The sequence below is a fragment of the Blautia sp. AF32-4BH genome (assembly GCF_003460565.1).
Taxonomy (GTDB): Bacteria; Bacillota; Clostridia; order Lachnospirales; family Lachnospiraceae; genus Fusicatenibacter; species Fusicatenibacter saccharivorans.
The window spans coordinates 1-47,442 of sequence record NZ_QTVL01000020.1; the positions used below are offsets into that span (position 1 = coordinate 1).

48 protein-coding genes and 4 pseudogenes are annotated in these 47,442 nt (G+C 36.3%); 44 read left to right on the forward strand and 8 right to left on the reverse strand.

The genetic code is table 11. From position 1 onward, the window contains the following. Positions 1-70 precede the first annotated feature (70 nt). Positions 71-379, reverse strand: a complete 309-nt coding sequence (locus DWZ44_RS16405) for an ArsR/SmtB family transcription factor (protein ID WP_055039893.1) — start codon at positions 377-379, stop codon at positions 71-73. Between the two features lie 80 nt (positions 380-459). Between DWZ44_RS16405 and DWZ44_RS16410 the strand changes: the two genes are divergently transcribed. Then, positions 460-822, forward strand: coding sequence for an ArsR/SmtB family transcription factor (locus tag DWZ44_RS16410; protein WP_015528478.1), 363 nt, complete (start codon positions 460-462; stop codon positions 820-822). A gap of 107 nt (positions 823-929) precedes the next feature. Here the strand turns inward: DWZ44_RS16410 and DWZ44_RS16415 are convergent, their stop codons facing one another. Genes DWZ44_RS16415 through DWZ44_RS16425 form a run of 3 tightly spaced genes read right to left on the reverse strand, consistent with a single transcriptional unit; the run spans position 930 to position 4,417 of the window. After that, positions 930-2,783 carry a heavy metal translocating P-type ATPase gene (locus DWZ44_RS16415; protein WP_055039892.1) on the reverse strand — a complete coding sequence of 618 codons (1,854 nt, stop codon included), beginning with the start codon at positions 2,781-2,783 and terminating at the stop codon, positions 930-932. 32 nt (positions 2,784-2,815) lie between these two features. Then, positions 2,816-4,174 carry a radical SAM protein gene (locus DWZ44_RS16420; RefSeq protein WP_109273673.1) on the reverse strand — a complete coding sequence of 453 codons (1,359 nt, stop codon included), beginning with the start codon at positions 4,172-4,174 and terminating at the stop codon, positions 2,816-2,818. Positions 4,175-4,198: 24 nt separating this feature from the next. Then, positions 4,199-4,417 carry a heavy-metal-associated domain-containing protein gene (locus DWZ44_RS16425; RefSeq protein WP_015528480.1) on the reverse strand — a complete coding sequence of 73 codons (219 nt, stop codon included), beginning with the start codon at positions 4,415-4,417 and terminating at the stop codon, positions 4,199-4,201. A gap of 389 nt (positions 4,418-4,806) precedes the next feature. On the opposite strand from DWZ44_RS16425, the pseudogene DWZ44_RS16430 reads away from it, so the two are divergent. The 19 genes and pseudogenes from DWZ44_RS16430 to DWZ44_RS19380 form a co-directional block, all read left to right on the forward strand. Then, a pseudogene (locus tag DWZ44_RS16430) lies at positions 4,807-7,331 on the forward strand (heavy metal translocating P-type ATPase). A gap of 79 nt (positions 7,332-7,410) precedes the next feature. After that, complete coding sequence (locus DWZ44_RS16440; protein WP_055039891.1) at positions 7,411-7,674, forward strand: metal-sensing transcriptional repressor; 264 nt, start codon at positions 7,411-7,413, stop codon at positions 7,672-7,674. Between the two features lie 277 nt (positions 7,675-7,951). After that, a complete protein-coding gene (locus DWZ44_RS16445; RefSeq protein ID WP_117805351.1) occupies positions 7,952-8,695 on the forward strand; it encodes an ABC transporter ATP-binding protein in 744 nt (247 codons plus the stop codon). Then, on the forward strand, positions 8,692-9,612 hold the full coding sequence (locus DWZ44_RS16450; RefSeq protein WP_181974484.1) for a SufB/SufD family protein: 921 nt from the start codon (positions 8,692-8,694) through the stop codon (positions 9,610-9,612). The genes DWZ44_RS16445 and DWZ44_RS16450 overlap by 4 nt, the downstream gene beginning before the upstream one ends. Before the next feature lie 181 nt (positions 9,613-9,793). Then, positions 9,794-11,167, forward strand: a complete 1,374-nt coding sequence (locus DWZ44_RS16455) for an MATE family efflux transporter (RefSeq protein ID WP_015528484.1) — start codon at positions 9,794-9,796, stop codon at positions 11,165-11,167. 11 nt (positions 11,168-11,178) lie between these two features. Continuing rightward, positions 11,179-11,394, forward strand: a complete 216-nt coding sequence (locus DWZ44_RS16460; protein ID WP_015528485.1) for a FeoA family protein — start codon at positions 11,179-11,181, stop codon at positions 11,392-11,394. A 6-nt stretch (positions 11,395-11,400) separates the two neighbouring features. Beyond that, positions 11,401-13,440, forward strand: coding sequence for a ferrous iron transport protein B (gene feoB / locus DWZ44_RS16465; RefSeq protein ID WP_015528486.1), 2,040 nt, complete (start codon positions 11,401-11,403; stop codon positions 13,438-13,440). A 1-nt stretch (position 13,441) separates the two neighbouring features. Further along, positions 13,442-13,600: a FeoB-associated Cys-rich membrane protein gene (locus tag DWZ44_RS16470; protein WP_015528487.1), complete on the forward strand. Its 159-nt coding sequence runs from the start codon at positions 13,442-13,444 to the stop codon at positions 13,598-13,600. A 151-nt stretch (positions 13,601-13,751) separates the two neighbouring features. Beyond that, complete coding sequence (locus tag DWZ44_RS16475; protein WP_015528488.1) at positions 13,752-14,732, forward strand: helix-turn-helix domain-containing protein; 981 nt, start codon at positions 13,752-13,754, stop codon at positions 14,730-14,732. Positions 14,733-14,973: 241 nt separating this feature from the next. Then, a complete protein-coding gene (locus DWZ44_RS16480) occupies positions 14,974-15,327 on the forward strand; it encodes a helix-turn-helix transcriptional regulator (RefSeq protein ID WP_055039890.1) in 354 nt (117 codons plus the stop codon). Beyond that, positions 15,327-16,049: a LytR/AlgR family response regulator transcription factor gene (locus DWZ44_RS16485; protein ID WP_117805352.1), complete on the forward strand. Its 723-nt coding sequence runs from the start codon at positions 15,327-15,329 to the stop codon at positions 16,047-16,049. Before DWZ44_RS16480 ends, DWZ44_RS16485 begins: the two co-directional genes overlap by 1 nt. Continuing rightward, the gene (locus DWZ44_RS16490; protein WP_109273678.1) at positions 16,046-17,335 is read left to right on the forward strand and encodes an ATP-binding protein; all 1,290 of its coding nucleotides are present in this window, start codon (positions 16,046-16,048) and stop codon (positions 17,333-17,335) included. Before DWZ44_RS16485 ends, DWZ44_RS16490 begins: the two co-directional genes overlap by 4 nt. Positions 17,336-17,435: 100 nt before the next feature. Further along, a complete protein-coding gene (locus DWZ44_RS16495; RefSeq protein ID WP_015528491.1) occupies positions 17,436-17,615 on the forward strand; it encodes a cyclic lactone autoinducer peptide in 180 nt (59 codons plus the stop codon). Beyond that, the gene (locus DWZ44_RS16500) at positions 17,587-18,165 is read left to right on the forward strand and encodes an accessory gene regulator ArgB-like protein (RefSeq protein WP_015528492.1); all 579 of its coding nucleotides are present in this window, start codon (positions 17,587-17,589) and stop codon (positions 18,163-18,165) included. Before DWZ44_RS16495 ends, DWZ44_RS16500 begins: the two co-directional genes overlap by 29 nt. Positions 18,166-18,179: 14 nt before the next feature. Then, a complete protein-coding gene (locus DWZ44_RS16505) occupies positions 18,180-18,905 on the forward strand; it encodes a LytR/AlgR family response regulator transcription factor (protein WP_055039887.1) in 726 nt (241 codons plus the stop codon). Next, positions 18,905-20,194: a sensor histidine kinase gene (locus DWZ44_RS16510; RefSeq protein ID WP_055039886.1), complete on the forward strand. Its 1,290-nt coding sequence runs from the start codon at positions 18,905-18,907 to the stop codon at positions 20,192-20,194. Before DWZ44_RS16505 ends, DWZ44_RS16510 begins: the two co-directional genes overlap by 1 nt. 26 nt (positions 20,195-20,220) lie before the next feature. Then, positions 20,221-20,589, forward strand: a complete 369-nt coding sequence (locus tag DWZ44_RS16515; RefSeq protein WP_015528493.1) for a hypothetical protein — start codon at positions 20,221-20,223, stop codon at positions 20,587-20,589. Between the two features lie 282 nt (positions 20,590-20,871). Then, positions 20,872-21,048 (forward strand): annotated as a pseudogene (locus tag DWZ44_RS19375) (helix-turn-helix domain-containing protein); the annotation flags it as partial. Further along, a pseudogene (locus DWZ44_RS19380) lies at positions 21,049-21,333 on the forward strand (ABC transporter ATP-binding protein); the annotation flags it as partial. A gap of 1,182 nt (positions 21,334-22,515) precedes the next feature. On the opposite strand, the gene DWZ44_RS16530 reads toward DWZ44_RS19380, so the two are convergent. Beyond that, on the reverse strand, positions 22,516-23,895 hold the full coding sequence (locus DWZ44_RS16530; RefSeq protein WP_117805354.1) for a relaxase/mobilization nuclease domain-containing protein: 1,380 nt from the start codon (positions 23,893-23,895) through the stop codon (positions 22,516-22,518). After that, positions 23,862-24,185, reverse strand: coding sequence for a MobC family plasmid mobilization relaxosome protein (locus DWZ44_RS16535; protein ID WP_015528500.1), 324 nt, complete (start codon positions 24,183-24,185; stop codon positions 23,862-23,864). The genes DWZ44_RS16530 and DWZ44_RS16535 overlap by 34 nt, the downstream gene beginning before the upstream one ends. A gap of 247 nt (positions 24,186-24,432) precedes the next feature. On the opposite strand from DWZ44_RS16535, the gene DWZ44_RS16540 reads away from it, so the two are divergent. After that, positions 24,433-24,822: an MmcQ/YjbR family DNA-binding protein gene (locus DWZ44_RS16540; protein WP_055039885.1), complete on the forward strand. Its 390-nt coding sequence runs from the start codon at positions 24,433-24,435 to the stop codon at positions 24,820-24,822. Positions 24,823-24,879: 57 nt separating this feature from the next. On the opposite strand, the gene DWZ44_RS16545 is transcribed toward DWZ44_RS16540, so the two are convergent. Continuing rightward, on the reverse strand, positions 24,880-25,080 hold the full coding sequence (locus tag DWZ44_RS16545; protein WP_005344265.1) for a helix-turn-helix transcriptional regulator: 201 nt from the start codon (positions 25,078-25,080) through the stop codon (positions 24,880-24,882). A gap of 56 nt (positions 25,081-25,136) precedes the next feature. Then, entirely contained in the window at positions 25,137-25,868 is a 732-nt protein-coding gene (locus DWZ44_RS16550; RefSeq protein WP_055039884.1) for a helix-turn-helix domain-containing protein, read from the reverse strand. Between the two features lie 194 nt (positions 25,869-26,062). Between DWZ44_RS16550 and dinB the strand changes: the two genes are divergently transcribed. From dinB to DWZ44_RS16665, 23 genes and pseudogenes are all read left to right on the forward strand, one after another. Continuing rightward, a complete protein-coding gene (gene dinB, locus DWZ44_RS16555; RefSeq protein WP_117805355.1) occupies positions 26,063-27,310 on the forward strand; it encodes a DNA polymerase IV in 1,248 nt (415 codons plus the stop codon). Between the two features lie 14 nt (positions 27,311-27,324). Further along, a complete protein-coding gene (locus DWZ44_RS16560) occupies positions 27,325-27,537 on the forward strand; it encodes a DNA-binding protein (protein WP_055039882.1) in 213 nt (70 codons plus the stop codon). 12 nt (positions 27,538-27,549) lie between these two features. Continuing rightward, positions 27,550-27,789, forward strand: a complete 240-nt coding sequence (locus DWZ44_RS16565) for a hypothetical protein (RefSeq protein ID WP_005344271.1) — start codon at positions 27,550-27,552, stop codon at positions 27,787-27,789. 250 nt (positions 27,790-28,039) lie between these two features. Next, positions 28,040-28,612, forward strand: a complete 573-nt coding sequence (locus DWZ44_RS16570) for a hypothetical protein (RefSeq protein ID WP_008688147.1) — start codon at positions 28,040-28,042, stop codon at positions 28,610-28,612. A gap of 9 nt (positions 28,613-28,621) precedes the next feature. Further along, positions 28,622-28,993, forward strand: coding sequence for a hypothetical protein (locus DWZ44_RS16575; RefSeq protein WP_044921552.1), 372 nt, complete (start codon positions 28,622-28,624; stop codon positions 28,991-28,993). 103 nt (positions 28,994-29,096) lie between these two features. After that, positions 29,097-29,936, forward strand: a complete 840-nt coding sequence (locus DWZ44_RS16580; protein ID WP_015529876.1) for a PD-(D/E)XK nuclease family transposase — start codon at positions 29,097-29,099, stop codon at positions 29,934-29,936. Positions 29,937-30,063: 127 nt separating this feature from the next. Continuing rightward, positions 30,064-30,201 carry a LytTR family transcriptional regulator DNA-binding domain-containing protein gene (locus tag DWZ44_RS19590; protein WP_015529878.1) on the forward strand — a complete coding sequence of 46 codons (138 nt, stop codon included), beginning with the start codon at positions 30,064-30,066 and terminating at the stop codon, positions 30,199-30,201. Between the two features lie 537 nt (positions 30,202-30,738). Next, positions 30,739-32,100, forward strand: coding sequence for a radical SAM protein (locus tag DWZ44_RS16590; protein ID WP_055039881.1), 1,362 nt, complete (start codon positions 30,739-30,741; stop codon positions 32,098-32,100). Further along, a complete protein-coding gene (locus tag DWZ44_RS16595; RefSeq protein WP_015529880.1) occupies positions 32,100-32,771 on the forward strand; it encodes an ABC transporter ATP-binding protein in 672 nt (223 codons plus the stop codon). Before DWZ44_RS16590 ends, DWZ44_RS16595 begins: the two co-directional genes overlap by 1 nt. Further along, entirely contained in the window at positions 32,764-33,468 is a 705-nt protein-coding gene (locus DWZ44_RS16600; protein ID WP_117805356.1) for a hypothetical protein, read from the forward strand. The genes DWZ44_RS16595 and DWZ44_RS16600 overlap by 8 nt, the downstream gene beginning before the upstream one ends. After that, complete coding sequence (locus DWZ44_RS16605; protein ID WP_015529882.1) at positions 33,459-34,106, forward strand: hypothetical protein; 648 nt, start codon at positions 33,459-33,461, stop codon at positions 34,104-34,106. Before DWZ44_RS16600 ends, DWZ44_RS16605 begins: the two co-directional genes overlap by 10 nt. A gap of 41 nt (positions 34,107-34,147) precedes the next feature. Continuing rightward, positions 34,148-35,431: a hypothetical protein gene (locus DWZ44_RS16610; RefSeq protein WP_055039880.1), complete on the forward strand. Its 1,284-nt coding sequence runs from the start codon at positions 34,148-34,150 to the stop codon at positions 35,429-35,431. Further along, positions 35,431-36,033 carry a response regulator transcription factor gene (locus DWZ44_RS16615; RefSeq protein ID WP_055039879.1) on the forward strand — a complete coding sequence of 201 codons (603 nt, stop codon included), beginning with the start codon at positions 35,431-35,433 and terminating at the stop codon, positions 36,031-36,033. The genes DWZ44_RS16610 and DWZ44_RS16615 overlap by 1 nt, the downstream gene beginning before the upstream one ends. 268 nt (positions 36,034-36,301) lie before the next feature. Continuing rightward, on the forward strand, positions 36,302-36,997 hold the full coding sequence (locus DWZ44_RS16620) for a transposase (protein WP_015529886.1): 696 nt from the start codon (positions 36,302-36,304) through the stop codon (positions 36,995-36,997). Positions 36,998-37,805: 808 nt separating this feature from the next. Further along, positions 37,806-37,958 carry a hypothetical protein gene (locus DWZ44_RS18510; protein WP_015529888.1) on the forward strand — a complete coding sequence of 51 codons (153 nt, stop codon included), beginning with the start codon at positions 37,806-37,808 and terminating at the stop codon, positions 37,956-37,958. 325 nt (positions 37,959-38,283) lie between these two features. Further along, a complete protein-coding gene (locus DWZ44_RS16625; RefSeq protein WP_172677211.1) occupies positions 38,284-38,757 on the forward strand; it encodes a sigma factor-like helix-turn-helix DNA-binding protein in 474 nt (157 codons plus the stop codon). Between the two features lie 577 nt (positions 38,758-39,334). After that, entirely contained in the window at positions 39,335-39,715 is a 381-nt protein-coding gene (locus tag DWZ44_RS16635; RefSeq protein WP_015568867.1) for a type II toxin-antitoxin system PemK/MazF family toxin, read from the forward strand. After that, on the forward strand, positions 39,696-39,944 hold the full coding sequence (locus tag DWZ44_RS16640) for a DUF6870 family protein (protein ID WP_015568866.1): 249 nt from the start codon (positions 39,696-39,698) through the stop codon (positions 39,942-39,944). Before DWZ44_RS16635 ends, DWZ44_RS16640 begins: the two co-directional genes overlap by 20 nt. Before the next feature lie 108 nt (positions 39,945-40,052). Further along, positions 40,053-41,744 (forward strand): recombinase family protein, encoded by a 1,692-nt coding sequence (locus DWZ44_RS16645; protein WP_074108843.1) that lies wholly within the window; start codon positions 40,053-40,055, stop codon positions 41,742-41,744. Position 41,745: 1 nt separating this feature from the next. Continuing rightward, the gene (locus DWZ44_RS16650; protein WP_012744258.1) at positions 41,746-43,437 is read left to right on the forward strand and encodes a recombinase family protein; all 1,692 of its coding nucleotides are present in this window, start codon (positions 41,746-41,748) and stop codon (positions 43,435-43,437) included. Further along, positions 43,434-45,011 carry a recombinase family protein gene (locus DWZ44_RS16655; protein WP_012744257.1) on the forward strand — a complete coding sequence of 526 codons (1,578 nt, stop codon included), beginning with the start codon at positions 43,434-43,436 and terminating at the stop codon, positions 45,009-45,011. The genes DWZ44_RS16650 and DWZ44_RS16655 overlap by 4 nt, the downstream gene beginning before the upstream one ends. A gap of 121 nt (positions 45,012-45,132) precedes the next feature. Beyond that, positions 45,133-45,372 (forward strand): annotated as a pseudogene (locus DWZ44_RS16660) (tyrosine-type recombinase/integrase); the annotation flags it as partial. 98 nt (positions 45,373-45,470) lie between these two features. After that, on the forward strand, positions 45,471-47,126 hold the full coding sequence (locus DWZ44_RS16665) for a hypothetical protein (protein WP_117805357.1): 1,656 nt from the start codon (positions 45,471-45,473) through the stop codon (positions 47,124-47,126). Positions 47,127-47,442: the final 316 nt, after the last annotated feature.

Sequence of the window (47,442 nt, forward strand, 5' to 3'; positions counted from 1 at the left end):
TATCATAGAAGAACCTTCCAAACATTATTTTACAGAAAAAGTTTCATACTCTCGCTTTATTAGAGAGCATTCACTCTTTTTCTGATATATGCTCTAGTGTTTGCGCTAGAATCCATTTCACATGATCGTCGCTTAATCGATAAAATATATTCTTTCCAGATCTTCTTGATTTAACCAAATGGGCGGAACGTAGTGACTTTAATTGATGTGAAATGGCTGATTCATTAAAATCCATTTTATATGCCAATTCACTTACACAAAGTTCGCCCTCCATTAAAAACCATAGTATTTTCATTCTGGTTAGATCGCCCATAGCTCGGTATAATTTAGTGAGTTGTTCTATTTCGATGCTGGATGGAATATTATTTTCTATTTTCAAATAATCACCTCTTTCCCCTATATATATTGACAATCTTTAAGTCAAGAACTATCATAAGATTGATAGTAGGAGGAGATATAATGTCACATTACAACTTACCTCATAATCACGGTCAAAGTATTGATCGTGTGTTAGAGAATATGCCAACTACTGAAAGTTTTCAAGAAGTGTCTATTCTTTTTCAGCAGCTTGGTGATGGGAGCCGGTTACGAATATTATGGCTTCTTTGTCATTGCGAGGAATGCGTTACTAATATTGCGGCAGCGTTGAATATGAGCAAACCTGCTGTGTCCCACCACCTAAGGACACTAAAGGATAATAAACTGATTGAAAGCAGGCGTGAAGGAAAGGAAGTGTACTATAAAATATCAAGTACAAATCAGGCGCATTTCCTTCATGAAGCTATAGATGCCATGTTTGAAATGTCTTGTCCCATAGAGTAGTGTAAATGCGCTGCATTTCAATAGTCGTATTGAAATGCAGCGCATTGTTTAAACATTGTTTTCTTATAGGTAGTTGGCATTATAGAGAATTGTTTAGTTTTAATTCTCTAATTATATTTTTTGACATTCATAGCGCGTATGGCATTAAGAATGGCAATAACAGATACACCTACATCAGCGAAAACAGCAGCCCACATAGAAGCATAACCGATAGCACCTAAAAACAATACGAGAAATTTTACTGCTAAAGCAAAAACAATATTCTCATGAGCTATACGAAGTGTTTTTCGGGCAATCTTTATTACAGTAGCAATTTTTGATGGTTCATCGGTCATTAATACTACATCAGCAGCCTCAATAGCGGCATCGGAACCAAGGCCGCCCATAGCAATTCCTACATCGGCTCTTGCCAGAACAGGGGCATCATTAATTCCGTCTCCAACAAATGCCAGACTGGTTTTATCATTTTTGCCTGACAAAAGACGTTCTACGCGTTCTACTTTGTCAGCAGGTAGCAATTCAGTATATGCATGATCAAGTCCAAGTTTTGATGCAACTTTTTGACCAACTGCGTCAGAGTCGCCTGTCAGCATGATTGTTTGACGAACTCCACAGCTTTTCAGTGAAGTTATTGCTTCCGCCGCATCAGGCTTGATTTCATCCTCGATAACGATATGTCCCCAATACTTATTATCAACGGCAATGTAAATCAGCGTGCCGACATCTGAAGTATAAGGAATAGTAATTCCTTCAAGTTCCATTAATTTTGTATTACCAGCAAATACTGATTGACCATCAATAATAGCATGAACACCATGTCCGGCAATTTCCTGAACATCTTGAATTCTGGATGAATCGATCACTTTGTTGTAAGCCTTCTTAATGGATTGTGATATTGGATGGTTCGAGTAATCTTCCGCATATGCGGCAATCTCAAGTAATTGATCTTTAGAAACACCTTCTGTACGAAGTTCTGTTACGGCAAAAGATCCTTTTGTTAATGTGCCCGTCTTATCAAATACTACGATTTCTGTGTTGGCTAGTATTTCCAAGTAATTGCTTCCCTTTACCAAGACACCACTCTTAGAGGCACCACCGATACCGCCAAAAAAGCTGAGTGGAATTGAAATAACTAATGCACACGGGCAGGAAATAACCAAAAATGTTAATGCACGATATATCCATGCCATAAATGGCTGACCGGTTATTAAGGGAGGTAAGATTGCTAAAGCAAGAGCACCAATAACAACAGCAGGTGTATAATACTTCGCAAATCTTGTTATAAAGTTCTCCGTTTTAGCTTTTTTATCACTGGCATTTTCCACTAAGTCAAGTATTTTGGATACGGTTGATTCTCCAAATTCTTTTGTGGTTCTGATATGCAGAATACCAGTTTGATTGATGCAACCGCTGATAACATCCATTCCGGCTTCTACGTCACGTGGCATAGATTCACCTGTAAGAGCAGAAGTGTCTAAAGTAGATGTTCCTTTAAGTATTGTTCCGTCTAAAGGAATTCTCTCGCCAGGTCGGACGATGATAATGTCGCCTACTTTGACCTCTTCTGGGTCCACTTGTTGCAGCTCTCCGTTTCGCTCTACATTTGCATAGTCAGGTCTTATATCCATAAGATTTGTAATAGATTTTCGGGATTTACTTACGGCATAGGATTGAAACCATTCACCAATTTGATAAAATAGCATAACCGCAACACCTTCTGAGTATTCTCCGAGAACAAGAGCGCCGACAGTTGCAATCGTCATTAAAAAGTTTTCATCAAAAATCTGTCCATGTGTAATATTTGTAATGGCTTTCCATACTATATCCCAACCAATAACGGCATAGCATAACAAATATAGTGTTAATTGAGGAATTCCTTCAAGTGGAAGAAATATGCCTGCAATATATATGACAGCCGCAATGATAATTCGGGTAAGTAATTTTTTTTGCCGTTTAGTCATTCATTTCCACTCCTTTCAATAAAAAATATCAGCTATGATTTAGTCTGACGTTCATTTTCATACCATAGCTCATTTGCCGTTTTTTCCCAATTTTCAGCATAAAGTTTGCATTTATCACATAGATGATCTACAGACTCAGGAGATTGCAGGTCAGTTGATTCTGCGCCTGACTGTTTAACCATTTTTCGTAGATATTCAGGATTTTCCAACATAGGGCATGGCCGGAGCATATTTTGGTTAAATGGCTGACCATTGTGATATGCCATAAATAGAGGACTTTTCAAGGCATCTAATAAGCTGCATTCATGAATATTTACATTTGAATAGTGAATGAATACGCAAGGTTCCACATCTCCTGCAGCGTTAATATGGAGATATCTTCGTCCACCTGCAATACATCCACCTACATATTCAGCATCATTCTGAAAATCCATACTGAATATAGGTTTAGTTTCTCTAAAACGCCGAATACGCTCATAAATAAGTTTTCGCTGTTCCGGTGTTGGCAGAAGTGCAGGTACTGCATCATTACCAACTGGCATGTAATGGAAAAACCATACAAACATTGCGCCTGCATCAATCAGCATATCAAAAAAGGCTTCGCTGGTAATATCTTGGTAGTTTGCACTGGTATAACAAGTTGAGATTCCAAAAGGTAAATTATGCTTTTTCAGCAATTTCATAGCATTTTGTACTTTGGTGAATACACCTTTACCTCTTCGGCCATCGTTGGCCCCCTCAAATCCTTCTAAGCTAATTGCCGGAACAAAGTTTTTTACCCTGATCATTTCTTTACAGAATTCTTCATCAATCAAAGTTCCGTTTGTGAACGAGAGAAATTCGCAATCTGGATGGCGTTCGCATAATGTTATTAAATCTTTTTTGCGAACCATAGGTTCACCGCCGGTATATATATACATATATGTACCGAGTTCCTTACCTTGCTGAATGATATTATCAATAGTGTCTAGGCTAAGGCTGAGCTTATGACCGTACTCTGCAGCCCAACATCCGGTACAATGCAGATTGCACGCAGATGTTGGGTCTAAGAGAATTGCCCACGGTACATTACAATTTTCACGCTGGGCAATTTCCTCCTGTATGGCGCTACCTTTTAAAGCTGAATTCATGATGAAATTCCGAAAGAAAGTTTTTCTGACGCCTTCATCCAACTGGTAAGTTTTTAAAATAAGTTGGTACCAATTGTTTTTTTCCGTTATTGCTTTACGAAACGCTGCTCTTTGACTCTCATACCACCCATCCGGCACTACTTTATCAATGAGATCCATAGCTTTTGGAATATTAATTTCAGGGTCTTTCTCCAAATAATGCAGTGTGGATGTCAAAGCGGTATTGAAAGCTGCATTTTTTACTGTATTTATAATGTTCATTTGTTTGTTCTCCATTGAACCGATTTACAATTTAACTGTTACGTCCGGTTCGATTTTCTTGATAAGATTTTTGGCTTCTGCAAAAATGGCATCGAATTTATCATCGGGAGCTTCGAGATCCATTTTCTGTTTGATGAAGCTTACAGATACATTAGTTACTCCGTCAATTTTTTTTACAGCATTTTCAATTTTGGTTGCGCAGTGTCCGCAATCCAGGTCAATAAGTTTAATGGTCTTTTTCATTATAAAGATCCCCTTTCTAAATATATTTTTTTGGTTAGACTAATGAATGATTAAATGATTGTTTAATCGTTCATGCGATTAGTATATGAATGATTTTTTTAGTAGTCAATAGTTTTGGAGCGGATACATCCTTTTGGAGCCAAAAACCTACGGAATGGATTGAAAAAAATGGGAAATTCCTTTTGGAGTCAAAAACCTACTTTGTGGAGCGGACAAAATAAGAAAGATACAGGTATAATATGAATCGGTCATGAGAATGGCCGGGTGTACACTATTATTTTTCGCAAGAGGTTTTTAGCATTTTCCCCAATGCTTTGGACCTCATTATTTATAAATTATGAGTACCCTACAGGGGAGGGGTGCAATATATTGAGAAAGAAGGGATAAAGTTGCAAAAGGAACAGTTCGATATAACAGGCATGACTTGTTCGGCCTGCTCTGCCCGTGTTGAAAAGAGTGTTTCAAAACTTCCGGGTATACAGGAGGTTGCAGTAAACTTGTTAAAAAACAGTATGGTTGCCTCTTATGATGAAACCGTTTTAAGTGCGGATGAAATCGTAAAAGCTGTGGAGAAGGCAGGATATGGGGCTTTTCCGCAGGCGTCAGGTAAATCTAAGAAGACTGAAAAAAATGTCGGAGATGACACAGCAAAAATTGAATATCAAAAAATGAAAAAACGTTTAGTTATTTCATTGGTGTTTGGAGGTTTACTTTTCTACATTTCAATGGGACATATGATGGGGTGGCCTTTGCCCCCAATCCTTACAGGAATGAAAAATGCAATGATTTTTGCTTTTACTCAGTTTTTGTTACTGCTTCCAATTGTATATGTGAATTTCCGATATTATAAAGTCGGTTTTAAAACGTTATTCCAAGGAGCACCTAATATGGATTCACTTATTGCTATAGGGTCCAGTGCTGCAATTGTATATGGAATATATGCCATATATAAGATCGGATATGGATTCGGGCATAGTGATATGCAAATGGTACATAACTTTATGATGGATTTGTACTTTGAGTCTGCAGGAATGATTCTAGCACTCATTACTCTTGGGAAGTTTTTTGAAGCACGTGCAAAAGGAAAGACTTCGGATGCGATAACAAAACTAATGAATTTGGCGCCTAAGACAGCTACAATTCTTAGAAATGGTATTGAATTGCAAATACCAGTAGAAGAAGTAAATCAAGGCGATATATTAATTGTTAAAAGTGGAGAGGCGATTCCGGTTGATGGTGAAATAATCGAGGGAACGGCTTCAATTGACGAATCAGCATTGACAGGAGAGAGTATTCCAGTAGAAAAACACGTAGATGATAAAGTAATTGGCGCTACTATTAACAAAGCGGGCTATTTCAAAATGAAAGCCACTAAAGTTGGGGATGATACGACTTTAGCACAGATTGTAAAGCTTGTTGATGAAGCGACAAGTTCCAAAGCTCCAATTGCAAAAATGGCTGACAAAGTAAGTGGAATTTTTGTGCCGGTTGTGATCACAATAGCGTTATTGGCAGTAGTAGTATGGCTGATAGCCGGACAAAGTTTTGAATTTGCTTTATCTATTGGAATTTCTGTTTTAGTTATTTCGTGCCCTTGCGCATTAGGACTTGCAACTCCTACTGCAATCATGGTGGGAACAGGTAAAGGCGCGACAAATGGAATTTTGCTGAAATCTGCAGAAGCACTTGAAACGGCACATAGTGTGGATACGGTTGTACTTGATAAAACAGGAACAATTACTCAGGGAAAGCCTACCGTAACAAATATTATCTGTTCAAATGGAGTAACAGAGAGAGAGTTAATCCAAATAGCAGCATCTTTGGAAAAGCTTTCAGAACATCCGTTGGCAGATGCGATTGTTGCAGAAGCTGACAAAAGAAATTTAAATTATCTGGGTGTAAGTGAGTTTAAACAGATTCCAGGACAGGGAATTACCGGAATTATTAATGGCTCGATTTGTCTTGCAGGCAATACACGGTTACTTGGTGCTAGTCATGTTGCTGGTGGTGCGCTTCAAAAAATTGGCGGAGAAATGGCCGAGCAGGGAATGACACCGTTATTTTTTGCGAAAGATCAAGAGTTGATTGGCATTATCGGTGTAGCCGATGTGGTTAAGCCCACAAGCCGACAGGCGATTGAAGAACTTAGAAATATGGGAATTGAGACTGTGATGTTGACCGGTGATAATACAAAAACAGCAACAGCAATTCAAAAGCAGGTAGGAGTAGACCGAATAGTTGCAGAAGTATTGCCTCAAGATAAGGAACGCGAAGTGCGTCAATTACAAGGCTCCGGAAAAAAAGTGGCAATGGTAGGAGATGGCATTAATGATGCACCTGCATTGGCAAGAGCGGACATTGGAATTGCAATTGGCGCAGGTACAGATGTTGCGATTGAATCGGCTGATATCGTGTTGATGAAAAGTGACCTTTTGGATGTTGTAACCGCCATTCAATTAAGTAAATCGGTAATCCGAAATATTAAACAAAATTTATTTTGGGCGTTCTTTTATAACACGATTGGAATTCCGATTGCAGCAGGATTGTTTTATTCAGGTTTTGGCTTGAAATTAAACCCTATGATCGGAGCATTTGCAATGAGCTTTAGTTCTGTTTTTGTTGTGACTAATGCATTAAGGTTAAGATTTTTTAAATCAAAACATATGACAGATACTGATTTATAAAGAAAAGGAGAAAAAATAAAATGAAAAAAACGATTAATATTGAAGGAATGGTATGTGGAAATTGTGTGATGCATGTTAAAAATGCGCTTATGGCTGTGAGCGGTGTAACAAATGTTGATGTGAGCCTTGAAAAAAAGACGGCAGAAGTTACGTTGGGAGTTGAAGTATCTGATGTAATTTTATCTGATGCAGTTGAAGAGGCTGGATATGAAGTAAAAAAAATACAGTGATAGTTGATTAAGTATAAAAATAGGTATATTTCAGGTATCTATGAAACATTTCCTGCTGTACGTAAGGAGGAATTATAAAGTGAAGGCTAAAAAAACGGATGTATCTCATAAACTGAAGGTTGCCCGTGGACAATTAGACGGCATATTAAAAATGGTTGATGAAAATAGATATTGTGTAGATATATCTAATCAGCTATTGGCTACGCAAGCGCTATTAAAAAGCGCAAATCAAGAAATTATGCAGGCACATATACGGAGTTGTGTTGCAGAAGCATTACAGACAGACAAGCCAAATCCTAAATTGGAAGAAGCATTAAGTTTATTGGAAAAAATGTCTAATTAGCATAAGGCTGAATGAACTCCAGGAAGCTTTTGGTCTCATAGGAAAAATTTGTCTACATTATGATGAGCATATTTTTCCTATGAGAGAAAAGTGTGCCTGGGGAAACGGTCATCATGGAAGCAGAATATGATTGTAAAACGAGCTGTTTATGAATTATTGAAAAAGATTTGATATTGGCTTGTTTGCTTGAACATAGATAGTATTGTATGAAACTAGAAAAAGAAGTTAATAGAACCATATCCAAACGAAATGGTTAAAAAGTTAGGAGAATATAAATATGCTAAAGTTAGAGCGATTATCCTTTGATGTGAAGGAGGAAAAAGGTACAAAGAAAATTTTGAGTAATATTAATCTTACGGTAGATGATGGAAAGTTTGTAGTAGTTACTGGGCCAAATGGAGGAGGTAAATCTACATTGGCAAAGCTGATTGCAGGTATTGAGAGTCCGGCATCCGGCTCTATTTTTATGGAAGGGCATGATATTACCGACATGAGTATTTCAGAACGTGCTAAAAATGGAATTAGTTTTGCATTCCAACAACCCGTCAGGTTCAAAGGGATTCGAGTGTTGGATTTGCTCCGAATGGCTTCTGGCAGAAACTTGTCATTTGGAGATGCCTGCGAATATTTATCTGAAGTAGGGTTATGTGCAAAGGATTATATAAATCGTGAGTTAAATGCGAGTCTTTCAGGAGGAGAATTAAAACGGATTGAAATTGCCATGGTACTTGCCAGAGGAACCAAGCTCTCTATTTTTGATGAACCAGAGGCAGGAATTGATTTGTGGAGTTTTCAAAACTTAATCCAGGTATTTGAACGAATGCGTGAGAGGAATAAAGGAAGAATAATTATTATAATTTCCCATCAGGAGAGAATTTTAAAAATTGCTGATGATATCGTAGTCATTTCAGAAGGAAAAATTATCAGAAAAGGAAGCAGGGATGAGGTTCTACCAGAACTTTTAGGGACTGTTTCTGCGGTGGATATGTGTAAAAAGTTTTATGAAGGAGGCAGGAGATAATGGATAAGATTCAGAAGAGATTATTAGAAGAGGTTGCAGATCTTCATGAAATTCCTGCGGGAGCTTATAATATCCGTGCCAATGGTCAAATGACAGCAAGAAATACAACAGCCAATATTAATATTGTTTCCAAAGAAGGAAAGAGTGGAATTGATATAAGAATTAAGCCGGGAACCAAGAAGGAAAGTGTACATATTCCCGTAATACTAAGCAAAAGTGGCTTTAAGGAAGTGGTCTATAATGACTTTTATATTGGTAACGATTGTGATGTGGTAATTGTTGCCGGATGTGGCATTCATAACAGTGGTGCGTTAGATTCCCAACACGATGGAATTCATCGCTTTTTTGTGGGAAGGAATGCTAAAGTTAAATACGTAGAAAAACATTATGGAACTGGGGAGGGATATGGAAAGCGTATTCTGAATCCTGTTACAGAGGTATATCAGGAAGAAGGAAGCTATGTGGAGATGGAAATGGTACAGATTAAAGGAGTGGATTCTACGATTCGTACTTCAAAAGCAGTGCTTTCGAAAGGTGCAAAGCTGGTAATTAAGGAACGGCTTATGACACATGGAAAACAGAAAGCAACCAGTATTTATGAAGTGGAATTAAAAGGGGAATTTTCCAATGCTGATGTCATTTCCCGTTCTGTTGCTAAAGATTATTCTAATCAGAGCTTCGAGGCCAATATTATAGGTGCGAATATATGTAACGGACATGCAGAATGTGATGCAATCATTATGGATCAAGCAAGGGTACTTTCTATCCCGAAATTGGATGCTAGGCATATGGATGCAATGCTTATTCATGAAGCAGCAATTGGCAAAATCGCCGGTGAGCAGTTAATAAAACTCATGACTTTGGGATTAACGGAAAAAGAGGCGGAAGAATGCATTGTAAACGGATTCTTGAAATAGATCCGATTGACAGGAAATGAATGTTTTGGGAAGTAGGGACGGCAGCGCGTTTTATATAGAACAAACAAATGATTTCTAAATGGAGCTGAAACCCTGCTAAACAGAGCGGACAAAACGCGATATGATTCGCTATAATAAAAATGGTTAGACTAAGCTAATTTATTTTTTGGAGGAATCAACAATGGAAAAAGCAATTGATACAAGAACAAAGTTATTGACCAAAAATCCATTTTCTCTCATGTTAGAATTAAGCATACCAGCAATCTTAGGTATGGTTGTTGTCGGGCTTTATAATATGATGGATTCAATTTTTATAGGACAGATGGTAGGGGCGGCTCAGATGGGCGCCGTATCGGTGTCTTATCCTTTTACACTCATCAATGCGGGTTCTGCGGCAATGTTAGGAGTTGGATCTGCTTCTGTGTTATCCAGGGCGATTGGAAAGAAAGATGAAGGGACAATCAAAAAGATTATGGGAAATCTGGTAGCAATGGTTATTTTGCTGTCTGTTATTTATACAATAATAGGTATGGTGTTTACCAGACAACTTCTTTCTTTGGCTGGAGCTAGTGATAACATTTTAAATTATGCGGAAAAATACTTGCGTATTGTCTTTGCAGGTTCCTTATTTGTAAACTTCTTTCAGAGTGCTAACATGGTCATTCGTGGAGAAGGGCAGCTTAAAAAGGCAATGAGTATTATTGCCAGCGGTGCCATTTTAAATATTATCCTTGATCCAATATTTATTACTATTTTGAAACCTTATGGTATGGGAATTGAAGCGGCAGCTTTTGCAACAATTCTTTCTCAATTTGTTCAGGCAGTTATTACGCTTTGGTATTTCAGGAAAAAAAGTCCAAATGTAAAGATTGGACGTATCCGTATTGATGGAGAGCTGCTTCCGCAGGTTCTTTCTGTAGGTGTATCGGCGCTGCTGATGCAGATTTTGACTTTGGTACAGCAGACGGTTATTTATCGAGTTGCAGCTAATTATGGTGGAGAAACTTCACAAATTCTTTTGGGTGCAGCACTTCGGTTCTGGAATTTCTCCTTTGTTCCACTTTGGGGAATTAGCCAAGGTTTTCAGCCGGCGGCAGGCACGAATTACGGTGCAAAGGATTATGACAGGGTAAAGACACTGACAAAGGTTTTTGTAATTGCTGCGACAGTATTATCTTTGATATTCTACATTCCGGCGGAACTGTTCCCGGCCAAAGTATTGTCCATGTTTATTACAACACCGGGCGTAGCAGCTTCGGGTGCTACAAATTTCCGTATTATGTTCAGTACATATGTTTTGCAGGGAAGTTTCATGATCGCTGTGACACTGTTCCAGTCTCTGGGTAAGGCGAATAAGGCGACATGGCTGGTTCTGTTCCGTCAGATTATTCTGTTTATTCCGCTTTGTGTGCTTCTGCCGATGATTGGTGGTATGGGAATTCGTGGTGTCTGGTTGGCAATTGCCTTGACGGATGCAATCCTTGTAGTGATTACTATTTCCATGATGATCTCTGAGTTTCGTAAAATGCCGTCAACTGTAATGGCAAAACGATAGGAGGGAAGTATATGTATCTTTGTGATGGGAAGATAGATAACAATTATAAAGTTACTGATATTGAATTGCCTACCAATATAGGAAAGCGCCTTGAAGCATTAGGAATGACCTGTGGTACTCCTGTCACTGTCTTAAATAGCAAAAACCATGGTGTCCTGATTGTAAAAGTTCGAGGAACGCGTTTCGCCCTTGGGCGCAATATCACAAAAAAAGTATTAGTGGGGTAAATTTCGATGAGTGAGAATTTGACAATAGGCTTCATCGGAAATCCAAACTGTGGGAAAACTACACTTTTCAATGCATATACCGGTGCAAATTTAAAAGTAGCAAATTGGCCAGGTGTTACCGTTGAAAAGGTGGAGGGAGCAATCAAGGATCATGACTTAAATATCCGCTTGGTTGATCTCCCCGGTACATACAGCCTGACTTCTTACACTATGGAGGAACAGGTGTCTCGACAGTTCATACTAAGTGATGAAGTCGATGTGATTATTGACGTTGCGGATGCTTCAGCATTGGAACGGAATCTATACTTAACTTTACAACTTTTGGAGTTGGGGAAGCCAGTTGTGTTGGCACTGAACATGATGGATATTGTGGAAAAACGTGGTATGGAGATTGATACGCACAGGCTGCCGGAATTGTTAGGTATCCCTGTGATTCCGGTTTCTGCCAGAAAGCGGACAGGGTTGGATGTGTTACTTCATGCTGCGGCACATCATAAAGACTGTAAAGACCCTGAATGCTTGATTCATCATCATAAATATATATCAAAACACAGACATAACCATCATGCAGAATATGCAATGGTATACAGTGATAACATTGAAGATAAGATTGACCTTATCATTGAGGAACTGAAACGGAAATATCCAGATTTAACCAATTATCGTTGGCACGCAATCAAGCTGTTGGAGCAGGATCAGGAGATTACGAAACGCTATTCCGTCAATCTTCCAACAGTGATTGATCGTAATTATGAATCGGATATCATTAACGAGAAGTATGATTTCATTCAGGAGATTATAAAAGAAGTACTGGTTAATAAAGATCGGCAGGACGCTCTGACGGAGAAAGCAGACAGGGCACTGACGCACCGAGTTTGGGGCATCCCGATTTTCCTTGGCATTATGGCAGTAGTATTCTTCTTGACTTTTACTATTGGGGACTGGATTAAGGGATATTTAGAGGTAGGAATTGAAAGTTTTTCTGCCTTGGTTAGTGATATGCTGGTCGCTACAGGAGTGAATGAAGTGCTATGTTCTCTGATTGTGGACGGAATCATTGCTGGGGTGGGAGGCATTTTGACTTTCCTGCCGAATATCTTCATTCTTTTTTTAGCTCTAGCTTTTCTGGAAGATAGCGGATATATGGCTCGTGTTGCTTATGTCATGGAAGGAATCATGAGTAAACTCGGACTATCTGGTAGAGCTTTCATACCTATGATTTTAGGGTTTGGGTGTACGGTTCCCGCAATTATGGCTTCCAGAACTTTAGAGAATAAGCATGATCGCTTTAAAGTAATGCTGATTACTCCGTTTATGAGCTGTAGCGCACGTTTACCAATTTATATACTGTTTGCGGAAATGTTCTTTAAAGAACGTGCAATGATAGTTGCATACTCCATGTATCTGATTGGCCTGGTGGTTGCTATTCTGGTAGCAGCAGTCATTCATCTGATTGACAAGAGAAAATCAGAAAATTACCTGTTGATTGAATTACCGGAATATAAAATCCCTAGTTCCCGAACCGTGGCAATATACGTATGGGAAAAAGTAAAAGATTATCTTACAAAAGCGGGTACTACGATTTTTGTTGCGTCTATTGCTATGTGGATACTCTTGAACTTTGGACCACATGGTTACACAACGGAAATGGTTGACAGTTTTGGAGCTGTTCTTGGACATTGGCTAGTACCTTTCTTTGAACCGATTGGGCTTGGTTACTGGCAGATTGCAGTGGCTTTAATCGCAGGTATTTCTGCAAAAGAAGTTGTGGTATCCAGTTGTGCAGTTTTATTTGGTATTCCCAATATTACTTCAGAAGCTGGTATGAACACTTTGGTAGGGATTCTCGGTACCGCAGGCTTCGGGCAGTTAAATGCATTCTGCTTGATGATTTTTTGTCTGCTCTATATACCATGTGCAGCAGCAATGGCAACAATCAAGAGAGAAGCAAGAAGTTGGAAGTGGATGTGTTTTTCAGCAGTATTTCAGCTTGCTGTTGCATGGGGAATGACTTTTATTATTTATCATATTGGGAGGATTGTATAGTATGAAAGGTGGGAAGAAAATGGTCACTATTATTTTAGCAGTTGCAATTTTGGCATATGCTGGATGGGCGATTTATGAAATCAGGATGAAAAAGAAAAATGGCGGATGCTGTAATGGAAGTTGTGGTAGTTGTGTGAGCAAAAACAACAAATGTTTGTAATATTTGATTGGTGTTAGTTGTACAAGAAATAACATGGAGTCATGTATGATTTTGAGTAGCATGATTCCATGTTAAATCTTTATGTACAAATGAATCTTTAAAGAGTAAAATGTATTTAAGAGTTAATAATTTCAAATCTGTGGGAGAATGTATGGATTCTAATATAAAAATGAAAGTGATGAAAAATGCATCCGTAATTCAAAAGGAAAATGGATTCGGACGCTTACTAAAATTTGACTGTTCCGATGGCTTGGGATTGATGACAGTATATAATGTATTTCCGGGAATAGAGTTGATTTATAATGAGTTTGAAACCACAGAGTTTAGCTGGAAGAATAATACATCAGGGAATGTTATGGAGATAAATCATTGCCGTGAGGGTAGGGAAGGATCTCAACTTAAAAATGGAGCTTATTTGTATTTAGGTGAGGGTGATCTATCTATACATATGATGGAAAATTGTGCACCAGTAATGAGTTTTCCTTTAAAACACTATAGGGGCGTTTCAGTAGTTATTGATCTTGATATAATTTCTGAAAATCCACCAGATTCGTTAAAAGACACAGAGATCGATTTTATTGGCTTTAAAGAGAAGTTTTGTGGAAAGGACACAAGTTTTATTATGCCGGCCAAGGATGAGATTGAACATATTTTTTCAGAATTATATAGAGTTCCGGAAGGAATTCAAATGGCATATTTCAAGTTAAAAATACAGGAATTATTACTATTTTTGTGTATGGTTGATGTTAGATCCGAAAATCAGCGTGCTCAATATATGCCACCACAAGTGGAAGTGGTAAAGAAAATACATAAGAAACTGACTGCTAATCTTAAAGAGAGACCAACCATTGAAGAATTATCGAAAGAATATTTAATTAATACATCCACGCTTAAAGAAACTTTTAAAGGAATTTATGGTATGCCTATTGCTACCTACATGAAAACGTATAGAATAAAGCAGGCAGCAGTTCTGTTAAGACAGACACAGGATACGGTAGCAGATATAGCACAACAAGTGGGATACATAAATCAAAGTAAATTTGCTACCGCTTTTCGAGAAATAATGAAGATTTCTCCGACAGAATATCGTAGTCAATATGAAGCGAATCCCAAAACTATATTGCACGATTGATTATTTGGGATAAATGGAGTTATTGAATACCTAAATTAAGAAATATTTGGTGTAAAAAACGCAGAAAATTTCAAGAAAATGAAATTTTTCTGCGTTTTTTATTTTGATATTTAAAAAATTTTATCATTATCGACAAAAATAGAGAAACAAAATACCACAAATAAAGTATCTATAAACTCTATTATTGGTATTACTCGGAGCCTTTTTAGATAAAATAAATGTAAAGAGCGAGGAGAATGCGATGAAAAATAGAGTTAAAGAACTAAGAGATGCAAAACATCTAACGCAAACCGGATTAGCGCTGAAAGTTGGTTCTACGCAACAAACTATTAGTAAGATTGAAAGAGAGATTGGAGTTCCAAAACTGGATTTAGCGCTCATCATGGCAGATTTTTTCAACGTTACATTAGAGTATTTGTTTTGCTTGTCGGATAAAAAGCATAAATTGGAACATCAGATAGAAATAGATAAGACTATTGAGGAATTTTATGATTTTTTTGTGGACTATCAGGATTTAAATTCTGAAAACAAAGAGACTTTAAATCTGATCATGCGGAGGCTTTTGGAGGTACAAGCAAATGAGGAGGCTGAATAATGCTGCGAATAGCTATATGTGATGATGATAAAATTTTAGTTACTCAAATAGAAGAGATGCTCAATCGTTATTTGGATAAAAAGATGATTGATCGTTACATAGAAATTTTTTATGATGGAGCTTCTTTGGAAAGGATATATGAAAAAGGAGATCGCTTTGACATTATCTATTTAGATATAGAGATGTCTGGTAAAAATGGCATTGAAGCAGCAAAAAGCATCCGGAGATTAGATAGGGATGTACTTCTGATCTATGTTTCAAGTTATGAGACGTATTTTATGCAATTGTTTGAAGTTGAGCCATTTCGTTTTATTAAAAAACCAATTAAAGAGACAGAATTTGAAGAGGTTATTGATTTCGCATATGAGAGAATCATTGAGGAGGACGCATACTTTGAGTATAAATATAATAAAACGGTTGGAAAGGTTCTGATAAGAAAAATTATGTATTTTGAAAGTGCAGGAAGGATTGTTAATATACATACGGAGGAGAGCACTTATCGGTATTATGGGAAACTGGATGAGGTTGAACGACGTTTGGTCCAGAACAAGATTCCTTTTTTGCGTATTCACAAGTCGTTTTATGTGAATTTTCACTTTGTTGATAAAATTACTTTTTCAAAACTAATATTGTCGGATGGAACAGTTTTACAGATTAGTCAGGATAGACAAAATATTATTCGGAAAAGGTATTTGGATATTTTGGGGGGGTACACTGAATGAGTGAGGTTAGGCTAGTCGTTGCTATTTTGGTTCCGGCCATTTTTACATTGATATTGAAAGATTTTTTTGATCTTTTCATGACGAATAGGTATGAGGGAAAAGTAAAACAGTACACTATTTGGATGCTTTATTTTTTATTAGATACAGCGATAAGTATGAATTTTAAATTTGTAGGCGTAATTAGTATGTTATATAGTTTTATTATTCTAATAATATTTTGCGCTGTATTATATCGTGAAGATATAAAGTATATTACGCTTACGGTTCTCTTTATTATATGTATTGGGGCGGCTTCGGAGTTGATAGTTGCTTTGGGGATTAGAGCATTCTTGAATTCTTCACAGCTCCAACAGTTTTCTCTTTTTGGGTCTACATGTTCAAAACTAATTATTCTGATCATAGTCAGAATAGTGAAACTATTTCGCGTGTCTGGAATAAAAAGATTGGATTATATGAATTGGCTTGCTAATGTAAGTATGACAGCAGGGAGCCTATATATTGTATATAATCTTTATCTATTAAGTCTGAATGAAACAAAACTTTTGGGTTCAACCATGTCTTCAATTATTATCCTGCTTTTAAATGTTATATGTTTTAAGATGTTTGACAAGATTGCTGCAGATGCGGAAATCAAGCGTAAAAACGATATTTATAAACAAAGTATAGATATATATAAAAGGGAAATGGAAGAGCGTGAGGAACATAATGAAAAGTTGCGCCGTTTTCGACATGATATAAAAAACCATTTAATAGCAATAGAAAAATTAGCTCTTTCTAAAGAATACGTCAGATTACGAGATTATATTCATCAACTTACTGATGAAAAAGGTGTTCTGCAGGTAACCACTATAAGTGGAAATGCACTTATTGATGGACTATTGGCAGATAAATTTGATGTTGCGCGTAAATATGAAATTGCTGTTGAATATCATATTGAAATTCCGACGAAACTTCCATTTGATGATGCCGACTTATGTATTATAGTTGGAAATGCATTAGATAATGCAATTGATGGGACAAAAGATATTGAAGGAGCTAAGAAGATTGAAATAAGTATGGGAGTTAAACAAGGAAATTTTTTATTAAAGGTAAAAAACACTTTTAATCCAGAATTAATTAAATTCGACAACAATGGTAAACGCTTGCGTACAAGCAAAACAGATAAAAGTAACCATGGGATGGGAATTGGTCTCATTGAAGAAACTGCGCTGAAATATAATGGATTAATGGAAATAACTATGAATGAAAATATTTTTTGCCTGTCCGTCTTACTCTACCAGAACTGATTTTTTACGAGTTGCTCAGGATTTTTTACGAGTATCCTCCATTTTCCTTTTTTTGTAGTATAATCCGTACTGTAAAAAATACATTTTTGGAGGTTGTGTTATGTTAAAAAAAACAGTTGCAGGTTATTTGGAAAATGTTGCAGATTTTACCGTAGACGTATTAAACGAAGGAATATGTTTCTTCCTGTTTCATCAGCCGCCATTTCCGGAAAATGCTCGTAAGATGAAAGAACATAAAGAAGAGGAAGAGAATGGAAAAAATAGCCGATTTACTAACTAAGTTTATGATTAGCGAGAGCAGTAGTGAAAATCTAGATTATGAAGTATGTAAATTTGGATTACTTATGGCTATTGAAGTGGCGATTAACACTGTTATTGCGTTATGTATATCGTTCTTGCTTGGAATGTTTAGATATGGAATTCTGTTTTTGACTTTTTTTTCATTGCTAAGAGCATTTGCAGGTGGAGTGCATTTGGAAAGATTTTGGAGTTGTACAGTGTTATCCGGTATGGTTTTGAGTATGGTTTTACTTATCGCAAAATATGCTGTTATACCGTCTATTTTTTCATTTGCTTTATGTGTTGTTATGGGAATTCTAATTTTTATTGTTGGCCCCATAGATGATAAAAATAGAAGGATATCCAGTGATGAGCGTTGCATATTTTATCGAAGGCTTGTATATGTGCTTCTATTTCTTGTTTTCACTTCTGCTTTGGGTGTTATATTGGATGCTAACCGTTTGGCTTTTATTGTATCCCTTACGATGGGGGTATTTCATATAGTACAAATTATCGGCAAAAATAAAAATATGAAATTATTGGAGCAATAGCAGGAGGTATTTCAGTGATTAATATAGCTGTTTGTGATGATGATCTAGAGATAACTAAGAGTATTAATAAACTGCTTATGAAATACCAGGATGAAAGAGATTTAGATTTTACCGTTGATCTTTTTAATGATGGAAGTGGCTTAAAGAGCAGTATACTAAAGGGTAAAAAATATGATCTGATTTATTTAGATATTGAAATGAGGCAGATGAATGGAATTGCTACTGCAAAATATATCAGAAGTATTGATACTACGGTACTGCTCATTTATGTGTCAAATTATGATAATTATTTGAAAGAATTGTTCGAAGTTGAACCTTTTAGATTTATGTCGAAGCCAATTAATGATAAACGGTTTTATATGTTTCTTGACTTGGCGATAGACCGAATAAGGAGTGCAAATGGCATTTACTGTTTCAGATTTAATAAGGACATTTTGACAGTTATACTTAGAGATGTTATTTATTTTGAAAGCTGTGGAAGTAGAGTACATATTGTATTAAAAGGTAAACTGTACAAGTTTTATAAAAAACTAGATGATGTCGAAAAAGAAATTTCAGTCAATTATAGTATTCCGTTTATTAGAATTCATAAATCGTATTTGGTCAATTTTCAACAAATTAGAAAGGTTGGATATACAGAGGTTGAAACAAAAGATGGAAGAATTTTAAATATTAGTGATACATATAAAAAAGATGTTCGAGCAAGATATAGTAAACTACTTTGGGATGGTGATGTATAATGGCAGGCATAAATATTTTGATTCAAATATTCACTTCTTTCATGTCTTGTTTGATAATCAAATCTTTTTTGGATGCTTTGTTTATAAGGAGGACAATTAAAAATAAAACAATTTTTTTGTGGATATTTTATTTTTTGTTAAGCTTGTATTGTGAAAATAATAATAATATTACACTGCCTAAATTATTTCTGAGTGCAGCGGGTGTACTGGTAATTTGCTTAATAGCCTATGACGGGAAGCTGCATAAAAAAATAGCTATGGTATTTCTGTATCACTTTATATGGATTGCAATAGAAATGCTTTTGGGATATACAATTATGAGTATTGTTAAAGGAAATGATTATGCAAATTTTGAATTGCTTTGTTCTATAATTTGCAAAATTATAATGTTAGCACTCGTAAAAATAATTCCATTAGTTATTGATCCAAGTATAGAATGTGATATGCCAAGCAAGTATTGCTTTATGCTTACAGTTTTGCCGGTAATAAGCACTGTTGTTGTATATAATATATTTCTTATAACGAGTAGAATTGATAGACTGGAATTGATTGCTTTTTCGACGGTTTCTTCTACTTTAATCCTTGCGTTGAACCTATTGGTTTATGATATATATATAAAGCTATTGGAACAAACAGAAATAAGAAGAGAAAATGCAATATACGAAAAACAAATTTCCTTATTTCAGGAGCAAATATATGTAAAAGAAACTGCCATGTTAAATGATAAAATGGTTAGAGATAAATTTTATCATCAGCTTTCTTTCATAAAAGAATTGGTTTATCAAAGAGAACTTTCTCAATTAAATGAGTTTATTGATGGTATTATGCAGAACAAAAAAATAGAAAAGGATGGACCTGCCAATTCTGGGAATGTTTTGCTTGATTACATTGTAAATAATAAATGCGAAATTGCTGTAAAACAAGGCATTGAGTGTACTGTAAAAATTGAAGTTCCTTATAAATTTCCTTTCTCGGATGGTGATATCTTTATTATTCTTGGAAACGCTTTAGATAATGCAATTGAGGGAGCTTTGAAGTGTGTATCTAGGCGATATATTCATATTAAGATTATTTATCGAAAAGAAAATCTATTTATAAAAATATCAAATTCATTTGATGGGAAGGTAAAAAAAGACAGGCATGGTCATCTGATAAGTATGAAATCCGATTTGACTCGGTATGGATTGGGGTTAGCTTTAATTGAAAAATCAGTGAATAAATACAATGGTTTATTGAACTTTGATATAGATGAGGAAAACTTTACGCTAACAGTTTTGTTATATTCATAAAATGTATATGGGGGTATTGTAAATCTATGAAAATATTGCTCATAAGTGAAAGTAGTACGGAAGACGATATTTATCGCATGATAGATCAGATTATAAAAATAGATAAAATTATTGAAACCCATGATATTAGTGAAGAACTGTCATATATAACGGATATTCGATATGATATTATAATTATAAATTATGATAAAGTGCGAATCCGACATGGGGATTTTAAGATGATTTTTGATATACGCTGTAAGACTCAGGCTCCATTGTTGGTTATTCTGGAAGGATGTGAAATACGAGATAAACTGCATGTACTGAATATGAAAGCAGATGATTACATTGAAAAACCAATAAACATAGATGAGTTGGAAGAAAAGATGTTACAGCTACTACATAAATTGTCATAAAACATACGATTTAGAATGTGAATTGAATCGATTAAATTATATAAACGTATTACTAAAGAGCTAAAGAAGGAGTAAGCTCCTTCTTTTTTTATGGATTTTATGCTTATGTGCTGATGATAGTTTTTGGTGTAGTGTAACGATAAAAGTAAAACTATGACGAAATATATATGTCAGAAAATAGTATAAAATCTGAACGGGAAATAAATAAAAAAAATGTCACCAGTGGTCACTATGCAGATGTATTTTTGATCTATATAATAAAGCACACCAGGAGGTAATGAGATGTACATTGGAGAACGCGATATAGGCGAGACAATTAGAATATTGCGTACTGAACGTGGAATATCCCGGGAAGAACTGGCAGAAAGAGTAGGAATCAGCCGTTCACATCTGAATAAGATCGAAGCGGATATTAAACGGCCGAGCATCATTACATATCAAAAGATCATGGATGTCCTTGATGCGGACATATCCATAAATGATGAAGCAACTGCCAATGTAGCCCCGGAGAATGAGGCGGATTTGATGAATGCAGTAGAGGAGCTGACAAAGGAAAAGACCATTATAATGATTGCCCACAGATTAAAGACTGTGCGTAAGGCAGACCAGATTCTTGTAATCGAAAAAGGAAGAATTGCAGAGCAGGGAACCCATGATGTACTGCTTCAGAAAAATGGTATCTACAGCAGCTTCATTTGCAGCAGGAAAGAAGCGGTTAGCTGGAAGGTGCAAAAGCATAGCTGATAGTGTTAAATGACTTATTAAAAAACTGGGTAAAAAGCGCAGATGAACCTTTTCTTTTTCGGGTAATTTTTAGATATTTTGATTGATAAAAGTAAAGTATGTGTAAAAAGGTAAATCCGTCGTGGAAAAGATAAGGTATGGAATGGTAAGCATTTGATTTATTTATATAAATCTGATGTGCAGAGAGGAAAACAATTACATATTGCCTACATGTAAAGGCGGTAAATTACTTAACACCTAAGACGCAGTGGAATGACCGATAGAGAGTATTCTATGGGTTTTCCTTTGCGTCTTTTCTCATGGAAATCTTTTTATGGTCATTCTCCGGAAAGGAATGATTATGGAAAGAAGAAAAATTGAAATTGGAGAGAGATTAAGACGTGAGAGGGAGAAGGCAGGGTATTCGCAGGAGGCATTTACAGAAATATTAGATTGCTGTGCGGTTACAATCAGTCGTTGTTGGTAAAAGAAACGGAACTGTCCAAAAGTGTAAGAAACAAGACGATTCCTTATTCCTAAGCTGCTGAGATAAAAACTCTGACAAAGACGATAGCAACCATGAAAAAGACATGGATGCTGCTTTATGAACAGTACACAGACGATAAATTATCCAGAGAGGATTTTTTGTTGAAAAGAAGAAGTACGATGAAGAAACAGCCCGACTGGAGAAAAGGTTAAAAGAACTTCAAAGCAGGCAGAGCATTCAGTAAGAGAATGACCAGCAGGCAGAAAAGAATATCAGCCAGTTACGATGCTTTGCTGATCAGATGGAGCTTATAGAGGAAATAAAGGAGAAGCTGATTGACAAAATGAAAGTTTATTCTGATAATAGAATAGAAATATGCTGGAAGTTTGAAAGCGTTTTTTTCGACACAAAGACAATGCACAAGTAGAATATGAATGACAGAAAAACATCGTACACTAGAAAAACTTATGGAAAAAACATAAGAAAACGCTGGAAGAAAAAGCAGCTGTTGCGAAACAAAAGAAGCAGCAGAGGCGAGCAAGACAGAAAAAAGAAACAAGAGATAATCTGGCTAAAGAAGAAATCTTGCAAGATGACAGATTTTTCTTTATTGCCGGTCATACCTCCTGAGGTGCACCGTATGGTGTCAGCTGGGAGGAAATGGGCTGAAACCTTGGGATGATTTGGAAGAGAATAATTGGGTTGTCAGTGCAATTTCATTTATCTCTTGTGACAGAAACAGATTCCCGTTTTGCCTGAAGTAAGTCAGAACTGATCTCAGGAGCATCGAGCAGTGCAGTGAAATTTTGCTGAATGATCTCTAGGGTTTTCTGCTTTTTCTGCAATTCCTGTTTTTCCCGGACAGTAGCATCCTGTTCAGATTCAAGATTTTCAATCCGCTTCTGGATTTTGTCAGAGCTTGGGATTTTGGTAACGCCGAGATCCTGAAGCTCTTTTTTTAGTGAATCGTGGAGCTGATATTCTGCCTGATGCTTGGTACGGTAATCTTTTGGATTTTTAGCAGATTTGCAATCCTCAATCACTTTTCGGCAGAGCCGGTAAGAATCGCAGTGTTTCTGAATGACTTTCTGCGTGTTCAGATCACTGTTGATTTGTGCTATTTTTTGGTCGGCAACTTTCACAGAAACTTCAATGTCAGATACATGCTGCTTGAAATCCTCATAATTCAACAGGTTGTTTTCGGAAAGATAGTTAAAGGTGCGGGCTGCCTCTTTCAGATTATTGAGCTTTGCCCATCGTTCAAATCCTTCTCGATTGCCGGTCGTAACATAAGTGGAAATATTGATATACAGGCGAGCTTCTCTGGACAGATGCTTTGGAGTTTTCACTTTGCTACGATTTTTAGCCAAGCGGATACGAACATTTTCTTCCGAATAATAGCTTCCGAGAGATTTCATATAAGTGAAGTTTTTCTGCTCCGGTGCACGGAAGGATAGATGCTTTCCTTGGCGGACTTCGTATCCGGCTAACTGCATTTTTTGTAGAAATTCCTCATAGTTGATGGAAGTCCAGATTGCCTTATCAACTGCAACACGTAGTTTGGCTTTCCAACTGGTGCCACGATGATATTCCATGTTCTCTTTATAGCTTTTTCCTTTTTCTCCGGATGGCATACTGGTGGCAAGTCCATTTTCATGGCAGATACGATTACTGATTCTGCAGAGTTTATGGTAGCTCCGCTTATTAGAGACGTACTTGTGATGATCAACAAAGCTTGCAGCGTTGAAGATGATATGGTTATGAATATGATTTTTATCAACATGGGTGCTGATCACGTATTCATATTTTCCTTTCAGGACTTCGTTTGCAAATTGTTGCCCTAAGCGATGGGCAGTTTCGGCATCAACTTCTCCAGGTTTAAATGACTGGATCAGATGAAATGCCAGGTTATCACCTTTGTCCATTCCATTCTTTTTTGCCATTTCTCTTGTCATAGAAAAATCAGGATCTGCAGTTTCCGGGGAACAGCCAAAACTGGAAACTAACAGTTTTTCATCTGTTTTATCTGGATTCGTGATGTAGTCCAGAGCTTTCTTGTCTGTTACTTTAATTGGGAAGATCTTAAGATACGCCATAATTCTTTCACCATCTCTTTCAATTCTTGCATTTCTTCCGGATATAGATCTCCGGTGCTGTTTACTTTTTTCGCAATCTGATTAATATTCACACCAATCTTATGCATTTCCTCATACTGTTTCTTCAGTGGAGTAGTATCGGTGTTGACGATGTAACCGTCGATTGCCATTTTACGAAGATAAGCACCCATATTTTTTGTTTTTGATTCAATCATCTTTCTACGGATAAGCTTTTTTTCTTCCGGGGAAACACAAAATAAAATTTGCATATTTCTTTTTCTCTTTGCCATAGGCAGATTCTCCTTTCTTTGGTTCTTCGAAGTAGTGACTCCTGGGTTTTTAATTTAGGGCAGGGTTCCCTAAATTGCTCGTTTTGCGGAAGTGTATATACACTTCCTGTCCTTGCTGTTTTATCCCTCTATTAGTTAAAGTCAGGAGAACCGGGAAAATGCAAAAGAATTTGACAGGTAGTATAGGGAACAAAAATGTGGTAAGATTATGGACAGGATATCAGAAGAATCAGGAGTTGAATGGATTGTGAAGAAAGAAGAAATATTTGAATATGTGCAGAAACAGTATGGCACACTTCCGGAATATCTATGGAGTAAACTACCGGACAGTGCAGTACTCCGACATAAAAATGGAAAATGGTATGCAGTGATCATGACGGTTGAAAAATCGAAACTGGGATTAGAAGGAAGAGAGTTGGTTGATATCATTGACGTAAAGTGTGATCCGGACATGACAAATATGATTATTCAGACTTATGGATTTTTACCTGGGTATCATATGAATAAACAGCACTGGATCACGATTTTACTGGATGGTTCGGTCAGCGAAGCAAAGGTACTGGACTTTTTAGATATGAGTTATGACCTGATTGACGGAGCAGGCGGAAAAGAAGAAAATGTAAGTGGTTTACAGTGATTTTTGAGCAAAAGGAAAACCGGGGATTTTACTCCTCGGTTTTTCGGCTGTTATGCTTCAGTCTTCAACTTGAAAAATATCTTCTACAGGCACTTTCAGGTAATGGGCCAGCCGGATTGCAATCTCAAGAGAGGGATTACGTTCTCCACGTTCGATGCGGCCTATAGTCTGGCTGCAGGAACCTATGGCTTCAGCCAAATCTGCTTGAATGAGATTCCGTTCTTCACGAATATCTTTTAATGTATTATTGATTGCCATTCAATCACTTCCTTTGCTTATTGTTATCAGCAGGATCATGAACCTGCTGTTGAAATCTAATGAAATCCCGGAATTTCTGCACCTTTGCATTTCCCGATTACTTTTCCAAAAACTTTAAAAGAGTCAGATTCCAAAACCTGGATAGGACGATATTTTTGATTTAAAGAGATCAGATAAACACCATCTGGCTCATCGTGTAATTCCTTGATGTAAATATTGCCGTTGAGATAGAAGATTCCAATTTCACCATTAGCAAGAGAATCTTTTTTCTGAATCCATGCAACATCATCTGTATGATAAACTGGCTCCATACTGTCACCGGAAATCCGTACACCAAAGTCAGTCTGCTCAGGAGCAAGGTGTCCTACATCATAGGTTTCTTTTACAGAATCCTCCAGGTAATTTCCAGTACCAGCAGAAACTGGTTCCCATGTAATTTCTACAGGATGATGGAATGGGATAATTTTTGCAGACAGTGGAGAAAACTTTTTAGAAGCTTTCAAAATATCAGCAAATTCAATCAATTTATTTCTGCCTTCTTCATTCAATCCACTCATAATGTTATATGGGTTTTCTCCAAAGAAGGATTCATATATATCTTCGATATCAAGTAACTGGCAAAGTGTCAGGAAAACATGTAAAGCTGGTTCTCGTGCATTGGTCTCCCATTTGGAGATTGCTTTTGTAGTGACCTGAATACCTTCCTGAGAAAGCAGGTCTACCAGATCTGATTGAGAGTATCCTTTCTTTTTTCTATTTTCTGCTAATATTTCCCCGAAATCACGCATTTGTTCGCCTCATTTCTATTTGAATTTTCTATATGCATTATACCGTATGTTAGAAATAAAATCAACAATAATCTCCAAAATGGAGAAAATACAACCAAGATGTTACTTGACTATCTCCGGAATGTCGATATATACTAAACATACAAAAATTGATAAGACATCATGTTGAAGAAAACAGCTGGGAGGTGAAAAGTTTGAGTGAGCGTGTGATCCTGCATAGTGATATGAACTGTTTTTATGCCAGTGTGGAAATGCTGCATCATCCGGAATTTACCGGAATGCCGCTGGCAGTCGGTGGCGATCCGGAAGCCAGACATGGGATTGTGCTGACAGCAAATTATATTGCAAAGCAAAAAGGTGTAAAGACCGGAATGGCATTATGGCAGGCAAAACAGATTTGTCCGGAAATCATATTTGTACCACCACGGATGGATTTGTATTTGAGATTTTCACAGATGGCAAGAGAAATCTATTCGGAGTATACGGACAAGATCGAGCCATATGGAATTGATGAAGCCTGGCTGGATGTATCGGACAGCAGAAATCTGAAAGGAATCGGAATGACGATTGCAAGAGAAATCAGCCATCGGATTAAATACGAACTGGGTGTAACGGTAAGTATTGGAATTTCCTGGAATAAGATTTATGCGAAACTTGGTTCAGATTATAAAAAGCCGGATGCAATCACAGAGTTTAATCGAGAAAATTATAAAGACAGGATATGGCAGCTTCCAGCGACAGATTTGCTTTATGTCGGAAGACAGACAAATAAGAAATTGCAAAAACTTGGAATCCGGACAATTGGGCAACTTGCGGAATCAGACGAAAAGTTGTTAGAGAGCCATTTGGGAAAAATAGGAAATGTATTATGGGCTTTCGCAAATGGTTGGGATGAAGATCCGGTTTGCAAGGAAGGATATGAAGCACCAGTAAAGTCGATAGGTAATAGCACTACAACACCGAGAGATCTGGAAAATGATCTGGATGTCTGGATCATTCAAATAGCATTGGCAGAAAGTGTAGCTGCACGATTGCGGAAACATGGATTTAAATGCAAAACAGTAGAAATTACAGTTCGAGATAATGGATTGTATAGTTTTTCCAGACAGATACATTTACGACAGCCAACGAATATTACAAACGAGATTGTAACTGCAGCATTTCAGCTATTTAAAGATAATTATAAATGGGAACATCCCATTAGAAGCCTGGGAATCCGAGCTGCGGATCTTGTGTTAGATGATATTCCCGTGCAGTTGGATTTATTTGGAAATCAGGAGAAAAAGGAAAAGTTAGAGAAGCTGGATCGTACTGTAGATGAGATCAGACGACGGTTTGGTTATTTCAGTATACAGCGAGCGGCAATGTATCAAGATAAAGTCTTATCCCACTTAGACGCTGGTACGCACACGATCCATCCACACAGTTATTTTCATGGGTAATTGGAGGGATAGATTTGAAAAAAACATTAACCAGAAAACAGAAAGAAAGTTATCAGTGTCTTTTGGATTATACGAAGGAGCATGGATATCCGCCGACAGTACGGGAATTTGGAAAATTGATCGGGGTGAAATCAACATCATCAGCATTTTCCAGAATCAAGCAGTTGGAGTTAAATGGATATATCCGCAGAATCCCGGCATCGCCAAGAGCAATTGAGATTTTATAGTGAGGTGTCGGCATGAACAAAGTATATGTAGATGTAGTGGCAGAGTTTCGGAAAGACGGACAGCTGGTTCCCATATTTTTTACATGGGAGGATGGAAGAAAGTATAGCATTGACAGAATTTTGAAAATCGAGCGATGCGCCAGCAGAAAGGCAGGCGGTGTAGGAATGATGTACACCTGTATGATACAAGGGCAGGAAAGCCACTTGTTTTACGAAGTGGATAAATGGTTTATGGAGAGAAAAACAGCATAAGGAGAGATTGGTATAGACGATATTATTTGGATTATTAACCGGCAGGGATAGTCACTTTCCCTTTATATTCCTGCAGGTTTTACATAAGAAGATGGATTCCGGTCAGCAAAGGCAGCTCCCACAATGCCTTTTGGATATCCGCTTCTGCAAGTTGTAGTAAGTAATTGCTTCCCATCAAAATCATGGGGAAAGCGAACTGGTCTGAAAGACCGCCAGTTAGTGTGATGATGATAAGGAGATTTTGAAACTGATGACAGACAGAGATTATGCAATTAAATCAATGAAAGAAATTACCTTCCAGATGGCAAGTCATGCACAGGATTATCTGGAAGTTACAATCGAAAGACATTATACTGATATTAAAGAATTGATGACAAGCTATCAGAAATTGATTTTGGAAAATCAGATTGTGTTAGAAGAACTGGATATGGAATGCCAGGAGAAAATCAATGAAGATATGGCATATGCATTGAGTTATCTGAGCATTTATAACAACCAGCTGAATGTGCCAAAGATGCACCGGGAGATGAATAATCTGATGATTATTTATGGATTGTCGGACATGATCTATCGGGGAATGACTTTGGTGAAGTTCTATGCACCGAATGGTGTGATGCTCAGTGAAATCCTTCATTCCTGTTTTTGCAGTCATTATAATAAGACAGATGTGGAAGTACAACAGGAGTTAGGAATAGGCAGGACTTCTTTTTATAAAATGAAGAAGCAGGCACTTGGGTATTTAGGATTTTATTTTTATGAGATCGTGGTACCGCAGGCAAAGGATAAAAGATTTAAACCGTCACTGGGCGTTGAGGAAGAGTAGGTGAATAATATGAGATACGAAGATTCAATGAAAGGTGTAGCTGCTCAGATAATCAAAGAACAGCAGCGAGTCAGTAAAATTAAAAACAATCCAGAAGAGTTCCATTGGCATGACGAATATGCAACGTTGAATTTCTTTCGGTTTATCTGCAAAAATATCGGTAACTTGGGAAATGGAGAAATTGAGAAAATGGTCACACGCTTGAAAAGCATAGATCAGAAAGCAGTGGAAAACCATGTGAATGGTGCTGTTTGGGCATTTGATTATGATAAGATGTTCTGTGTATTGATGGAAAATGAAATTTGCCGAAAGGTGTGTGAAAAGAATAAATATAATAGTTGGATGAAACTGATTGGAAATTATTGTTTTCAAGTGGTGTAGGATAAAATAGTGGCTTGTGAAAAGCTGATTTTGATGTTAAGATGAAATTGGGATAGGAGACATTTAGGAACCTATCCTGACATAGCAAAGAATGGAGGCGAGAATGGACGTGGCGAAAGAAGAAATCGTGAAAACAGAAGAATTGGAAACACGTTACGAAAGATACAAGGGTATCTTAAAAGACCTTACCATCATGAGCGATGTGTTTATGCGGAATGTATTCAAGAAACGGGAATGTACAGAATATGTTCTGCAGGTAATTATGAATAAAAAGGATCTGAAAGTGATTGATCAAGTTCTGCAGAAAGACTATAAGAATTTGCAGGGGCGTTCAGCTATTCTGGACTGTGTTGCCAGAGATTCTGAAGGCAAGCAGATGGATGTAGAAATCCAACAGGACAACGAAGGGGCATCTCCCAAAAGAGCAAGGTATCATAGTGGTCTGATGGATATGAACACATTAAATCCAGGACAGGATTTTGATGACCTTCCGGAAAGCTACGTGATTTTTATCACCAGAGACGATGCACTTGGATACGGACTTCCGATTTATCATATAGACAGGAAAATCGAAGAAGTCAGTGAGAATTTTAAGGATGAAGCTCATATTATCTATGTAAATTCTAAGAAACAAGAGGATACAGAATTAGGCAGACTGATGCATGATCTTCACTGTAAGAATGCAGAAGATATGCACAGTAAGATACTTGCTGACAGAGTATACGAATTGAAGGAAACACAGAAAGGGGTGGAATTCATGTGCCGTGAGATGGAACAGATTTACAGTGAAGGTATTGAAAGCGGTGAAATGCAAAAAGCAAAAGAGACAACGATTGCCCTTGCAGAGATGGGTTTACCTGCTGACAAGATTGCTAAAGCCGTTAAGATTGGCGTCGATGTCGTACAGAAATGGATTGATGAGAGCATGAGTGTTGCACATTAACAAATACTGAATTTCAAAGAAGCTGCCAGAAGATATGATTTTCTGGCAGCTTCTTTTTAAGAAATTGGAACACAAAGAAAAAGTGCTTTCTCAGAATTGATGTGAATAGAAATTAGGAAGCAAAACAATGCGAAGAGATTGTTCACTCGTGCAACTGGAAGACATGTTGGATAGAAATTTATTTATAAGAATTAGTAAGAGCGGCATTGTAAATTTAATGAATGTTGATTCTTATAAAAAAGGAACAATAAATATAAATGGATAAGAAATAAATGTTGCAAGAAGAAGACGTAAAGATTTCGAAATCGCATTCCAAAGATATGATCTTGAATTTAGAGGGGAATAAATGGAAATAGGAATATTATATTTATAGTAGTAAATAAAGCTTTTAATGATTAAGCTTAATGGCATAATCGACATAATCTAAGAACATTGCAGTAATTACTCATGTAAATGTCGTAAAGCTAATATATAATTTAGTCACTCGATAACAAAGTCGAGAATATACATAAGGAGGAAATGCCATGAATCCTAGTATTTCACCAATGGGAAACGGATGTAAATTATGTGCAGGATGTACAGGGTGTATGTTCTGTGGACCATCCGCAATTGCTGCAGCGGGTGCAGCAGGTTTTGTTGGATTTTTCTGAGTAATAAATCATAACAAGCAGAAGACTGGAAGTGAGATTTTACCGCTAGATAGTAATAATTCTCACTTCCTGTTCTTTCTATAAAATAATTACAGATGATAATAGAAATAAGATTGATTATATTGTAGGTTAAACAACAATAAGGAGAAGGTATGTATCTGAGATTAATTAACGTAAAAGCAATAGAAAGACAAAGAGATTCTTATATTCTTGTAATAAATAACCGTTATGAAAAGATGGGTGAATCATTGTATCGCATTAACAAAGATGCTTTAGAAATTATACGTAACCTAAATGGGACAAAAACATTTGATGATCTAGTTGACATGATGATCAGTTGTCATTTAGAGAAGAAAGAACAGGCTAAGTATAAATTAAATAATTTTTTGAATGAATTGGAGAAAAATCCAGGAATTTCTGTGGAGTATTTAAAAAAAACAAATCCAATAGAAATACCAATACTTGGAAATGGAAAAACACAGTATCCATCAGCTATTTCTGTAGAAATTACACATAGGTGTAATGCAAAGTGTTTGCACTGTTATGGAGAATATTGTGCAACGAATGCATTTAAAGATAATACAGAGGAAATAAAGAAGTTACTTAAGGATGCACGTAAAGCAGGGACAAGAGTAGTAGAATTTACAGGTGGAGAAGTCACGTGTCATCCGAGGTTTTTAGAAATCCTGAATGAAGCGTATAATCTTGACTATTCATTAGTAAGTATACTATCGAATGGTTTATTTTGGAATAAAGAATTGTTCGCACTGATTGCAGAACATAAGGAGCAGACAGTTGTACAAATCGATTTACACGGAGATAATGATGATTATATAAATTGGTTTATGGGAACACAAATACCCAATATTACTCACCGTGTTAAAGACACAATTATGAGAATTAATAATTCAGGAATACTGATGAGAGTTGTTACAATGGTAACACCGCAAAACATTGACCAAATTGAAAATATTGCAGGATGGGTAAAAGAAGCAGGTATCGAAACTTATGGTATATCAGCAATTACTCCTATGGGAAGAGCTGATTTAGAGGATAAAAATAATTTGCTTTTAAAGACATTAGAACAACATGAAAGGGTTGGTAAAGTAATAGAAAACATTAATACCCGATATGGAAAAGGGTTTTTATATAAAATTAAAGACGGAAATAGCAACGCAAAGAATTGTGGAGCATTTACATCGAATCCTTCAATAACGCCAGAGGGAGAAATCAAATTTTGTGCAATGGATAACCAGACAGTGATTAAATCTTTGGGAAATGTATTTAAAGAGGATATCGGACAGTTGTTTTCAAATAATTATCAATTAATGAATATGATTCGTGGTATACAAGCTCCAGATTATACAAGTAAAGAATGCTCAGGGTGTGAAAAAAAGTACTTTTGTAGTTATTGCATAATACGTGGGTTAGTAGCTGCTAAAGAAAAAGGCTTTGAAAATTGTGCATGGTATTCCCAATATATACCAAATGAGTTTAGGAGGCTGTTAATATAATGACAAATATTATTTCTATTTACAATCTTTCAAAAGCGTTTGATGGTAAGAAATTATTTCAAAATTTTAATTTTACTGTCAAGAAAAATTCTGTCCATGCCTTGATAGGAGCAAATGGAGCAGGAAAAACTACACTATTGCGTTTACTCACCGGATTATACGAACCAGATGAAGGAAAAATATCTGTATCGGGTAAACATGCAATGTTGCTTGAGAATGATTATTTATATGAGGATAAAACAGGTTTGGAGAACTTGAAAATCTTTGGGTTGTATTTTGGATACTACGTAAAGGACTATAAGAAATATAGTGATTCATTAAATATTACAGAACATTTATTGAAACGTGTTAGTACGTATTCAAAAGGAATGAAAAGAAAATTGTCAATTCTAATCGTTATACTAATCAACAGTGAGATTATTTACCTTGATGAGCCAACATCAGGGGTAGATCCGTTGTCTCGTGTTGAAATAAGAAAGATTATCCAGAAACTAAAGGAAGAAGGAAAAACAATATTGATTACATCTCATGATTTAAGTGAAATTGAGAAAAGTGCAGATTATGTCACTATGATTGAAAATGGTAAGGTTGTTTTCAATGAGGATATAGATAACATAAAAGGGACAACACTGGAAGAGTTATTTATAAAAGAAGGTGGAGATTATGAATAATATTAAAAAAGCTGTTTTTTATATTATATTTAAGAGTAAATCTACAATTTTTAATATGTTAGGAGTAGGAGTGCTTGGGACACTGATGTTGGTTGTATTTCAACAGGATCAATTTTATTCAAAAGGAACAGATTATCTTATTTTAGTTTTTTTTGTAGTTCTTTTAGGATGTACTCTTCTTCAGGCAAATTCTATAATAATAGATTTGACAGTGAAAGATAAAATGAGTAAACGGATGGAGTTTTTTTTAGCATCAGGGATTGATTTAAAGTTTATTATTAAGGCCTACACAATACAAATTTTAAAAGCATCAATTATAATTCCTTTTATTATATTTGTATTAGGTTATTATCTCATAGATTTTAAAATTTCATTTTTTGGTATTATAGCCTTTTTTATATCGACAGTAATAATGAGTTACACTGAAGTTCTATTTTTCAATACAATTACATTTTCTGTAGAAAAATATAAGTTATTTAAAAATATAGTCTTTTTTGGAAATTTTTTTCTGATTTATATTAGTGCTATGTGTGCGAATGAAATTGTTGAATTTGTATCAGGTTTAAATATTAGTATGTATATTTTTATTATTATTCTGAATATAATTGGTGCGACAATTTTAGCTGTTATTTCTTTCAGAAAGATTTCTAAATTAGACAATGAAAGTGTTGTAAGGAGTGTTGGACAATGGATTTGACTATTATTAGGATTCATGTGAAAAAAATTTTAACAGGTAATTTTGTTTTTATGAGTCTAGTAGCAATTATTTTTGGTATATTAACCTTATTTAGTAAAGGGCAGGAAAAAATAATTGGCTCATATACTTATATTGATATGCTTTGGAAGGGGTATATTTTTTTATATATTATATTTGCCTGTGAATTAAGTAAAGATTTACTACAAATGGAAAAAATCACAAGAAGAATAGAGTGGTTGATTGCAAATGGGACTAGGCTTCAATCTATCCTTATTAATCATACAGTTTCTTTGTGGATATCAACTCTCTTACTTCTTATGCCACTGTTAGGTATTACTATATACAAAATAGGATCACCTGATGTTGCCCAAATACTTGATTTCTTTACATTTACCTTATTAAGCAGTATAATTATTAATGCAGTTATTTTGGTTATAAGAGATATGAATAAATATAAGGGAATTTCTTTGCGTATATCAGTATTTTATTTTTTTATTTTAATTATTGAGAGTATGTTTTATTCCTGGAGCAATAATTTTATTTTAACTGTTATAATAAAGTATGTAATAAGTTTGTGTGTTAGTGTATTTGTTCTGCGAATGGCCACTAAAGAGAGAATTGTAATGGCATACTACTAGATACGGTAAATGATGTTTCAGTGATGTGGGTGAAAAAGAGTATGAAGAGTAAGTACAGCATATATATTCTGCTCCATATAGCTATAATTGTTATGTGGAGTTTTTTTTATAAATTTAATTTGATTACAAATGATGCTGTAGAGATAAATGCATTATCTATGATATTGTTAGTTTGTTTTATTAGTGCATTATATGTATATATTATGACATCACAAAAAAAAACAGATATAGTGGATAGTATTGATTATACAGTTCCTATATTATTCTGTAGTTCCATGATACATAGAACAGGTATTATAATTTTTGAAATCGCATTTGTATTATTTTTATTGTATAAGGCAAGGAATTTATTAGCCAGGAAAAGATATAAGGAAGAAATAACTGTTCTTATTTCTTATTTTTTGGGATTGCTTTTTTACATTAATCGGTTTGTCCTTTTTTCTTCGTTTATGATAGTATTGGGCATGGCGGTAGATATTTTTGTTAAGTATAAATGGATAAATTTCAAATATGTACATATACTTCCGACTTCTGCAAAGAAGTCAAAATATATTTTAACCTTATGGATACCACTAGTAGTATATATATCTTATATTTTTGATTGGGATTCATTTTGCCTTAATATGATTTTCCAGGTTTTTATGCTATTGTTTGAAATATTAACTATGATACATATAGAGGATAGGCAAGAATTTTATAGAGAAATAAGTTCCTTTTTTTTCTTAACAAAGTATATAAATACTGAAAGAGAGAATTTTTCAAGAATACTTCACGATGATATTGTCCAGGATATCAGAGCATCTTACAATTTATTAGCATTAGAACAACCGGATATTGTGCTATCGAAAAAGGTTTTATTAAATCTGGAAGATCGTGCAAGGAAAATGATGAATTTTTATTCGGCAAATATTTTTCTGGAATATGGTGCCTATATTAATTTAGAAAATATGTTAAATTCTATACAAGCCATATATCCAAATAAGAAAGTTCAATTAAAAATTGATATAAATGAAAAAGCAGAAAAATATCTAAAAAATAAAGTGCATTTAGAAATGCTGTTACAGATTAGTAAGGAATTGATTAACAATATTTTTAAGCATTCCAATGCGACTTATATCAAATACGAAATAAAATTGGACGAAAATATGGTGTTAATAATTAACTGCAAGAGTGATGGGGCGAGTGCAATAGATTATGAAAATATTTTCAAGTCTAAAGGTGGTGTGCTACTTTTGAGGGTGCTTGTAGAGGCAAACAATGGGAAATTGACATATAATTATTCAAATGGCATTTTATGGTCTAGTGTCGAGCTGGAGGTAGATTAGTGAAAATTTTACTATTTGATGATCATAGATTATTTGGAGAGAGTTTAAAGAAATTACTGATAGAGAGTCAATTTGTATCACTTTGCTACTATGTTGAAAGGGAGAATGATTTTTTCCGTACGTTTCGAGAAAAAGAATTTGATATTATTCTATTGGACATAAATTTAAAGAATAGTTCTGAAAAGAATGGATTTGAAATATTGGCAGATATATTATCAATTAATCCAGATTCAAAAGTAGTTATACTTTCTTCGTATGATATGCCTATATACAAAAAGATGGCATTTGACAAAGGAGCTGCGGATTTTATAAATAAGTCTGTTTCTATGGAGGAATTAGTAGAAAGATTAAAGAGAGTTCTTTGTAATAAAACATATTATAATAAAATTCCAGATATTGAGGTATTAACAGAGAGGGAAATTGAAATATTACGAGCAATTTGTAAGGGGGATATAAAGAAGAAAATAGCAAAGAATCTTTTTATAAGTGAACGTACATTATATAACCATATTCAAAATATTTATGATAAACTTGAAGTATCTAATACAGTTGAAGCTTATAACAAAGCAATAAAGCTAGGATATATTGAGCCATTAATGTAATCTGTTCCGAATTTAAGTATTTTTTACTTTTTTTGATAGAATTGTAGGCAGATAATTAACTATAAATGAGCAAGTTCGTGATTTTGCATAAAAGAGAGACACCTTGATTCCGTGTGTTGTATAATGAAAGTACCTAAACAAACATTTGCAACATTTACGAAAGAAGGTGTCTCTCGCAAATACTATGCATCATTCTACATTCATATACAACCAGCTTAAGAAATTAAACTTATACAAATTTTATTCCAATCGAGTGATAAATCATCTTATGAGCATTCTGATCAGCATATTTCTTTTAGGATACCATGGGAAAACCACGGACTTTGCTAAAAACAGTTCCTGTCACAGGACTACGATCGCACATTTCCTTAATTCAGGAAAATGGGATGATTCCTCACTTTCAGATACGTTAAAACGTTCTGTTATAGAGATTATTTATTCAGAAGCAGCTCGCACCGGAAAGCCTTTTTTCTGTATTGTAGATGATACGACAGCTTCAAAAACAAAGCCTTCGTCACAGGCTCTGCATCCAATTGAAGACGCGTACTTTCACCAATCCCATTTAAAGGGGAAACAGGATTACGGACACCAGGCAGTTGCTGTTATGCTTTCCTGCTGGTATACTTCTGAAAAAATAATCAACACTTTCGCAGCCGGAGGATTTCATACCATAGGTGCACTGAAAACAAACCGGATGCTTTATCCATTTGGATTCAAAAAGAAACTTAATGAGTTTGCTGCTTTTTTAACGTCCACACGTTCCAATTTTCGCCTTGTGACAGTGAAAAAACAAAAATATTACGTGTATCGTTATGAGGGAAAACTCAACGGTATTGAAAATGCCGTAGTTCTTTTAAGTTATCCGGAAAAAGCATTTGGAAATCCAAAAGCACTGCGTGCTTTTCTCAGTACAGACGTTTCATTATCATTGGACGAAACACTGTCTTATTATGTCTGCCGGTGACCGATAGAGGTATTTTTTCGCCAGTGTAAGAATAAACTGGCACTGGACAGCTATCAGATACGTTCTGCACAGGGAGTCCGAAGATACTGGCTTCTTATGTCAATGGCACATTTTATGTGTGTGACAGGGACTGGTGAATTCTGTTCTTTTGAAAAAGGCTACCACCGGATTGGAAGCATTATTCAGACAGAAAAGTATCAGTATCTCTTCCAACTTGCAAAAGGAAGTAATGATTTTAAGGCATTTATGAAGTTAGCAGGATAATTTTGTGCAATTTTTCAAATTTGCTCATTTATAGTATATTTCTTAACTTCCTGTAAAATTAACTCTCGTTCCAAATAAATGGCTTATTTATGCGGTTTGTGCGTGTTATATCGTTAACGACACGAGAATTAATTAACTCTCGAGAGTTAACTTATAAAACAGTCACAAATCCATTATTATAAGGTTCTCGTACAGTCGAGAGTTAATTCATCAGGAAGTTAACAATATTATACACAGGATCTGTTAATGTACATATCAGGATAACTGCTTCTGGATTTAAGCTCGAGATGTTCATGGAAAGTTTGTATTAAGAGGGCCTCTGAAAATGAGGTCCTCGATATTTTTATCAGAGTATTATAATTGAAAAATAGTAACGAATTTATGAAGTATCTCTGATTGTGCAGATTATGTACCAGAAGTTTGGGCTGGGATTACTGCTTGCAAGAAAGGGAAAAGACTGGTATCGGATAGGATTAGTATTAAAGAAAAGTTCTTTTATTCGATAAAGTTTTCTACGGACAGAGGATATGCGACGAGCCTTGGTATGAATATATATCTATGGAAAGAGGATATTGAAGACGGAGCGTCGGTGATGACAGTCGAATACAGACCTGTAGAATATGGAAAGGATTATGATGTTGTCAATAATCCTGATATATTTGAACTCTATATAGATGGAAAAGAAGTAAAAGAATAGCAGGGTGAACTTTTAACACCGAAATATGTACGATTTCTGTTATGACATGAACTTATGGGAACGTATTGAGGATACTTTGTGAACTTTATCCTGATACAATGATTATGCTGATGAAAGAGGGCATAGATAACTGAATACAAGAAAGAGACAGAAGCCTCAGTAGTTAAGAAAAACTACTGGGGCTTTTTTTCGTGCCTGAATTTATCAGCCAATAACTGCGGATGTGTCCCGGCAGGATGAAGGCGGAGCAGGCATGATCCTAAACAAAGGTCCTCCTTCCGAATTTGAAACGAGCAACAAGATTTCAAATTCAGGAGGAACGGATATGTATATTGAACACCCATATTTTTACGAAGGAAAGTATTACGCAAATATTGATGGAGAAATGATCGAGATTACAAAAGAAGTTGCGTATGCGATGAATAATTTTTACAGAAGCAGCAAGGCAAAAAAAGTTGAGATTAAGAATGAACTGGGTGAGGTTGTGGATAAGATGCTGAGAGAAGTACCTTACAGCGGTCAGTCCATTGATGGAGAAGGCTTCATGATTGAGGATTTTCCAGATCTGAACTGTGATGTGGAGCACTGTGTACTGACAAAAATGGAACAGCAGGATATTCACACAGTGATCAATCAACTGAACTCAGAGGAACGCATGATTATTTATGGTATTTTCTTTGAAAACAAGACACAGACACAGATGGCGGAGATTATGGGGATTTCCAGACAGATGCTGTCATACAAGTTGAAATCCACTCTTAATAAGATGCGTGAAATGTATATGAATAAATTTTTTTAAAAAATTTTTCAAAATCTTTTGCATCTGCCAAAGTCATTTGACTTTAGTAATTAGAGGAAGTTAAAGGACTTCCTAAAATGAACCATGATAACTGAATATCCAATAATAACTGACGTGACATTTCATGCAAAGAGCACGAGGAAGATGCCGCTATAGGATTATAAGACAAAACAAAGATTTTTAGTTCAGTCCGTAATGCTGCGAAAAAGCACTGACCGAAGCCAGCTGGCAGGCTGGTGATGCGATGATATGTATGAGATGCGATACACTTGCAGATCCTGAGAAGTCTGTAACTGGTAAACCTATGAACTGCTGGAGCCTGGAAACGAGAGTTTCCGGGTTGTGGTCCGGAGTATGCATCCGGGCAGGTTATTATTCCCTTCCTGCATATGCGGGAGTAACGATTCGGGGTATCGAGGATAAATAGAATCGAGCGAGCACTGTTTAATAATCAAATTGGCTATAGAGGTTATGCGGCAGAGCTTTCCGTCTTGGAAAGGAACTCTGCCGTATTCCTGTGGAGCTAATATAGCGCTATGAATGCTTTACAAATAAAAAAGGATTGGAGAGATGACAAGTGACGATTCGAAGAGGAGATATCTTATGGGCGGATCTCGGTATGTTCCCGACAACTTCGGTTCAGGGTGGAGTAAGACCGGTGATCGTAGTAAGTAACAACAAAGCTAATACATACAGTTCAGTCATTACAGTAGTTCCGCTGACGTCAAGAATATATAAGAAGCGGTATTTGCCAACACATGTATTTATCAGCAAATATGATATGACGGGAATCCGAAAAGGAAGCCTGGCACTGGCTGAACAGGTTATGAGCATTTCTACGAAATGTATTATTGAGAAATGCGGAAGAGTGAACAAGTGGAGCCTGGATCGGGTACTGAAAGCAGTACAGATTCAGATGGGAATGGAAGGAGAAGGGCATGACGGCAGAGGAATATAGAAACTATCTGGAGCAGGATTTCAGTGATGTAGATATCAATGAAATGACTGATCTACGGATGATAAAAGCAGACAGAAATAAATCGCTTCAGGAACGGAGAGATATTTTTCTGAATAAAGTAGGAAATCCATATTTGGTCCGGATCGGCAATATGAAAGTAAAAGTCAGATTTGCCAATAACGGTATATCTATGGAGCAGGCATTTGAGAATATGCTTCTGAGTGTCTGAAAAAGTACTGGCAAGATTGAGGGGACTGTGTTAGAATGTCGGTAAGGACAGATTATGCAGCCCCCTTTTATTACATGGATTTTCTGACGTAATAAAAGGAGGTAAGATATGTATCAGAATATCAATAAAATCTATCATGCCGCCATCTATGTCAGATTATCTAAAGAAGATGGCGATATTTCCAGTTCAGCAAAACTGGAAAGTAACAGCATTTCTAACCAGAAAGCTTTGATTCTGGATTTCCTGAAAGACAAAAAAGATATAGAAGTTGTTTCAGTCCGAGTTGATGATGGCTACTCAGGCTCTAATTTTGAGCGCCCAGCATTCCAGGCAATGCTGGAAGATATCCGGCGTGGGATTGTAGACTGCGTAGTGGTAAAAGATTTATCACGATTTGGAAGGGAATATATTGATTCTGGGAAGTATATCGAGAGATTATTCCCGGCTCTTGGTGTGCGTTTTATTGCCATCAATGACAATTATGACAGTCTCAAGGGAAAGAATCAGGCAGACGAAATTATTATCCCATTTAAGAATTTAATCAATGATGCTTATTGCCGTGACATTTCTATTAAGATCAGGAGTAATCTTGAGATTAAGAGGAAAAAAGGCGAATGCGTGACTCCGTTTGTAGCTTTTGGATACAGGAAGGCAAAGACAGATAAGCATAAATTAGAGATTGATCCATCTGCAGGCAGTGTAGTACAGGATATTTTTAAGATGAAGCTGCAGGGAATGAGTCAGGATGCGATTGCTAATCGTTTAAATGAACTGGGTATTCTTTCCCCATTTGAGTATAAAATCAGCAGTGGCAGTCATTATGAAACAGGCTTCCGGCAGAAAGAACAGGCACTTTGGAGTTCCGTTACCGTCCGCAGGATACTGGAAAACGAGGTTTATATCGGAAACCTTGTGCAGGGAAAAAGGACGACACCGAACCATAAAGTGAAGCAGACTTATGTGAAACCGGAAGATGACTGGATCCGGATTGAGAAAAATCATGAGCCATTGGTGAGTGACCGTGATTTTGAAATTGTTCAGAGACTTCTGGGCATGGATACACGTACTTCGCCTGACCAAAAGCAAGTATATCTGTTGTCCGGAATTGCTGTATGTGCGGATTGTGGTGCACCTATGACAAGAAAGGTTTCTACTGTGGCAGGGAAAAAATATGCTTATTATCTATGTTCCGCAAATAAAGAAACAAAACGCTGTTCTAGTCATAGAATACCGGAAAAGGATCTGGAAGATGCCGTACTGGTGATGCTGAAACAGCATATCCAGAATATCCTGCACCTGAAAAGAGTCCTGGAATTTGTTGGTACTGTGCCATTTCAGGAGATCAATATGAAGAAGCTGCAGGACAGGCTGGAGAAGAAAAAACAGGAGACAGAACGTTGTAAGGAGTTACGGATGATGCTCTATTCGGATATGAAAGAGGGCATTGTATCAAAAGAAGACTATGTAGAGCTTCATGCAGCCTATGGAAAGAGGCTTAGAAATGCGGAAGAGAGTATCCGTGCAATCCAGAAAGAAATGGATAGTGAGCTGGAAAAAGCAGACAATGCCAATACCTGGCTGGATTATTTTGTGAAATATCAGGATATTGAAGAACTGTCCCGCACAGTGGTGGTAGAACTGATCAGGCAAATCAGAGTATATGATAAAAAGAATATAGAGATCACTTTTGATTTTGATGATTGTTATCAGACATTGCTGAATCAATTACCTGCTATGGGAGTTGATATGGTAATAGATGATGATAACAATCTGCAGGTCAATGTAAAGGAGGTTGTATAAAATGGCACGAAAGAGCAGGAAAAACATTCCGGAAGTAGTCAGCAGTGCAACCGTCCAGACAGAGGTGAGCAGACCGTTCCGGGCAGGATTGTATGCCAGAATTTCAATGGAAACAGAAGAAACCTTAGAAAGAGGAACGATAGAAACCCAGGTGGAACTGATGAAAAACTTTGTGGCAGATACGGAAGACATCGCAGTTGCAGAAATATATAAGGATTCTGATTATTCTGGTACAAATTTCGACCGTCCTGGTTTTACGCAGATGATGGAAGATATCAAGCATGGAAAAATTAACTGTGTGATTGTAAAGGATCTATCCAGACTTGGAAGGAATTATGTAGAGACAAGTAATTATATTGAGCGTGTATTTCCGTTTTTTCATGTGCGGTTTCTTGCTGTGACGGATGACTTTGATTCTTTCCGTGAGGGAGTGGATCTGACAGTTCCCTTAAAAAATATCATCAATGAGTTTTATTCCAAAGACCTTGCAAAAAAGAGCAGCAGTGCCAAAAAAGCCCTGTGGAAAGAAGGAAAATTTACTGGTGCATGGGAACCTTATGGATACAGGAAATCAGAACAGGACAGACACCAGCTGGTAGTTGACGAGGAGGCTGCCGGACATTTACGAGAAATTTTTACTATGTATATGGATGGATGCAGCTACAGCGATATTGCAAAAAGACTGAATACAGATGGTATCCTTTCCCCGACTTTGCAGAGGGAATATTATAAAACAGGCGAAAAGCCTTCACCGGAATCCAAACCTTGGAATAATTATGAAGTGAAACGTGTACTTCAGGATGTCCATTGTACCGGAGATTCTGTATATGGAAAATATCAGCAGAGTGTTTTTCAAGGAAACAAGCAGAGAAATCTACCGGAGAGTGAGTGGCTCTATGCTGAGAATACCCACGAAGGAATTATTGATAAAGAACTGTTCCGGCAGGTACAGGAAAAAATCCGGGAATTTACGGAAGCATACAAAAAGAAGCATCAGCTGAATAATGGAGCCATTCGGAATCATAATTTCTATACCGGCAAGATCAGGTGTGGGGGTTGTGGGAACCGCATGGTGTTGTCCAGAGAAAAAACAGGGACATTTTATTATATCTGTGGTGCAGATGCGAACCATAAATCCGGAGGAAATCAGTGTAAGGGGCACAGAGTCAAAAAAGAATACGTGGATGAAGACGTCCTTCGCCTGATCCAGTCACATATGAAAGCCGTATTGGATACAGAGAAACTGATCCGTGAAATGAATTCTGCTTCCAGAAACCAGACACAGTATTTGCTTCTGGATAAGGAAGTGGGGAAACTTCGGCGGGAGTTGAGCAGGATCAGCAAGCGTAAATCTGATTTATATGAGGATTATTCGGAACGTCTGATTACAGAAGAAGAATACATGCAGTTTTCCCGTATCTATTCCAATGAAATAGAAAACATCAAGAACCGCCTGGATGTAGTATTGGCGGCACAGGTACGGTATTCCAAGGATTATCATATCGAGGAAGGATGGGGAAAAGTGATACATACTTATATGTCAAAGCGTAAGCTGACAAAAGAAATGGCAGATGCCTTTGTGGATTCAATTATTATCCATGGTAAGTATGATTATGAGATCAAGCTGGTATATGACGATCAGTTTGCAGATTTACAGAAATTAAAGAAAGAGAAGGAGGCGCAGTCAAGATGACAGATCATAGAAAAACAGCTGTTTACATCCGTTTATCCGCAGAAGATGACAATGTAGATGGCAGAGCTAAAAAAGAGAGCGACAGTGTAACTTCTCAGAGAATTCTGTTAAAATCATTTGTGATTGATCAGCTGGGTGTAGATGAGGCAGATATCCTGGAATATGTGGATGATGGTGTCAGCGGTACTCATTTTAAACGGCAGGGATTTCAACAGCTGCAGGATGACATGAAAAGTGGAGAAATCGGCTGTGTAGTTGTAAAAGACTTTTCCAGATTCGGAAGAGACTATCTGGAAGTTGGATTTTATATTGAATATATTTTTCCACTTCTGCAGATTCGATTTATTTCGATTAATGACAGCTATGACAGTGCAGCAAGCAGCGGAATGACTGGTGGAATGAATGTGGCATTGCAGAATCTGGTATACAATATGTATAGCCTGGATTTGTCCAAGAAAATTTCATCAGCAATGCAGACGAGAACAAAAAATGGTACACGTCTTCCGGTAAATGCCAGATATGGCTATAAAAAAGGAAAAGATGGAAGGCTGGAAGTTGATCCGGAGGCTGCAAAAGTCGTGAAAATGATTTTTCAGATGGCAGCGGAGGGAACAAGTTTTGCAGATATTACAAGGGAATTGAACAGACAGGCGATTGCTACTTGTGATGAGCAGAAATTATCAAGAGGGGATCAGGTGCAGTTCCAGAGGTTTGACACGATCAAAAAGAAACACTGGAGCCCTACGACAGTATCGGCAATCGTCCGGGATGAGATTTATATTGGAACCAGAATCTGGGGCAAAACACGTTGCAGTATGCATACGGGCCATAAAGCAGTTCTGAATGATGAAACAGAATGGGTTCGCCTGGAAAATCATCATACGGCAATTATAGACAGGGAATTGTTTGAAAAAGCAAATGAAATGCATCCGAAAAAGAAGAGAAGTGTTGCAGAATCACGCACCAATTTTACTCTGGAAAGACGTAAAAAACAGCCGGCCTTGCTGATATGTGCCAACTGTGGGCATTCTCTGTTAAAAGAAACAGAGCATCTGCTGAAATGTTCAGATGCCAGAACCAATGGTGATCCTGTGTGCCGAAGTCTGGTGATTCGTAGGGAACCGATGGAGGAGAATATCCTTGGGCTTGTCCGTCAGTATGCAGCGTCAATGTTGAAAAAAGGAAAGAAAGTATCTTCCAAAAGACAATGTGAATACAAAGAGATCAATACTACAGAATTGCAAAAACAGAGCCGACAGTTGACCTCGGAAAAGATGAAACTCTATGATGATTACAAAGATGGTCGTATAGATCGTGATTCGTATAAGCAGAGAGCTGAAAAGATAAGTGTACAGCTGGATGAAATAAAACGAAAGATAGAAGATGCGAAGAATAGTAAAAAGCTTCTTGAACAAAATGAACTTTCTGATAAAATAAAACTAAAAGATTTCTTGGGAATTCAGAAGTTCGATACAGAGAAGCTGCGTGAGGTTATCAAGGTGATCCGTGTTCATAGTCAGGATGAAATTGAAATCGAATGGAATTTTGACGATATTTTTTCAGAACAGAGATAACTTGAGCAGGACAAGAATGACTTATCAAAAGATAATAAAGGTGCTGGGACTACCTGATGGAAGCGTCAGATAGTCTTCGGCAGAAAAAAATAAAATTTTTTTTGTCCTATACTTGACACATCCACATGTATGCCGACACACCTATTGCAGCAATATGGCAAAATCAGGAATGAATCCAAAGACGTTACAGTACCTCATGGGGCATTCGGATATAAGTGTTACAATGAATGTGTACACGCATATCAGTTTTGATGATGCTGAGGAAGAATTGAAACGTATGGAAGAGTTTAGGAAGGCGCAGGCGGAGGTTGAGCAGAAGAAGGAGAAACCGATGTCGCAGAAAGTGTTTAAAGTTGTATAATATGGAAATGGGATGACGCTCTGGTATAGACTGGGGCGTTATTTTTGTGGAAAAAAGTAGGTTCAGAGGATATAATATAATCAGGGTGATTTAGGAAGATGGGAAAAGCGGTTTTGATTTCATATGAAAGGAATGGTTGTGAAATGTATTACGATGAAAAAACAGCGGAGAAGCCAGAAAAATGGCCTGCGAATGCTCGTGAACAGATTTTAGATACATTATGTGAATGTGTAGAAGAATTTAGGAAAAATCCGTCTTATAAGACAAGAGAAGTCCTTTTGTCTTTAACGTGTGAGCATGATTTGAATTTGAATGAGAATTCTGGATTGGTTCGTGTAACCGAGTATGAAGTTGGGATACTGAATTTTCTCTATTTAGTTGGTAATGCATATCAAATATCTTCATTAAAAACATATATATACAATATTATAACGCAGGTAACTAGATTACAGAAAATTACTTCTTGGTTTAATCCTGTGATTAATTGTGATGAAGAAAATACATATCGTGTAATACCATATGAACAGGGGCTTATGTTCCCACTGAGATTGTATCACATAGCGTATCAAAAGTTCACAATAGAAAAGAATAAGTCATTTGCAGAACAATTAATAGAAATTGTAGAGGAAACGTTAAAAAGCTGCCAAACGGAAGAAGAGATTGATACCTTGACTCATTCATATACATCTATGTTACTGGATATTAGTAATATGCATGGAAGTAAAAGAGAAAAGTTATGGGAATTTACAAGAGAAGAATTATACAAATTATTAGCAATAGAAGCAAAACTACTTAGAATGAATAAGCAGCCTGCAAACATTCGACCAGTTAAGGGTGTGCTTATGATGATGATAAGCAATTTCATTTTAAAATCGAGAAATGGGTATAACAATGATTATATTTGTAAATATCTGCCAATAGAAGTTGCAAAGAGTAGTATTAGTAATCATCAAATTTGGATGAAGAAAACAGAGCTGCTTAATGATGAGCGAGAGAAAAAAGTTATTCCAGAATTGTTTGAAGATATGTCATGGATTCATTATGACTGGATAAAAGACATTGATTTTTCTGAGACACGAAACTATTATGTGTCATGTTTCAGTAAGTCAATAAATAATAGCCATATGCAAGACGGTTATGGAGAATGTTTGTATGGATATAAAAATGATAGAATTGTGGACCTGATTGGACCTATTGGATTATATACATTGACAAAAAAGGCTGACGCTGACGCAGATTTGCCAGATACTATGAAAAGACCATATATAGCTCAAGTAATAACATTTGATGTTTTATATGACATTGAAGAAGCAAAGACGGAATTACAATACTTATTTAGCGTTATAGACATGTTTGATTTATCTGACAATAATAAGAAAATGTTTTTACAGGAGATATTGCAATATTGGATTCTTTCTGTTAAAGATAGCAAATGGAAAGCTGAAAGAGAAAGAAGATATGTTATTTTTTTATATGACGATTATGAATATATTGAAACAGAATTGGATGATACATTCTTGAAAGTTAAAACATCACTTTTTATTACGCCTGATTTTATTATAGGGAAAAATCCTAGCAAATGGGAAATAATGCGACAACTTGCGGCAAAAAGAAAAGCATTGTTTAGTAAAGAATATCTGTTTTGTGAAAATTGTTTAATGCAAGATCATGATGTGGCAATACATGAGAAACCAGAAAAATGTCCGATATGTGGTTCTAAAAATATAAGGATGATATATCACGAGAATGCTTAGTAGTAAGAAGCTTCATTTTACTACCAATTTTACTACTAACAGGTAGTAGCAACGTGTTCAATCTTACTCTGATTTGCCACAATCTGTAATTTCAGAGCATTTAATAAAACACCCGAAAACCCTAGCAAAGCAGGGCGTTTCAGGGCAAAACAAGGAGAAATAAAACAATGATTAAAGTACTTTTTATTTGCCACGGCAGGATTTTCTGTTCAGAATGAAAAGTCTCAAATCGTCTTAAATACTTCTATAAATAGCATTTCTTGTGTAAGTGCAAAATAATTCGACGGATTGTGTTGCCCTAAAAAATATCCCATAA

Bases quoted from the DNA above. Each gene is read 5' to 3' on its own strand.
- DWZ44_RS16410 (WP_015528478.1), top strand. From the start codon at position 460: ATGTCACATTACAACTTACCTCATAATCACGGTCAAAGTATTGATCGT.
- DWZ44_RS16415 (WP_055039892.1), bottom strand. From the start codon at position 2,783: ATGACTAAACGGCAAAAAAAATTACTTACCCGAATTATCATTGCGGCT.
- DWZ44_RS16420 (WP_109273673.1), bottom strand. From the start codon at position 4,174: ATGAACATTATAAATACAGTAAAAAATGCAGCTTTCAATACCGCTTTG.
- DWZ44_RS16425 (WP_015528480.1), bottom strand. From the start codon at position 4,417: ATGAAAAAGACCATTAAACTTATTGACCTGGATTGCGGACACTGCGCA.
- DWZ44_RS16445 (WP_117805351.1), top strand. From the start codon at position 7,952: ATGCTAAAGTTAGAGCGATTATCCTTTGATGTGAAGGAGGAAAAAGGT.
- DWZ44_RS16455 (WP_015528484.1), top strand. From the start codon at position 9,794: ATGGAAAAAGCAATTGATACAAGAACAAAGTTATTGACCAAAAATCCA.
- DWZ44_RS16460 (WP_015528485.1), top strand. From the start codon at position 11,179: ATGTATCTTTGTGATGGGAAGATAGATAACAATTATAAAGTTACTGAT.
- feoB (WP_015528486.1), top strand. From the start codon at position 11,401: ATGAGTGAGAATTTGACAATAGGCTTCATCGGAAATCCAAACTGTGGG.
- DWZ44_RS16470 (WP_015528487.1), top strand. From the start codon at position 13,442: ATGAAAGGTGGGAAGAAAATGGTCACTATTATTTTAGCAGTTGCAATT.
- DWZ44_RS16475 (WP_015528488.1), top strand. From the start codon at position 13,752: ATGGATTCTAATATAAAAATGAAAGTGATGAAAAATGCATCCGTAATT.
- DWZ44_RS16480 (WP_055039890.1), top strand. From the start codon at position 14,974: ATGAAAAATAGAGTTAAAGAACTAAGAGATGCAAAACATCTAACGCAA.
- DWZ44_RS16485 (WP_117805352.1), top strand. From the start codon at position 15,327: ATGCTGCGAATAGCTATATGTGATGATGATAAAATTTTAGTTACTCAA.
- DWZ44_RS16490 (WP_109273678.1), top strand. From the start codon at position 16,046: ATGAGTGAGGTTAGGCTAGTCGTTGCTATTTTGGTTCCGGCCATTTTT.
- DWZ44_RS16495 (WP_015528491.1), top strand. From the start codon at position 17,436: ATGTTAAAAAAAACAGTTGCAGGTTATTTGGAAAATGTTGCAGATTTT.
- DWZ44_RS16500 (WP_015528492.1), top strand. From the start codon at position 17,587: ATGGAAAAAATAGCCGATTTACTAACTAAGTTTATGATTAGCGAGAGC.
- DWZ44_RS16510 (WP_055039886.1), top strand. From the start codon at position 18,905: ATGGCAGGCATAAATATTTTGATTCAAATATTCACTTCTTTCATGTCT.
- DWZ44_RS16515 (WP_015528493.1), top strand. From the start codon at position 20,221: ATGAAAATATTGCTCATAAGTGAAAGTAGTACGGAAGACGATATTTAT.
- DWZ44_RS16530 (WP_117805354.1), bottom strand. From the start codon at position 23,895: ATGGCGTATCTTAAGATCTTCCCAATTAAAGTAACAGACAAGAAAGCT.
- DWZ44_RS16535 (WP_015528500.1), bottom strand. From the start codon at position 24,185: ATGGCAAAGAGAAAAAGAAATATGCAAATTTTATTTTGTGTTTCCCCG.
- DWZ44_RS16545 (WP_005344265.1), bottom strand. From the start codon at position 25,080: ATGGCAATCAATAATACATTAAAAGATATTCGTGAAGAACGGAATCTC.
- DWZ44_RS16550 (WP_055039884.1), bottom strand. From the start codon at position 25,868: ATGCGTGATTTCGGGGAAATATTAGCAGAAAATAGAAAAAAGAAAGGA.
- DWZ44_RS16565 (WP_005344271.1), top strand. From the start codon at position 27,550: ATGAACAAAGTATATGTAGATGTAGTGGCAGAGTTTCGGAAAGACGGA.
- DWZ44_RS16570 (WP_008688147.1), top strand. From the start codon at position 28,040: ATGACAGACAGAGATTATGCAATTAAATCAATGAAAGAAATTACCTTC.
- DWZ44_RS16575 (WP_044921552.1), top strand. From the start codon at position 28,622: ATGAGATACGAAGATTCAATGAAAGGTGTAGCTGCTCAGATAATCAAA.
- DWZ44_RS16580 (WP_015529876.1), top strand. From the start codon at position 29,097: ATGGACGTGGCGAAAGAAGAAATCGTGAAAACAGAAGAATTGGAAACA.
- DWZ44_RS19590 (WP_015529878.1), top strand. From the start codon at position 30,064: ATGCGAAGAGATTGTTCACTCGTGCAACTGGAAGACATGTTGGATAGA.
- DWZ44_RS16590 (WP_055039881.1), top strand. From the start codon at position 30,739: ATGTATCTGAGATTAATTAACGTAAAAGCAATAGAAAGACAAAGAGAT.
- DWZ44_RS16595 (WP_015529880.1), top strand. From the start codon at position 32,100: ATGACAAATATTATTTCTATTTACAATCTTTCAAAAGCGTTTGATGGT.
- DWZ44_RS16600 (WP_117805356.1), top strand. From the start codon at position 32,764: ATGAATAATATTAAAAAAGCTGTTTTTTATATTATATTTAAGAGTAAA.
- DWZ44_RS16605 (WP_015529882.1), top strand. From the start codon at position 33,459: ATGGATTTGACTATTATTAGGATTCATGTGAAAAAAATTTTAACAGGT.
- DWZ44_RS16610 (WP_055039880.1), top strand. From the start codon at position 34,148: ATGAAGAGTAAGTACAGCATATATATTCTGCTCCATATAGCTATAATT.
- DWZ44_RS16620 (WP_015529886.1), top strand. From the start codon at position 36,302: ATGAGCATTCTGATCAGCATATTTCTTTTAGGATACCATGGGAAAACC.
- DWZ44_RS18510 (WP_015529888.1), top strand. From the start codon at position 37,806: ATGAATATATATCTATGGAAAGAGGATATTGAAGACGGAGCGTCGGTG.
- DWZ44_RS16625 (WP_172677211.1), top strand. From the start codon at position 38,284: ATGTATATTGAACACCCATATTTTTACGAAGGAAAGTATTACGCAAAT.
- DWZ44_RS16640 (WP_015568866.1), top strand. From the start codon at position 39,696: ATGACGGCAGAGGAATATAGAAACTATCTGGAGCAGGATTTCAGTGAT.
- DWZ44_RS16645 (WP_074108843.1), top strand. From the start codon at position 40,053: ATGTATCAGAATATCAATAAAATCTATCATGCCGCCATCTATGTCAGA.
- DWZ44_RS16650 (WP_012744258.1), top strand. From the start codon at position 41,746: ATGGCACGAAAGAGCAGGAAAAACATTCCGGAAGTAGTCAGCAGTGCA.
- DWZ44_RS16655 (WP_012744257.1), top strand. From the start codon at position 43,434: ATGACAGATCATAGAAAAACAGCTGTTTACATCCGTTTATCCGCAGAA.
- DWZ44_RS16665 (WP_117805357.1), top strand. From the start codon at position 45,471: ATGGGAAAAGCGGTTTTGATTTCATATGAAAGGAATGGTTGTGAAATG.